Raw genomic sequence first — 45,643 nt, 5'->3', positions numbered from 1 at the left:
ACCCTTCGGGCATGGCAACGACGCTACGGTTTACTCAAACCTCAACGAAGCGAAGGCGGACACCGACTCTTTGATGAAGAGGATATTCAACGTATTGAAGAAATCAAACGTTGGATTAGCAATGGTACGCCTGTCGGGAAAGTGAAAGCATTACTGGAAACCAGTACCCGCGAAACTGATGATGACTGGAATCAATTGCAGGAAGAGATGATGAGCATTCTGCGGATGGCCAATCCGCCGAAGCTGCGGGCCAAAATGCTCTCTCTTGGCCGCGCGTATCCGGTCGATGCGTTGATTGACCGAGTCTATCTTCCTGTACGCCAGCGACTCATACTTGATCATAATACCTCTCGCATAATGAACAGCATGCTTGACGGCGCGCTGATCGAATATGTTGCGGTACTTCTGTCAGAAACGCGTCGCAAGTCAGGGAAAGATGCCATTCTGATGGCCTGGGATGTTGAAGACAGAACCCGTTTATGGCTTGAGGCCTGGCGCTTATCGCAATCCGGGTGGCATATCGCCATTCTTGCAGAGCCTATTGAAACACCACGTCCTGAGCTATTCCCCGGGCAAACGCTTTTCGTCTGGACCGGTACGGCGCCAACCAGACGACAAAATGAACTGCTGCAACACTGGAATGAGCAGGGATACAAAGTTATTTTCCACGGGCCTTAAGCCGACAGATGCCCAGCTTAATGCAATAAAGCAAACACATTTTATTATCATATTGTTTACTTTTAGAGGTGCGTCATAAATCTGACAAAATGTGTTTTTTGCAAAATACGCATATTAAATCACTCCAGCCTCGCAAAAGATCACAAAGACAGCACAAAACAAGCATAGTTATTCATCTTTCAACTAAAGCCCATACTATCCATGCCGATAAGCTGCGTTGGCTGGGGGGGCCACTCCATGAAAAAAATGTTAAATTTAGGTGTATATGGTGAAATTCACTGTATGCCACGGCCAAATTAAGAACATATTACTTTTATAACTAAGGTTTATCATGGATAAGTTATCTTACGCTTCAGATAGCAGCACATCTGCCTGGAATACCTACCTGCAACAAATCGAGCGTGTGGCCCCTTACCTGGGCGAACTTTCCCATTGGGTGGATACCCTGCGTCACCCAAAACGCGCGTTGATTGTCGATATCCCGGTACAAATGGATGACGGGACTATCCGTCATTTTGAAGGGTATCGCGTGCAACATAACCTTTCCCGCGGTCCGGGCAAAGGCGGTGTGCGTTTTCATCCTGATGTTGATCTTAATGAAGTGATGGCCCTGTCCGCATGGATGACCATCAAATGCGCAGCGTTGAATCTGCCGTACGGCGGTGCCAAAGGTGGTGTGCGCGTCGATCCGTTCTCACTGTCTGAAGGCGAACTGGAGCGTTTGACCCGTCGCTATACCAGCGAAATCGGCATTATTATTGGACCACAGAAAGACATCCCTGCGCCGGATGTGGGTACAAACGGTAAAGTGATGGCCTGGATGATGGATACCTATTCCATGAACCACGGCACCACCGTGACCAGCGTGGTCACCGGTAAACCTATTCACCTCGGGGGCTCGTTAGGCCGTGATAAAGCCACCGGTCGCGGCGTTTTTGTCAGCGGTCTGGAAGTGGCTCGTCGTGCCAATATCGACGTTGAAGGCGCTCGCGTCGCGGTGCAAGGTTTTGGTAACGTCGGCAGTGAAGCCGCCCGTCTTTTCGCGGCAGCTGGCGCACGCGTAGTCGCTATTCAGGATCACACCGCGACGCTGTTTAACGCTACCGGCATCGACATGTCCGCGCTGTCAGCCTGGCAACTGGAGCACAAACAGATTGCTGGTTTCCCGGGGGCTGAAACCATCGCCAGCGAGGCTTTCTGGAGCCTGGAGATGGACATTCTGATCCCTGCCGCGCTCGAAGGTCAGATCACCCGTCACCGCGCTGAAACGCTGACCTGTAAACTGATACTCGAAGGCGCCAACGGTCCAACCTATCCGGATGCCGACGACGTTCTGGCAAGCCGCGGTATTGTGGTTGTTCCTGACGTAGTTTGTAACGCCGGCGGCGTTACCGTCAGCTACTTCGAATGGGTTCAGGACATGGCAAGCTTCTTCTGGAGCGAAGAAGAGATCAACCAACGCATGGATAAAATCATGACCGATGCGATGGTGCACGTGTGGGAAAAAGCCGCCGAGAAATCCTGCTCTCTGCGTACCGCCGCCTATATTGTCGCCTGTGAGCGTATTTTGCTGGCACGTAAAGATCGCGGAATTTATCCGGGCTAAGCCCCCTAAGTAACCTTGAGCATAAGCCACTTGCGAAGCAGGTGGCTTTCTATCTGCAGCTCACCGGGATCATGTACAATTCTGCACCAGGTGCAACTGGCCGAGCTATTGTTTCTTCACTCGCTGCGGGTTTCTCTGCGCTGAAAACCCTCTTTTCCTGTGCAGCGATGAGGAATTGTAATAATTCGCAATCGGACCTCAACCTAAATTTGTTCATTAAGGCTCGACGGTGTGCCAGCACCGTTTTCTGACAAATATGCATATGCAAACCAATTTGCTTTGACGTGAGCCCTGACAATAATAAACGAATTAACTGATGCTGCTGCGCTGTGAATGTTTTATGTGGGCAACCTAAGCAAGAGCGCCCCTTATTGGTTAAATTTGCATTTTTCGCTAAGGACCAGTGATGTTTAATCACCGTCCCCATTTGACTGGCCGGAGTATCGTGAGGAATAAAAACAATATGGTTGATACATGAAGGCACTTCGCCACGCGCAGGAATATGCTCCCTGTCAATTAAACCCACAATAAGCCCTGGAGATCGGGTAAAGAATTCTGAATGGCAAAGATAATGTTCACCGGGGCTGAGCATTAAAATCATCACATCATCAGTTGCCCTATTTTTAGATTCAAAATTCTGAATGCTCAGAGTTTGCTGGGCCATTTCCAGTGAAAATATTTCTCTTAGTAATGCGATCAATCCCAATTTATACATATTGTCATCACAGCGGATGCTGATGTTCATTAAGGCGCCTGCTTTAGTTTATTGGTAGGTCATAGAAATAGTAATCGCAGAATTGATGGTTCCAGGCGTTACCAGCCCTTGCTCACTATAGATTCTGGCGCGCAAACGCCATGTATAGCGCTGATTGGAAATATTTGCGGTTAATGATTTTCCGTTGCCAAGGGGCACACCATCGCTCGCCTGTACCTGGATTGCTACGGGTGAGGCGGTACCGATATTCCGGTACATATCATTGGGATGGTCGCTATCGGCATTACCGTTAAATAATACCGTTACACGGCTTGTCCCGGCAGGACACTGTTCAACACTTAATTCAAAAGCGACCCACGGCGTGGTCGAACCCGCGGTGTATAACGATGAAGCGGTGACAGATTGCCCGGGCGTTAAATCAACAGTTTTGGTCACACTGTCGCTGCTCACCTGACAGGGCGCGGTTTTGACATTGCCGTTGATGTTGAGCGTCACAGGATCACCCATCCCCCATACAGGTGATGCGAGCATCATCACTATGGCCGTCCTTTTTCCAGGTAACATTATTTATTCCCTGTTATTGGTAAGTAATATTCAACGTCGCGGTTGCATTGGCGCTTCCCGGTCTGACGACCGGCTTAGTCTGGTAGTAACGCGCTATCAGCGGCAACGTTTCCTGCCCGCCAGTTGAACGCTTCAATACAATGCGATTATTCAGTTGCAACGGAACGTTGTTATAAAGCATTTGTATTCCTACCCCGTCTGCAGTTCCCTGCGTTCCCTGACCGTTCAGCGCCAACACGCTCGTATCGCCTGTCACATCGGGGTTCTGCGTACCCATGAGTTCCACGTTAATGTTGGCGGACGCATCGCAGTTAAGTCCAAGGTTCTGGCTATCGCTACGCGGCGGGTTAAACCCCGATTGGTTAGAGAATTCACTGGCATTAATGTCGCCAAGGTTAAAATTCAGCGTCTGGCTGGAAACAGAGCATGCTAATACCGTTACCTGCGTATTTGCATCCAGGGAAATTTGTGTAAAATAATTATCTGGTGTGACGAACCATCCCTGCATTATTACTCCCGGCGTTAAATACCCAGGGGTTATTTTCCCGGTTTTAATTAACATTACATCGTAAAAACCGAGATTATAAACGTAAGCCGTACCGTTGGATGGCAGCACAAAACTACCAGGTAAAACTGATACACGAATTCCAACACCATCGAGGTTAGTGTTAAATACATTATTTATTGGCGAGTTCGTTGCCGATAAGTAATTGAACGTATAACCGCCACTGCATGACGTTGGCCTGTCAGGAGCATCTACTTCAAGCTTTGCATACCCGGAAAGTCTGGCACGCGCAATTTCGCTACCTACCGGCGCATCGCGTTGCACAATAATATTCCCCATGGTAACTGTACCAAATAGCGTCGCATTGACGGAACAATCATCGGCATAGCTCAAACCGGGGAGAAATAATAAAATACAGAGAACGTAAATTCGGTTCATCTTAATAGACTCAATAAATAAAGTGAGTTACCGACACAGACTGTCAGTCACGGTAATACCACGATAATTTTCTTCGCTGTTCAGAGTATATTTAGCCGTACAGTGTTGTTGGTTGTCATTGCCCCAGACAACGTCCAGTACGTTTTGTGACTGCATGCCGCTTAAATAAACCTGGCCATCATCCCCTACAATGAAGCTTTGCCCCTGAACACCTCTGACCGTCACCATCGCACCAAATGGGACAGGCTTTCCGTTATCACGGCGTAACGTGAGCAATGCGCGCAATCCTACGTTGGCCACAAAATCTGTGCGAACCACCGCGCCACGGGTCGGCACCACGATTTTATTGGTCAGTTCCAGCTCAACGTCATCCGCTATAGTTGCCGTCTCCAGTCCGATATCATTTTTGCGATAGGGAGAGACGTTACTGGCAACGGTGTATCCACGAAAATCTGTGCGTACGCCACTTTGGTTTTTTATACCGACATTCGCAGCGCCCGGCGCTTTAATCAAGACGTTGGTTTCACCCAATGGCTGTGAAAATGTGACACCATCGGCGTGGGCGAGCACGCCCCCCGCTAGCGAATAATTCACCCGTTGCAGGTTGCGATCATAACTGTAACCCCCACTGACTTCCGCGTACCCGCCTTTATAATCAGCGTTCAGGCTGCCGGTATAACCCGCATCCTCGGAACCATAACCCTGCCGAATACTCCAGTTCAGAGCATTTCCCTCCAGCGCCATCCCGCTCAAGCCGACGCTGTGCGTTGTCCCACTGTTACGGCTGGTATTCATGCTATAGCTGGCCCATGAATTGGTCGAAAAGCGTTCCAGTGGAAGGCTGATATTCAGAGCGGCCAGACGATCGCTGTCGTAGCGAGCATTGCTGCCCGAATAACCGTTTTTACTCTGCGTCCAGCTAATCCCATAGCTTATTCCGTGCCAGGTGTTGTTATAACTCAGGCTCCATGACTGCAGTGGTTTTGTGTAACGCCAGTAATCTTCCCGCACCGCGCTGAGCGAAAGGGAGCCACCTGACGCTCCCAGAGACTGGTTGATGTTTGCCTCCATGCGATTACGGCGTTTCTCTATCGATGAACTGCTGACTCCATAAGAATCAAACGTGTCTTGCATCCCGGAATAGCCAGCCGTTGAATAACGGTATCCGGCAATCGAAAAGTTTGTCCCGGTTACCACGCTGTTTTTGCTGTAACGAATGCGCCAGGATTGTCCCTGCTGTTGCCCCGTATTCTGTGGCTGGGACCAGGACTGGCTAACATCAGCCGACACCGCCCCCACCACGCCAAGATTTTTCCCGATACCTGTTGCAACAGAACGATAATTATCTGCCCCCTGGACGCCGCCATAAGCCGTGAATCCTGCCGGCAAACCATAAATCAGCGTTCCCTGAACAAAGGATGTCTGCTCAACCCGACTGTCATATGAGCGATAACGTCCGGCGGTCAAGGCATATTTGAGACGCCCTTCTCGTTGCAGCACGGGCAATGAAGCAAACGGAACGGTAAAATGTTGTTCACTACCGTCGGCTTCTTTGATACTCACGTCAAGATCGCCCGCGCCTCCGGTCGGGTACATGTCGGTTATTTCAAACGCCCCCGGAGAGACGTAGTTTTGGTAAATTTGATAACCATTTTGTCGAATGATCACCTGCGCGTTTGTTCGGGCGATTCCTCGCACCACCGGCGCATAGCCTTTCAGCGAATCCGGGATCATCTCATCATCAGAGGCAAGCTGGCCGCCGCGAAAAGGAATGCTGTCAAAAACATCGGCTGGCGAAGAGCTGTCGCCCAGTACCAGTTGCGCTTTCAGCGGAATAATATTGCGCTGCACGTAGCTATAGACGGTGTCCCAGTGCGCATTTCCCTGGCTGTCTTTATTCCAGGTGCTGTAGTTACGTAACCGCCATGGGCCATAGTTAATTCCCGGACGCAGGTTAACGTACTGACTGTTGCTGTTGTTTCCTGTGTCCTTTGTCCGGCTGTTATCCCCACTGAGACTGTAATTGAGCATCATGGCTGTAATACCTTCATCCCACTGTTCTGGCGCAACATAACCGCGCGCCGGTGAAGAAAGCGCGGCCTGCGGAATACTCAATAACAACTTCTGGGAAGAAAATAACAGTTCGCTGGAAGCCTGAGGAATAGCGGACAGATCAGCGCAATTCTCGTTCCCGACAAGCCCTGGATATAGCGCTGTCTTCACACCGTAGCCCACCAACAACTCTGTTGAAAGGCACGGTTCCAGCATTCCCCCTTCCCGTCTGGTAAACACTACATCGCGGGTATCAACATTCTCTCCATTGAGAAGAATATCAACATGATATGTTCCTTCCGCCTGTTGTCCTGTCTCAAAGCCGGAAAGATCAACATCGCCATTTGTGGATCCTGTACGCTCCAGTAACGCAGGGTTAAAGTAATCACGACCTTTTACTTCATTCAGTACATTGGCGACGGTTAATAAAATAAACAGCAGCAATCGGACCGGAGGCGGATTAGTTATCATTTTGGCTATCATCATTGACATAATCTTCCCGTCCGGACTGCGTTTTAGAGTGAGGCGTGATACGCCTCACTTATCCCGCCGTAATCATTAATAATTCTGTAGGTTATTGCTCCACCGGTAATACCTGTCGGTAGTGCGAAACTCGCGCTGCGTCCGGGCGCGACAAACGTGACGTCTTCGATTCTTTTACCTGCCACGGTAATTTCATTAAAATTAATAAAGTATGAGGATGAGTTCGTCACCTGAATAAATTTACCGTCCGATTTCCAGCGTAGTTTTTCTACCTGCGCATCTGGTGTTGACTGGCTTAATCCGACCGGCCTGTAGATCAGTTTTATTCGCGTTTTGATAGCTATTTGTAATGTATTATCTTTACGCTCTGCCGACGGTATCGATTTAATATTGAGCCAGAACAGAGATTCTTTATCTTCTGGCAAATTGCCTGCGCGAATAATGCGCATTACGTTTCGCTGCCCTTTATCCAAACGATAAAGCGGTGGAGTAATGATAAACGGTGCTTTCGCCCCGTCATTGCTTTGCGTTTCAATCCAAGATTGAATTAAGTAAGGAACCGCATCAGGATTATTAACGCTCAGCGAAGCCTCTTTCTTTCCGCCATCGTAAATGACTCGGGTACCACCAATTGAGACACCCGCATGCGCAGTAGTAATACCGATCGCCACAGCAACCAGGGGCAACATGCAAAAACGTAATACTCTCATCATAAACCTCTGAAAGGGCCGTTTGCCGGCCCTTAAAACTGCACAGGTAAATCAGTTGTAGTTAACAGTGAAATTAGCCACCGCGTTAGCCGCGCCTGGAAGAACAGGCACAGCGGTTGCCACATAGGCGGCATAGAAATCCAGATTATTATCCGCGGTACTGGATAACATGTAGGTATAACCGTTGTCCTGATTAAGTCCTAAGTTCACACTGTCTGCCGTCTTAAGACGTATTGCCACACCGCCTGCCGACCCGGAACCTTGTGTGATGGCCAACAAGCTACTGTCATTACCGTCATGCGCACCGTCAAATTTCACCTTTGCTGCGGCCACGCTGGCCGGGCAATCTTTCAGCCGTAGCGTAAATTTTGTGGTGGATGCTTCATCGCCAGTACTGACGAATGCTGTTTTAGCGACACGTCCCAGATCGACCATCAACGTATTACTACCACCAATATCAACGGTACAGGCCGAATCGAGGATTTCACCATTAAAAATAACCGTACCATCATAGGCCATTGCGTTTGAGGCCATGAGAATGGCCGCAGCAGACAACGTCTTCGCTATCACATTCTTTTTCATAATTGCTTTCCTTAACTTTTATTTATAGTGCTGCATCGTTATTTACCCTGATGCAAATAACGCCTCATAACTTTATTATTGCCATCACTTTGAAAGTACTGCGAGAAATAACAATCAGCGCAAATTAGCAAGGATGGAATTAGGCTCCATGTAAGTAAAACCGATCCTTATTAGATGCTATTGCTCTTCTGCTTATGGACAATTTTGATATAGATACACGTATTTGCTCAAGTTATTTTTCGGTGTAATTTTACACCGTGCCATGGATTCCATTATCTTCCTCTCATTACCATAATTATTAAAACCAACACCATCTTATGTTGTTTTTAGCAGCATATTTATTGAGGAGGGCGACTCATGCCTGAAACAAAAATAATCATTGAATCAAGTATGTATCAAGCCTTACCGATAAAGCCGGTGGAACACATAATAAATATTATTGAAAAGCTAAAGCCAAGCACCAACATTTATGAAACAAAATACAGACAAATAATTAACTACAAGAGCAATAATTCTCATCAATGTTATTTGCTATTGAATGGCACGATTGCCATCTTCAGGCAACGCGACGGCTTTATGCTCAATTCTGAAGTCGCGCCATTTATCTTCGGACTAAGCAATCAGCTTGCAGAATCGGAATATCTCTTTATGCGGTGTGAAGAGTGCTCAACCGTTGCAGCCATTCCTCTGGAAACAGCTAATGAGATTATTGCCGATGAGGATCTGTGGGAGAGCCTGTCCATGTTACTCATTTATACGGCCGGGCGTGTTTATGACCATTGCACTCGCATTTCCGCCCCAACATCTTACGATGTTATTCGCTCACAACTTTATGAGTTGATGCGCGAATCTGACGAGTTTCGGCAGCACATTACCGCCGCAAACTATATTCAGAGCCGCACGTTTCTGTCACGGAGCAGTATCATGAAAATTCTGGCCGAATTAAAAAAAGGCGGCTATATCGTTACCGAGCGCGGCGTATTGAAACAAATACAGCAAAATATTCCCCTGAAGTATTAACCGTACGCTATGCTGCACAACGTAAACGAATGAAAATCTATGCGGGATAACCCCATTATGCCTCATGAATCGCCGATAAACCTGCTAAAACAACCCTCGCCTTATGCTCCGGAGTTGCTGCGACAATTGACAGAAGAATGCGAGTTCAGGCGCTACCCCAAAGGTAGCCGCTTTGTATTTATCCATTCTGGAGAACATCTGTGTCAGTTTATCCGCCAGGGTACGGTAAGTATTGAAAACCTGGAGAATAATCTGGCTTTAGGCATCGCCTCTGCGCCGGTGTCTCTCGGCTTCACCAGCGCATTATCAGAGAAACTATTGCTCCGCGCCCTTGAGGAATGCGAAGTTGCGACTGTCCCACTGGAAACCGTTATGGCACGCATTGAAGCAAAACAGCTTTGGGAGATCATGGCCCGGCATATGATCATCGTGACAAATAAACTGTTTATTCAAAATGAGATGGTCGCGGCCCCCACCACTTATGATGTGCTGTGCTATCAACTACAGGCTCTGGCCAAAGAATCAGACAACATTCGCCAGCAGATTGCCGCCTACCAGTACATTCTGGACAGGACGCACCTTTCACGCAGTAGCGTGATGAAAATGCTCGCGGCCTTAAAAAAAGGGGGTTATATCGAACTTGAGCAAGGAAAACTGGTGGCGATCAACCACCTGCCTGCACGATTTTAGCCTTCTTAATCTGCCTCCTGTTCGTTCACGCCCTTCACCTTGATGAACTGCCTGCCCCCTTGCCAACCGTAAAACAAAAGGATGCCCAACGTCGCAGTTTAGGCGAATTTGACGCCATCTTGTTTCAATATGGAACATATTGAGATAGCAATGTTCCTTATTGAAACACCACCAACAGCAATTTTCTTTTGCATACCCGTGTGCAAAATTACTTTATCGGCAGCGAGCGGTCGCCGTAGCGTTGTACAAACCGATACCCTACATCAGAGGCTGCTGAATTTTGGCAGCATCCAGGACTGTCTGCGGAGCATAAATAATGAAAAAATTGATCAACCGTGTTGAAGACGTACTGAATGAGCAACTCGCCGGACTGGCGAAGGCTTACCCCTCCCTGGCGCTGCATCAGGACCCGGTGTACGTCACTCGCGCAGATGCGCCGGTGATGGGCAAAGTGGCGCTCCTTTCCGGCGGCGGCAGCGGACATGAGCCAATGCACTGCGGTTATATTGGGCAGGGCATGCTCGCCGGGGCCTGCCCGGGTGAGATTTTTACCTCACCTACGCCGGATAAAATGTTCGAATGCGCCATGCAAATTGACGGCGGTGAAGGCGTCCTGCTGATCATCAAGAATTACACCGGCGACATTCTTAACTTCGAAACCGCCGCCGAGTTGCTGCACGAAAGCGGTATTAAAGTCACGACCATGGTTGTGGATGACGACGTCGCGGTGAAAGATAGTCTGTATACCGCCGGTCGTCGTGGCGTGGCGAATACCGTATTGATAGAAAAACTGGTCGGTGCGGCAGCCGAACGCGGTGACTCGCTGGAAGCCTGCGCGGCACTCGGGCGTCAACTGAATAACCAAGGACACTCCATTGGGATCGCCATTGGCGCCTGTACCGTTCCGGCCGCCGGGCAACCGTCGTTCACGCTGCAGGATAACGAAATGGAGTTTGGCGTGGGTATCCACGGGGAGCCGGGCATTGACCGCAGAGCCTTCACGTCTCTCGACCAAACCGTAGATGAAATGTTCGACACGCTGCTGGAAAACGGCAACTACAGCCGCACGCTGCGTCATTGGGACAACGTCCAGGGCGCGTGGCAGGAAGGCAAAGAAAGCAAGCGGGCGTTGCAAAGCGGCGATCGCGTCATTGCGCTGGTCAATAATCTCGGTGCGACGCCGTTGTCAGAACTCTTCGGCGTGTATAACCGCCTCGAAAGCCGTTGCCAGGATGCGGGGATCGTCATTGAGCGCAACCTGATCGGCTCTTACTGTACCTCTCTGGATATGACCGGTTTTTCAATCACCCTGTTACAGGTGGATGACGAAACGCTGAATTTATGGGATGCACCGGTTCACACCCCTGCTCTCAACTGGGGTAAATAAGGAGATTCATGATGTCCCTCACCAGAACGCAAATTGTTAACTGGCTCTATCGCTGCGGCGAAATATTCACTACCGAAAGTGATTTTCTCACCGGGCTGGACCGGGAAATCGGCGATGCAGACCACGGTCTGAACATGCATCGTGGCTTTAGTAAAGTGGTCGAAAAACTGCCGTCTATCGCCGATAAAGACATCGGCTTTATTTTAAAAAATACCGGCATGGTATTGCTCTCCAGCGTTGGCGGAGCCAGCGGCCCGCTGTTCGGTACCTTTTTCATCCGCGCCGCCCAGGTCACACAAGCCCACCAGAGCCTGACGCTGGACGAGTTGTATCAAATGATTCGCGATGGCGCAGAAGGCGTCATTAGCCGTGGTAAAGCTGAGCCTGGCGACAAAACCATGTGCGACGTTTGGTTGCCGGTGGTGGAATCTTTACGTCAGTCCTGCGAGCAAAAGCTAAGCGTACAGGCGGCGCTGGAAGCCGCAAGCCAACAAGCGGAAGCCGCGGCACAAAGCACCATCACCATGCAGGCACGCAAAGGCCGCGCCAGCTACCTTGGTGAACGCAGCATTGGCCATCAGGATCCTGGCGCAACGTCCGTCATGTTTATGATGCAAATGCTGGCTCAGGCGTCCAGAGAGTAAGGATAAAGCGATGGTAAACCTGGTTATTGTGTCTCACAGCGCCCAACTGGGCGAAGGCGTCGGCGCGTTAGCCCGACAAATGTTAATGGGCGATGGCTGTAAACTCGCTATTGCCGCAGGCATTGACGATCCTGAGAATCCCATTGGCACCGATCCGATTAAGGTGATGGAAGCCATCGAGTCCGTGGCCGATACGGATCACGTGTTAGTGATGATGGATATCGGCAGTGCGTTGCTGAGTGCGGAAACCGCCCTTGAACTGCTCGACCCTGACATCGCCGCGAAAGTCCGTCTGTGCGCCGCCCCGCTGGTTGAAGGCACGCTGGCCGCGACGGTTAGCGCTGCTGCGGGTGCTGATATCGAGCAGGTCATCCGTGATGCCATGCACGCCCTCGACGCCAAATGTGAGCAACTGGGTTTACCTTCGCCCTCGGCAGCAAAGTCCGCTTCTGCCGAACTATCACCCGACACAGATGCCCGTTCGATTGCCGTTGTGGTGAAAAACCCCAACGGTATCCACGTTCGCCCGGCCTCACGGCTGGTATCTACGCTGTCTGGCTTTAACGCCGACATGTGGCTGGAAAAAAACGGCAAGTGCGTCGTTCCTGATAGTCTCAATCAGATAGCCTTGCTGCAGGTGCGTTGTAACGACACGCTGCGCCTGATTGCCAAAGGCGAACAGGCAGAAGATGCCCTGGCCGCGTTCAAACAGTTGGCGGCAGAGAATTTTGGCGAATCGCTCGCACCAACGCAGGCGAAAAACGTGGCGACTCAGGTCCCGTCACGGGTAACGGGGACGGTATTTTGTTACACGCCATTCTCACCCGAGATAAGCCCGCAGCCCGCAGCGTCATTGCAGGCTGAGCAGCAGCGATTACAGGCCGCCATCCAGAGCACGCTGAACGATTTAAGCGAGCTAACCGCGCTCGCTGAAGAGAAGTATTCCGCCGATATCGCCGCGATCTTCTCCGGTCACCACACGCTGTTGGACGATCCCGAGCTGTTCGATATGGCGTGCGACGTAATGCGTGAAAAGCAGTGTAGCGCCGCCTGCGCCTGGCAGCAGGTGCTGAGCGAACTCAGCCAGCAGTATTTACAGCTCGACGATCCCTACTTACAGGCGCGATATATCGACATTGAAGATTTACTGTCTCGTTCGCTGCAGCATTTAACAGGAGCGACGGCGCAAATCCCGACGTTCAGCCGCCCGACAATCCTGGTCGCGGACGTCATTTATCCGTCTACGGTGTTGCAACTCGACCCGCTGACCATCAAAGGGATCTGTCTGCGTGCCGGGAGTGAGGCTTCTCACCCCGCGATTATCGCCCGTGAAATGGGACTTTGTTGGATGTGTCAGCTTGGGGAGACCCTCGATAGTATAAAGACGGGAGATACGGTCACTATTGACTGCGTGGCGCATCGGATAACCCATACAGGTTAATGGCATCAGCACACCCTTTCTCAACAGGGTGTGCATCTTCCTGGCGCGTCGGGAAATGTCTGTTTATTCGCAAAATGGGGAGTCGATCACGCGCAACGGTCGATCCTGAACTAAGGTTTTCTCATGGTAAATGCCGCTGCTTCGGCACACCGCTAAGGAGATTAACCGATGATAACACCAGCAATTCGCCATTCCGGGCTGCTTTCTGTTGCGATAAAACTGACGTTTGCCAGTACCCTTTTTGCCTTTACCTCTTTTACCGTCAATGCGGAGGACGCGCCAGCAACGACACCGCAACCACCTGATATTCTGCTCGGCCCTCTGTTTAACGATGTACAAACGGCCAAATTGTTCCCTGACCAGAAAACCTTTGCTGACGCGGTTCCCAATAGCGATCCGTTAATGATCCTCGCCGATTACCGAATGCAAAAGAATCAATCTGGATTCGATTTACGTCATTTTGTCGGAGTGAACTTTACCTTACCAAAAGAGGGTGAGAAATACGTCCCCCCTGCCGGGCAATCGCTGCGCGAGCATATTGATGGTCTGTGGCCGGTGCTAACCCGCTCAACAACAGACGTTGAAAAATGGGACTCGCTGCTGCCGCTCCCGGAGCCATATGTGGTGCCAGGCGGGCGTTTTCGCGAAATATATTATTGGGACAGCTATTTCACCATGCTGGGGCTTGCCGAAAGTAATCACTGGGACAAGGTCTCCGACATGGTGGCAAATTTCGCTTACGAGATTGATGCCTGGGGACACATTCCTAACGGCAACCGCACCTATTATCTGAGCCGTTCTCAACCGCCGTTCTTTGCCTTTATGGTTGAACTGCTGGCGCAGCACGAAGGGGATGATGCGCTAAAAAAATACCTCCCGCAGATGCTCAAAGAGTACACCTACTGGATGGAGGGCGTCGAAACGCTCCAGCCCGGTCAGCAAAATAAGCGCGTGGTCAAGCTGGATGACGGCACCATTTTGAACCGCTACTGGGATGACCGCGATACACCGCGGCCAGAGTCATGGGTGGAGGATATCGCCACCGCTAAAAGTAACCCGAACCGCCCGGCCACCGAAATCTACCGCGACCTGCGCTCCGCCGCCGCGTCCGGCTGGGACTTTAGTTCCCGCTGGATGGATAACCCCAACCAGCTAGGTACCCTGCGTACCACCAGCATTGTGCCGGTCGATCTCAATGCGCTGATGTACAAAATGGAAAAAATGATCGCCCTCGCCAGTAAAGCCGCTGGTGATGATGCCAAAGCTGCTCAATATGACGGTTTTGCCAATGCCCGACAAAAAGGGATCGAAAAGCACCTGTGGAACGACAAAGAAGGCTGGTATGCCGACTACGATCTAAAGAGCCACAAAGTACGTAACCAACTCACTGCCGCCGCCCTGTTCCCGCTGTATGTTAATGCAGCGGCAAAAGATCGCGCCAGTAAGGTCGCCGCGGCAACCCAGGCGCATCTGCTGCAGCCCGGCGGTCTTGCTACCACCTCGGTGAAAAGCGGCCAGCAATGGGATGCGCCAAACGGCTGGGCCCCTCTCCAGTGGGTCGCGGCAGCCGGGTTACAGAATTACGGTCAGGATAACGTCGCCATGGACGTAACCTGGCGATTCCTCACCAACGTGCAGCACACTTACGATCGCGAGAAAAAGCTGGTTGAAAAGTATGACGTGAGTACCACTGGCACCGGCGGCGGTGGCGGTGAATATCCGTTGCAGGATGGGTTCGGCTGGACTAACGGCGTAACGCTAAAAATGCTCGACCTGATTTGCGCCAAAGAAAAACCGTGTGACAGCGTCCCCGCATCGCGTCCAGCCCCGGCAGGGACGGCATCAACTGAGCCTCAAAAGCAGACGCAACCGACGCCATAACGAACTTTCTATTCCAAAGAAACGGCCCCCAGAGGGGGCCGCTCACTCAATCTCGTCGCACAAGCCGGAAAACACCCAGCACAACAATCGCGCCGACTACGGCCACCAGGAAGCTGTGGAGATTAAATCCGCTGACATCACCGCCGATACCAAACATTGTTGCCAGCCATCCGCCGACCACAGCGCCGACAATACCGAGAATACAGGTCAGGATAAATCCACCGCCATCGCGCCCCGGCATAATCAGTTTGGCGATAACACCTGCAATCAGACCAAAAACAATCCAGGCAATAATTCCCATTTTCAGGCCCTCTTTCCAGTGAATGTGCGCTCGTTATTCCCGCGCCAGTGCATTAAGTATAGGCAAGCTGTTGGATGACGTTTTTCCACACAGACTTAATTCATTGGCTTTGGCAAAAAATTTCATTCATTTGTCTTAAGTTCCGTCGTTTGATGCCGATAATCCAACGATAAACCAGGCATCCAGGAGTCATTAGGTGTGAGCAACTACAATGAGCAGTTCCTGAAGCAAAATCCGTTAGCGGTGTTAGGCGTTCTCAGGGACTTAAATTCGCAGCAGGTTCCACTGCGTATCTCCTGGTCAGGTGGCCAGTTCATTAGCAAAATACTGGCGGTCACCCCGGACGAACTGATCATGGACTTTGGCAGTCAGGAATATGAAAACCAGGCCGTGCAGCGGGCCAGCCAGATCTCAATTATCGCCGAAACGCAGGGCGCCAAAGTGGAATTCACGCTGCCGCAGCTTAAAAAAGGCGAGTATCAGCGACTACCGGCATTTATCTCAACGCTGCCGCCTTCCCTGTGGTTCATACAGCGTCGGGAGTATTTCCGTATCGGCGCGCCGCTGCATCCTCCCTATCGCTGCGCGGCAAAGATGCCGGACAACAGCATTCTGCATTTTCGCCTGTTCGATTTGTCTCTCGGCGGCATGGGTGGACTGTTAGAAACGGCAAAGCCAGAGGGACTGGTAGAAGGCATGCGCTTCTCACAAGTTGAACTGAACATGGCGCAATGGGGTGTGTATCACGTTGACGCCCAGCTGATTTCCATCAGCGAGCGCGTGGTTATCGACAGCAAAAACGAAACCATTACCACTCCCCGCCTGAGCTTTCGTTTTCTCAACGTCGGCCCGGCGGTGGAGCGGAACTTACAGCGGATTATTTTTTCCCTTGAGCGCGAAGCCCGGGAAAAAGCAAATAAGGTGCGCGGGTAGCATTACATGAACTACATGACATCCAGCGCTTGCTGGAGCTTCCAGATATAGCGCGGAGCCTGCGGCGCCGGATGATTATCAGCCACATGTTCAATAAATTCATCCGGGCTGAGATCGTTGATCTTATTAATGGCTTTTTTTCTGTCGGAGGAGAATGTTCGCAGCAGGGCGCCCGCCCCGTTAGCGTACGACACCACCAGCGCATATTGCATCACCTGAGGATCTTCAATTCCGGCCAGCGGCCCGGTCTCAAGAATACTCAGGTAGGCGGCTCCCATCGAAATATTACGCTCAGGATTTTTCAGCTCGCTGGTCGACGGCTCTCCGCTCCATCCCATACGACGGTAAACATCGCGTCCTGACGTGGACGCTTTTAACTGCATCAGACCAATCGCATTCGATTTACTGACCGCATTCGGGTTTCCGCCAGATTCAATGGCGATGATAGCGGTAATCAATTGTGGGCTGACACCCCAGGCCGCACCGGCTTTTTCACTGATCGGCATCCATTGCATTGCGCGTTTGACCGGAACTTCAGCATTCCATGGCGGATTTTTGTAATCCTGTTTTGAACTACAGCCCGCAAGTAATACAACCAAAAAAGCAAACCATCTCAATTTCACGTCATCTATCCTTATAGCCGGAACCTGTCGCTGAGGTGACAACGACATACCTACGCGGCATGATATACATTTGGTTTTAGTTGTAGCAAGGAAATGCCATGTCCCGGTTTCACTTAATTGCCCCTTCGGGCTACTGTATCAACCAGCAGGCTGCATTACGTGGGCTTGCGCGGCTTACTAAGGCCGGTCACCAGGTCGATAATTCAGCGGTCATTGCGCGCCGATGCCAGCGTTTTGCGGGCACAGAAGCAGAACGTCTGGCAGATGTGAACTCGCTCGTTAATCTGCACACGCCTGATACTATTGTGATGGCGGTACGCGGCGGCTATGGCGCGAGCCGTTTACTGGAAGGGATCGACTGGCAGAGACTGGCTGCTCGTCAGCAACAAAACCCGCTACTGCTGTGCGGGCACAGCGATTTTACGGCGATTCAGTGCGGTTTGCTGGCGCAGGGCAATGTGATTACCTTCAGCGGCCCAATGCTGGCGGCTAACTTCGGGGCCGAGGAGATGAACGCATTTACCGAGCACCATTTCTGGCAGGCTTTGCGTCATCCCCAATTTACCCTTGAATGGCAGAGTAACGGCCCGGCGTGTGCGACCGAAGGTACGCTATGGGGCGGAAATCTGGCGATGATCATTTCGCTGATGGGCACGCCGTGGATGCCCGCTATCGAAAACGGTGTGTTGGTGCTGGAAGACATTAATGAGCACCCATTCCGTATTGAACGCATGCTGCTGCAGCTATACCATGCGGGAATACTGGCCCGGCAGAACGCCATTATTCTTGGCAGTTTTAGCGGCAGTGCGCCCAATGACTATGACGCCGGTTACAGCCTTGATTCGGTTTGCGCTTTTCTACGCGACAGATTGTCAGTTCCGTTAATCAGCGGTCTTGATTTTGGTCATGAACAACGTACCGTCACCCTGCCTTTGGGTGCCAATGCGGTGCTGAAAAACGATAAAAATGGCGCTCAGCTCACCATAAATGGTCATCCGGTACTTAAATCGTAAAAAAAGCTGCCAACAGGGCTAAGTAAAACGCTGTTTCTGTCGTTATTATGTTAGGGTTTGTTAATACGAAACAGCGTAATTCAGGAGTAAACGAACGTTGGATGCCGCAGCAGTTATTAGCCTTTTTATTTTGGGTTCCGTTCTCGTCACCTGCAGTATCTTACTCAGTTCATTCTCATCACGTCTTGGCATCCCTATTCTGGTGATATTTCTCGCTATCGGGATGTTAGCGGGGGTGGATGGTGTAGGCGGTATTCCTTTTGACAACTACCCATTTGCCTACATGGTGAGCAACCTCGCGCTGGCGGTTATCCTGCTCGACGGCGGCATGCGCACCCAGGCCAGCTCTTTTCGCGTCGCGCTGGGTCCGGCGCTATCGCTGGCGACCGTCGGGGTACTGATTACTTCCGGACTTACCGGCATGATGGCCGCATGGTTGTTTAATCTGGATCTCATTGAGGGGCTATTGATTGGCGCGATAGTCGGTTCCACCGATGCGGCGGCGGTCTTTTCCTTGCTTGGTGGTAAGGGGCTTAACGAACGTGTTGGCTCTACGCTGGAAATTGAATCCGGAAGTAATGACCCGATGGCGGTATTTTTGACTATCACGCTTATCGCCATGATCCAAAACCACGAGACCGGTTTAAGCTGGATGTTCGCGGTGCATATACTCCAGCAGTTTGGTTTAGGGATTGTGCTGGGTCTGGGCGGCGGCTATCTGCTGCAGCAAATGATTAACCGCATTTCGTTGCCTGCCGGGCTGTATCCGTTACTGGCTTTAAGCGGCGGGATCCTCATTTTTGCCCTGACTACCGCACTGGAAGGCAGCGGTATTCTGGCGGTTTATCTGTGCGGTTTCCTGCTGGGTAATCGCCCGATTCGCAACCGATTTGGTATTCTGCAAAACTTCGATGGTCTGGCCTGGCTGGCGCAAATCGCCATGTTCCTGGTGCTGGGGCTACTGGTCACGCCTTCCGACCTGCTGCCTATCGCGATTCCAGCGCTGATTTTGTCCGCATGGATGATTTTCGTGGCTCGTCCGCTGTCGGTCTTCGCCGGACTGCTGCCGTTCCGTGGCTTCAATCTGCGCGAGCGTATTTTTATCAGTTGGGTGGGCTTGCGCGGCGCGGTGCCGATCATCCTTGCCGTCTTCCCGATGATGGCCGGCCTGGAAAATGCGCGTCTGTTCTTTAATGTGGCGTTCTTCGTGGTTCTGATCTCCCTGCTGTTTCAGGGAACGTCACTTTCCTGGGCGGCTAAAAAGGCCAAAGTGGTGGTTCCCCCGGTCGGCTGGCCCGTTTCGCGTATTGGTCTGGATATTCACCCGGATAACCCCTGGGAGCAGTTTGTTTATCAGCTCAGCGCGGATAAGTGGTGTGTGGGAGCCGCATTGCGCGACCTGCATATGCCGGAAGAAACGCGAATTGCCGCCCTGTTTCGTGACAATGTATTGTTTCATCCGTCGGGCAGCACGCGCCTGCGTGAAGGTGACGTGTTGTGCGTCATTGGTCGCGAGCGCGATCTCCCCGCTCTCGGCAAGCTATTCAGCCAGTCGCCGCCGGTATCGTTAGACCAGCGCTTCTTTGGGGATTTTATTCTCGAAGCCAGCGCAAAATATGCCGACGTGGCGCTGATATATGGCCTCGACGATGGCACAGAGTATCGCGATAAACAGCAAACGCTGGGTGAAATCGTTCAGCACCTGTTAGGCGCCGCGCCGGTCGTCGGTGACCAGGTTGAATTTGCTGGCATGATCTGGACGGTGGCCGAGAAAGAAGATAATGCGGTGCTGAAGGTTGGTGTTCGCGTTGCTGAAGATGAGGATGAGTGACGTAGCTGTTTTTGCCGGGTGGGAGCTGCGCCTACCCGGCATACAAAAGTTACACCGTCACAACCGGTACGCGCAGCGCCAGCGAACACATCAGTTCGTAGCCCACCGTACCCGCAGCAGCGGCCACATCGTCAATTTTAATCTCTTTGCCCCACAGCTCTACCGGCGTGCCGATCCCCGCCTGAGGACATGGCGTCAGGTCAACCGCCAACATATCCATTGAGACCGTTCCGACCGTTTTGGTGCGTACACCATCTACCAGCACTGGCGTGCCGCTCGGCGCATGGCGCGGATAACCATCTGCATACCCGGTCGCCACAATGCCGATGCGTTGCTCCCCGCTGGCGGTGTAACGCCCGCCGTAACCGACCCGATCGCCGGCTTTCAGCGTTTGTATGCCGATAATTTCGCTGCTTAACGTCATCACAGGTTTCAGGCCCGTATTGGCGATGTCTCGCCACTGTCCAGACGGCGATGCTCCGTACAAAATGATGCCCGGACGAACCCAGTCATAATGCGCTTCTGGATGCCACAGCGTCGCAGCCGAATTGGACAGTGACCGTCGGCACTCCAGCCCTTCTGTCGCCTGCGCAATACGTGTCATCGCTTCCTGAATGCCATCCGGGTGTTCTGCATCAGCGAAGTGCGACATCAGCGTCATTTCACCGACATTGGGCATAGCCCGCAGCTGTTGCCAGACCGTGGAAACTCTGTCTGGTAAGAAACCCAGCCGGTTCATGCCGCTGTTCACCTTCAGATAAACATCGAGCGGTGCGTTCAGGCGCGCATTCTGCAATGCTTTTAGCTGCCAGTTACTGTGCACACACGTTGTCAGACGATATTTGTCATATATCGTCAGGTCGTCGGCGTGGAAAAAACCCTCCAGCATTAATATCGGGCCTTTCCATCCCCGCTCGCGCAGGGTTATCGCCTCTTCAAGATTGAGCATGGCAAAACCGTCGGTTGTGCCCAGCGCATTCCATACTCGTTCAATGCCATGTCCGTAAGCATTGGCTTTCACTACCGACCAGACGCGGGCGTCCGGTGCGGCCTGGCGAGTAATGGCCAGATTTTGTTTTAACGCCTGCAGGTCAATGCTGGCCAGTATCGGGCGGGTCATCTCTCATCCTTATCAGTTATGGGCGCCGTGTAAATGCCGTGGCCGAGAGGGGGTAAACCCCGGGCTGTAACGCGCCACGCTCAAATCGTCGTAAGGAATGGCTGGGGTACGACCAGATAAAATATCGCTCAGCAGCTGGCCGGATCCACAGGCCATGGTCCAGCCCAGTGTGCCATGACCCGTATTAAGCAGCAGATTTTTAAAGCGGGTTCGTCCCACGACCGGCGTACCGTCCGGGGTCATCGGACGCAGTCCGGTCCAGAATGTAGCCTGCTCCACATGACCGCCGCGCGGGAAAAGATCGCGTACAACCATCTCCAGCGTTTCGCGGCGAGGCTGCAGCAATTCGGTATTGAAGCCAACAATCTCCGCCATGCCGCCAACGCGAATACGGTTATCAAAGCGGGTTATGGCGATCTTGTAGGTTTCATCAAGGATAGTAGAAACCGGGGCCCCATCATCCTGCGCCACCGGAATGGTCAAGGAATAACCTTTAAGCGGATAGACCGGAATATCAACAATACCTTTGAGCATCGCCGTGGAGTAAGAGCCAAACGCCATCACATAAGCATCGGCTTTAATAATTTCATCCCCACACTGGACGCCATATATTTGCTCACCCTCGCTGAGTAGCTTATCGACCGGGGTGTTAAAGCGGAACGTGACGCCCGCTTGCTCGGCCATCTGCGCCAGGCGCTGGGTAAACAGCTGGCAATCACCGGTTTCGTCATTTGGTAAACGCAAGCCGCCGGTCAGCTTATGCGCCACTTCCGCCAGCGCGGGTTCGACTTCCGCCAGGCGGTTTGCTTCAAGCAACTGATATGGCACGCCCGCATCTTCGAGCACGGCGATATCGCGGGTGGCGTTCTCATACTGTTGAGCAGTACGGAACAGCTGTAACGTTCCACCCTGACGTCCTTCATACTCAATGCCGGTAGAGGCGCGCAGCGCTTTCAGGCAATCACGGCTGTATTCCGCCAGCCGTACCATGCGTCCTTTGTTTTCCATGTAGTGGCTGGTGTCGCAGTTACGCAGCATTTGCCACATCCATTTCAACTGGAACTGAGTCCCGTCGAGACGGACGGCCAGCGGGGCATGGCGCTGAAACATCCATTTAATTGCTTTAAGCGGTACGCCGGGCGCCGCCCATGGTGCTGCATACCCTGGAGAGATTTGTCCGGCGTTTGCCGCACTGGTTTCCAGTGCCGGACCGGGCTCACGATCAATGACGGTGACATCATGTCCAGCCTGACTTAAGTACCAGGCGCTGGTCACGCCAACGACACCACTTCCCAGTATGACAACTCGCATAGCCACTCCGTTAACAGTAAAAGAACAATCATCTAATTACATCTTGATAACTCAGTTGAAAATATTATTCAACATATGGCTTTTTTATGGTGACTTATCTCACATATGGCGGTGATTGCTGGGAACTCCCGGCTTTGGAATCTCATGCTGTGCGTTATTTTTATCCAGCATAAAATTTTGCGGATATGCCTTTTTTCTGCGCTTCGCTAACGTGAAATCGCAAAGAAAAAATTTCTGCCGCAGCACGTTTTTTAACACCATGATCTATGCTTGAAATGAGGTACTCCACACAGAGAGTGCCGCCAACAATGAGGGTGCGCGAATGGCTACGATTGATTCCATGAACAAGGACAGCACACGGTTAAGCGATGGACCCGACTGGACGTTTGATCTGCTGGATGTCTATCTGGCGGAAATAGACCGCGTGGCGAAACTCTACAGACTGGATACCTACCCGCACCAAATCGAGGTGATCACCTCCGAACAGATGATGGATGCCTACTCCAGCGTCGGGATGCCAATCAACTATCCGCACTGGTCGTTTGGTAAGAAGTTTATTGAAACCGAGCGCTTGTATAAGCATGGTCAGCAGGGGCTGGCCTATGAAATCGTCATTAACTCCAATCCGTGTATCGCATATCTGATGGAAGAGAACACCATCACCATGCAGGCGCTGGTGATGGCGCATGCCTGCTACGGACATAACTCTTTCTTCAAAAATAACTACCTGTTTCGTAGCTGGACGGATGCCAGCTCCATTGTCGACTATCTGATCTTCGCGCGAAACTACATTACCCAGTGTGAAGAGCGTTACGGTGTGGATGAAGTCGAAAAGCTCCTCGACTCCTGCCATGCGCTGATGAACTACGGCGTGGACCGTTACAAACGACCGCAAAAAATCTCGCTACAGGAAGAGAAAGCCCGGCAGAAAAGCCGTGAAGAGTATCTACAAAGCCAGGTGAATATGCTGTGGCGCACGCTGCCGAAGAAAGAGGAAGAGAAAACCATTTCCGAAGCACGGCGATATCCTTCCGAGCCGCAAGAAAACCTGCTCTATTTTATGGAAAAAAACGCGCCGCTACTGGAGTCCTGGCAGCGTGAGGTCTTACGCATCGTGCGCAAGGTCAGCCAGTATTTTTATCCGCAGAAACAGACGCAGGTGATGAATGAAGGCTGGGCCACCTTCTGGCATTACACCATCCTTAACCACCTTTATGATGAAGGTAAAGTTACCGAGCGTTTTATGCTGGAGTTTCTGCATAGCCATACTAACGTGGTTTTCCAGCCGCCGTACAATAGTCCGTGGTATAGCGGGATAAACCCTTACGCGCTGGGCTTTGCGATGTTCCAGGATATCAAGCGTATCTGTCAGTCCCCCACCGAGGAAGACAGGTACTGGTTCCCGGATATTGCCGGTTCCGACTGGTTGGAAACGCTGCATTTTGCGATGCGCGATTTTAAAGATGAGAGTTTTATCAGTCAGTTCCTGTCACCAAAAGTGATGCGCGATTTCCGCCTGTTCACCGTGCTGGATGACGATCGCCACAATTACCTGGAGATTTCCGCTATCCATAATGAGGAAGGATATCGTGAAATTCGTAGCCGACTGTCGTCGCAATATAATCTCAGCAACCTGGAGCCGAATATTCAAGTCTGGAATGTCGATCTGCGCGGCGACCGTTCGCTCACCTTACGTTATATTCCGCATAACCGTGCCCCGCTGGATAAGGGACGCAAAGAGGTACTGAAACATGTGCACCGGTTATGGGGTTTTGACGTGATGCTGGAGCAGCAGAATGAAGATGGCAGCGTGGAGCTGCTGGAGCGTTGCCCGCCGAGGATGAACGGTCTGTAAATCTTATTGCCGGATGGCGACGCTAAAGCGTGTTATCCGGCATTGCGTAATTAGCGTCCCTGAATAGCTAAATCGCCCGGCAGGTTTTTTTGCATACGATGCCAAATCTCGCCGCTGTCGTGACCATAGCGGCGCACCGTTTCATAAACCTGCTCATGAGCGCCCTGCTCACACAGTTCTGACAGCTTACGATAGAAGCTCAGCGCCAGACCACGCGCTTCTGGATTAGCAAAATAATGACGACCAATACGGGTATATAACCCTTTCATTCCGTTGAGGATCAGACCGTATATGGGGTTACCGGACGCAAATGCCAGACCGCGAAAAATGTTGTAGTCCAGATCGGCGAACGCATCAGCGTGGTCAGCTACCTGATTTGCCGTCGCCAACACCTCCTGCGCTTTGTCAGGATGCTGGCGAAACGCGGTACGGATAAAGATGGTTGAAATGTTGGTGCGCACAGACAGCAGATTATCGATCAACTGCGGTACGCTCTCGTGATCGAGGCGCGCCAGCGTTTCAAGAATATTCAACCCGGAGGTTTCCCAGAAGTTATTCACCTTCGTCGGTTTGCCGTGTTGAATGGTCAACCAGCCGTCCCGCGCCAGACGCTGTAATACTTCGCGCAACGTAGTACGTGTCACTCCGATCAGTTCAGAGAGTTCACGTTCAGCGGGCAAAATAGTGCCAGGTGGGAAGCGGTTATTCCAGATACTCTCAATGATGTACTCTTCCGCGAACCCCGCCGGGCTTTGCGCCTTAATGACCATAGTAATAATTCCATTACACAGCAAAACATAGTTACAGTTATCATACCAGACGGGTTTCATAGCTGATAGCTGACGAAATGAAGAAAAAGTGGATCAAGGCTTCATTTTCCAGATAACACTGATACTCACTCCCCCCTTGCCATTCACGTGAAGAGCTTGCCTGCGCCCCCTCCTCCCGCTAAGCTTTGCGGTCAAACATAAAAACATCATTTCATTTTTAAAGGTAGGGAAATCACCATGGAGCTATCATGGAGCCGCGCGATGTGGCGCAATTTTTTAGGTCAGTCGCCAGACTGGTATAAACTTGCACTGCTCATCTTCTTAGTCGCTAACCCGATTATTTTTTTCATCAATCCCTTTATTGCAGGCTGGTTGTTGGTGGCCGAGTTCATTTTTACGCTGGCAATGGCGCTAAAATGTTATCCGCTGCTGCCGGGCGGGCTGTTGGCAATTGAAGCTGTCATCATTGGCATGACCAGCGCCGCGCATGTACGTGAAGAAGTTGCCGCCAACCTTGAGGTGTTACTGCTGCTGATGTTTATGGTGGCAGGCATCTACTTTATGAAGCAACTGCTGTTGTTTATTTTCACCCGTCTTCTGCTCAGCATTCGTTCCAAGTCACTGCTGTCACTCTCCTTTTGCATTGCTGCCGCCTTCCTGTCCGCGTTTCTTGACGCGTTGACCGTCGTTGCCGTGGTGATAAGCGTAGCGGTCGGTTTTTATGGCATCTACCATCGCGTGGCCTCTTCCCGTGGGGAAGATAACAATATGCTCGATGACAGCCATATCGATCAGCACAACAAGGTCGTTCTGGAGCAGTTCCGTGGTTTTCTGCGTAGCCTGATGATGCACGCAGGCGTCGGTACGGCGTTAGGCGGCGTAATGACCATGGTTGGTGAACCGCAAAACCTGATTATCGCCAAAGCTGCTGGCTGGCACTTTGGCGACTTCTTCCTGCGCATGTCACCGGTCACCGTTCCGGTGCTAATTTGCGGTCTGCTAACCTGCGTGCTGGTCGAGAAATTACGTTGGTTCGGCTATGGCGAAACGCTGCCGGAGACCGTCCGCGATGTCCTGCAAAAATTTGACGATCAGAGCCGTCAGCAGCGAACCCGCCAGGACAAGATCAAACTGATTATCCAGGCGATTATCGGCGTCTGGCTGGTGGTCGCCCTGGCACTGCATCTGGCGGAAGTGGGATTAATTGGTCTGTCAGTGATTATTCTGGCAACGTCGTTAACCGGCGTTACCGACGAACATGCTATAGGCAAAGCCTTTACCGAGTCGCTGCCCTTCACCGCCCTGCTGACCGTGTTCTTCTCTGTTGTTGCGGTGATCATCGATCAGCAGCTCTTTTCGCCGATTATTCAGTTCGTTTTACAAGCCTCTGAACACGCGCAATTAACGCTGTTCTATCTGTTTAATGGTCTGCTGTCGTCTATCTCTGATAACGTCTTTGTCGGCACTATCTACATCAACGAAGCCAAAGCGGCCCTGGAACAGGGGACTATCAGCCTTAATCAGTATGAACTGTTAGCGGTGGCGATTAACACCGGGACCAACTTGCCTTCCGTGGCCACACCAAACGGGCAGGCGGCGTTCCTGTTTCTGCTGACTTCCGCCCTGGCACCATTGATTCGCCTCTCTTATGGTCGCATGGTATGGATGGCTCTGCCTTATACCCTTGTCCTGACGCTCGTCGGGTTGCTTTGCGTGGAGTTCACACTTGTTCCAATGACCGAATGGATGACCCAGTCGGGCTGGTTAGCTACACTTTCATAACAATTAGCCGGGCAAATCACTGCCCGGTTTGACTTTTTGCATGATAATTATCCGATTACGCAAATTTTCAATTCCCGCTAGTGGCGCATAAAGTGAATTGGTTTAAACTGCGGTCTCTACGCATGTTGCAGGGAAATTATTATGTTGCGATTTTTAAACCAGTGTTCCCGTGGTCGTGGAGCGTGGTTATTGTTGGCGTTTACCGCCTTTGCGCTGGAACTCGTTGCGTTGTGGTTCCAGCACGTCATGCTGCTAAAACCTTGCGTGTTGTGTATTTATGAACGTAGCGCATTATTTGGCGTGATGGGTGCGGGACTGGTGGGGGCTATCGCGCCAAAAACACCGCTGCGCTATGTGGCAATGGTTATCTGGATTTACAGTGCCTGGCGCGGTCTTCAGTTAGCGTATGAACACACCATGATTCAGCTTCATCCGTCACCATTTATGACCTGTGATTTTGCCGCGCGCTTTCCGAGCTGGTTACCGCTGGATAAATGGCTGCCGCAGGTGTTTGTGGCATCGGGCGACTGCGCTGAGCGTCAGTGGTCGTTTTTAACCCTCGAAATGCCGCAGTGGCTGCTCGGGATCTTCGCCGCATATCTTGTTGTGGCGATACTGGTCGTCATAGCACAACCGTTTAAACCGAAAAAACGTGACCTTTTCGGTCGCTAACAGAGACGCTCCTTCGGGAGCGTTTTTTTTTGGCTTAAATTCATTGCCTGCTGGCATCTATAAGATGTATATTAAATACATCTTATAGATGCCACACGAAGGAGATGTCTTATGTCCCATTTACGCATCCCGGCAAACTGGAAAGTTAAACGCTCTACTCCCTTCTTTACGAAAGACAATGTTCCTGCGGCACTGCTCTCCCACCACAACACCGCTGCGGGGGTGTTTGGACAGCTCTGCGTGATGGAAGGCACAGTAACGTATTATGGCTTTGCCAATGAAGACGCAAAAGAACCCGAAGTGAAAGTAGTGATTAATGCCGGCCAGTTCGCGACCAGCCCACCACAATACTGGCATCGCGTTGAATTAAGTGACGATGCGCAATTCAACATCAATTTCTGGGTTGAAGACGACAACCATGGAGATGAGATGTATCAGGCGAAAAAATCTTAACCCTTAACGCCTGCTAATCGATGGGCGGCTCAGTCCGCCCATGAAGGTTTGTTCAGGATATGATCCTGCCAGTCGCGCACTTCTGATTCTTTTACCGCAATATGACGTACCGAAATACGTTCGCCATGCATTGCCACTTTCGACCCGGTCAGCAACGGATGCCATTCTGGCAACCCTTTTCCTTCCGCCAGCAGACGATAGGCGCAGGTCATCGGCAACCATTCAAAGGTAGGCAGATTATCACGCGTGAGTTTGATGCAGTCCGGCTCGTATTCGAATCGACGTTCGTAGTTACGGCACTGGCAGGTTTTAATATTGAGCTGCTTACAGGCGACGTTGGTAAAATAGATTTCGTCGGTGTCTTCATCCATCAGCTTATGCAGGCAGCATTGGCCACACCCATCACATAATGACTCCCACTCGGCATCGGTCATTTCATCAAGGGTTTTACTTTGCCAGAAAGGTATGTCGCTCATCAGGGTATCCGCTATCGTAATAAAGCTGCACCTTATAACCAGTCTGGCACGCTGATGCAAGTTTTGCCGCCCGAAAAGGCGGCAAGCAGAGATTACAGCACTCGGGTGGTCAGAGTTTGTCCGTGGAAACTGATAGCCAGTTCATCACCACTACTTAACGGTCCAACCCCTGCTGGCGTACCCGTCAGCACCACATCGCCCGCTTTGAGCGTAAAGAAACGGCTCATGTAGGCAATCAAAGGAACAATGGGATGGATCATATCTGCCGTCGAGCCGTGCTGACGCGTTTCGCCGTTTACCGTCAAGCCGAGCATTGTATCCTGCGGATCACCATCAAATTCCGCCACCGGGATAAATCCTGACAGCGGGCATGAATTATCAAAGCCCTTGGCTTTTTCCCACGGCTGACCGGCTTTCTTCATTTTGCCCTGAATATCGCGCAGGGTTAGATCCAGCGCTACGCCATAGCCAGCGATGGCTTTACGCACATGTTCTTCTGTCGCCTGGCGTAAGGTTGCGCCAATCAGTACCGCCAGCTCAACCTCATGGTGAACCGACCCCATATCGGATGGTATCGCCAGCGGCTGGCGCAAATCACACAGCGCAGTTTCCGGTTTGATAAACAGTACCGGCTCTTCCGGGGTGGTTCCCCCCATCTCTTTTATATGGTTGGCATAGTTACTGCCTACGCAAACCACCTTACTCACCGGATAATCCAGCAGAGCACCATGCCAGTTGTGATGTTGATACATTACTTTCCCCTAACGTAGTCATAGATTTCAGGTACTGCATCGATGGAACGTGCTGCTGCCGGATGCAGTTTAACGTTTAGCGTCTGATGTATTTTGTTTGGCCGCTGCCAGATGCTGTTTGAGCAAATCTTCTGGCAGTGGCGGTATTTGTAAATAATAGCCCTGCTCGATTAGCGCCTGTTTTACTTTTTCAAGATCGGCATTAACCAGTTTTTTTCGACCATCAAGCGGCAACATCATTGCCAGCGTTGGCTGACCAAATCCTTTCATCAGTTCTTCAGGAACTCGCGAGAAATCGTCTTTTTTTTCGACATATAAATAAGTCTGGTCACGTTTGCTGCTTCGGTAGATCACACAAAACATATCTTTTACTCTGAATTCACGGAATGGTGGCTTGCCTCAATATAATACTGACTATAACATGCCTTATAGTCTTCGGAATATCACCCCGCGCTGGGGATGATAAATAGCAAATTGAGTAAGGCCAGGATGTCAAACACGCCAATCGAGCTTAAAGGCAGTAGCTTCACCTTATCAGTGGTTCATTTACATGAAGCAGAACCCGAGGTTATTCGTCAGGCGTTGGAAGACAAAATCGCGCAGGCCCCTGCATTTTTAAAACATGCGCCCGTAGTGGTTAACGTGAGTGGTCTTGAAAGCCCGGTAAACTGGTCGGCGCTGCAGGAAGTTGTCGCGTCTACCGGCTTGCGAATTATCGGCGTTAGCGGATGCAAAGACGCTCGATTAAAGGCTGAAATTGACGAAATGGGACTTCCTTTACTGACTGAAGGTAAAGAAAAAGCGCTTCGTCCCGCGCCTGTTGAGGCTCCAGTTCCCGTCCCGCCGCCGCAAAACGTTACTCCCATCACAAAAACACGATTAATAAATGTACCGGTTCGTTCCGGTCAGCGCATTTATGCTCCACAATGTGATCTGATTGTTACAAGCCACGTCAGTGCGGGCGCAGAGCTTATCGCTGATGGCAATATTCATGTTTATGGGATGATGAGAGGTCGAGCGCTGGCAGGCGCAAGCGGTGACCGGGAAGCGCAAATTTTTTGTACCCACCTGACGGCAGAACTGGTGTCTATCGCAGGTGTTTATTGGCTGAGTGATAAAATCCCAGCAGAATTTTATGGCAAAGCGGCACGCCTGCAATTAGCAGAGAACGCTTTGACAGTTCAACCGTTGAATTGATCCCTTTTTAACAAGGAATTTCTATGGCACGCATTATTGTTGTTACTTCGGGTAAAGGGGGCGTTGGCAAAACCACCTCCAGCGCGGCCATCGCTACAGGTTTGGCCCAGAAGGGAAAGAAAACTGTCGTTATTGATTTTGATATCGGCCTGCGTAACCTTGATCTGATTATGGGTTGTGAACGCCGCGTCGTTTACGACTTCGTCAACGTTATTCAGGGCGATGCGTCGTTAAATCAGGCGTTAATCAAAGATAAGCGTACCGAGAATCTCTTTATTCTTCCGGCTTCACAGACCCGCGATAAAGACGCGCTGACGCGTGAAGGCGTCGCAAAAGTTCTGGACGATCTGAAAGCGATGGACTTTGACTTCATCGTCTGCGATTCCCCGGCGGGTATCGAAACCGGCGCGCTGATGGCCCTGTATTTTGCTGATGAAGCCATCATCACCACAAACCCGGAAGTCTCTTCTGTACGCGACTCAGACCGTATTCTGGGTATTCTGGCGTCGAAATCCCGCCGTGCAGAAAACGGTGAAGAGCCGATTAAAGAGCATCTGTTGCTTACGCGCTACAACCCTGGCCGCGTAAATAAAGGTGACATGCTGAGCATGGAAGACGTACTGGAAATTCTGCGAATCAAGCTGGTTGGCGTGATTCCTGAAGATCAGTCAGTCCTGCGCGCGTCTAACCAGGGTGAGCCGGTTATTCTCGACATCAATGCTGATGCCGGTAAAGCCTATGCTGATACCGTAGACCGTCTGTTGGGAGAAGAACGTCCTTTCCGCTTCATTGAAGAAGAGAAGAAAGGTTTCCTCAAACGCCTGTTCGGAGGATAAGTTATGGCATTACTGGATTTTTTTCTCTCGCGGAAAAAGAGCACAGCGAACATCGCTAAAGAGCGACTGCAGATTATTGTTGCGGAACGTCGTCGTAGTGACGCCGAGCCACATTATTTACCGCAGCTAAGGAAGGATATTCTCGACGTTATCTGCAAGTATGTACAAATTGATCCAGAAATGGTCACCGTACAGCTTGAACAAAAAGACGGCGATATTTCGATCCTCGAGCTGAACGTAACATTACCTGAAGCAGAAGAGTCTAAATAACCTTTTGTGTAAATGCGTCATGGTTGCAAAAAAGGCAGATTATTCTGCCTTTTTTAATTTTCGTCCTTTGCCAATCTACAACACATTTATTCCAACGTAAACTTCGGGTAGTTTTCGGCAAAATAGCGGCGCAAATACTCAACGGTAATACGGATTTTTGCCGACGTCGCCAGGCGTGAAACATAAACCGCCCAAATATTTGCTGGTTGATAATACTCAGGCAATATGTGTATCAGATGTCCGCTGGCAATGTTGCCACAGACATCCCACCACGAACGCAGAGCAATTCCCTGGCCGTCAAGACACCATTGATGCACCACTTCGCCATGATTAGATGACAGAGGTCCGGTCACTTTAATTGAGTGAGTCCCCTCTTTATTGCGCATTTGCCAGATACCAAACGGATGGTCACGCTCTTTAATGACCAGACAGGGAAAAGTAGAGAGATCGTTCAGTTGCTTCGGCATTCCATGCTGCGCCACAAACTCCGGCGAGGCGCAAAGAATACGATAGTTAGTCGCCAGTTTACGGGCAATCAGATTAGGTGCGATATCATCCCCGATACGAATATCGAGATCGACGCCCTCATTCACCAGGTCCACCAGACGGTCTTCAACATCGAATCTCAGCTCCAGCTGTGGGTACTCTTTCGCCAGCGCAGACAATGCAGGAGCCACCACCCGGCGGCCAAAACCAAAACTGCTGATAATACGTAACATCCCTTGCGGGATCTGCCTGACATCGGACAGCTCGTCCATCATCTGATCGACATCATGCAGGATCCGCTGCGCCCATTCGTATATCCGCTCCCCCTCTTCCGTGATGGTCACCCGCCGTGTTGTCCGGTGTAATAGCACCACGTTCAGCGTCTGCTCCAGGAGGGCTACACGCTTACTGATATAAGCCGGTGATACACCCAACTCTTCGGCAACGGCGGCAAAACCCGCGCGGCGCGCAACCAGCATAAAGACGCGCAAATCATTTAACAGCGGCAGATTATTCATGATCTGTGTTTTATGTTTCACCAGTTAGGGGGATTAACTATCGTCCAGTCAATTATAGGATGAGGGGAAAGTCAATTTTGATGGCGTACAAGTGAGAGCTGCTATGAAGAAAACCTATCGTATTGCCGCTATCCCCGGAGATGGCATTGGTAAAGAAGTCCTGCCTGAAGGCATTCATGTGTTACAGGCAGCCGCCGAACGCTGGGGCCTGTCGCTTAGCTTTGAACAAATAGAGTGGGCCAGTTGCGAATACTACGCCCATCACGGCAAGATGATGCCGGATAACTGGCGTGAACAGCTGCAATCCTTCGATGCTATCTATTTTGGTGCCGTGGGCTGGCCGGACACCGTCCCGGACCACATTTCACTATGGGGTTCGCTGCTTAAGTTTCGCCGCGAATTCGATCAGTATGTTAACCTGCGCCCGGTGCGGCTGTTTCCCGGCGTCCCTTGTCCGCTGGCGGGCAAACAGCCGGGAGACATTGATTTCTACGTCGTGCGTGAGAACACCGAGGGGGAGTACTCTTCCCTCGGCGGACGTGTGAGCGAAGGTACCGAACACGAGATGGTGATCCAGGAGTCGGTTTTCACCCGTCGTGGTGTCGACCGTATATTGCGTTACGCCTTTGAACTGGCGCAAAGCCGCCCGCGCAAAACGCTAACCTCAGCGACTAAATCAAACGGTCTTGCCATCAGTATGCCCTACTGGGACGAGCGCGTCGAAGCGATGGCGGCCAACTATCCAGAGATCCGCTGGGATAAACAGCATATTGATATTCTCTGCGCCCGCTTTGTGATGCAGCCGGAACGTTTTGACGTCGTGGTCGCTTCCAATCTGTTTGGCGATATTCTCTCCGATCTCGGTCCGGCCTGTACCGGTACAATTGGCATTGCGCCATCAGCCAACCTAAACCCGGAACGCATCTTCCCGTCCCTGTTCGAGCCGGTACACGGTTCAGCCCCTGATATCTACGGTAAAAATATCGCCAACCCAATCGCGACAATCTGGGCTGGCGCGATGATGCTCGACTTCCTTGGTCACGGTGATGCCAACTATAAGGCCGCCCACGACGGCATTTTGGCGGCAATTGAGCAAGTTATTGCCAGCGGCCCGAAAACGCCAGATATGAAAGGTAACGCCACCACACAGCAGGTTGGTGAGGCCATTAGTCGGGCATGGCGCCTTTAAGCTTCGTGCCATTAAAAACGGGAGCACCCGGCTCTAATACCGATCAGTTAAGCATGTATGGAGAACATGTGATTCTTACTCAGGATTCCGTTCACCTCAGCGCTGTCATTTCTTGAAACGCAGTTACCCGTGAACGGGCAAGGGAGGCTCACCGCCTCCTCCCTTGCAACCCAGGCTCCCGGCGGGATTGTAAAGGGCGTGGCGGAGAACGCCCTTTACACGCTCACAGGAATCAGTATCTCAGAGAAACGATGAACATGAGGTGAACGGAACCCTTTCTCTGATATTGCATGTTCATTACTTCCGCTAATACTGGTTGATGCTTTCTGATACTGAGACGCTAACTGACTAGCATTAAAGCATCCGGTTCCCGTTTTAGCTTGCTTACTGCGGATACTCCAACAGCAGCGCGTTAAGACGCTCAGCCATCAGTTCGCCACGCCAGCCGGAAATCAGCTCAGGCAGGGATTGCTGCGGCTTTAATTTCCAGTGCCAGTTAAGCAACTGGTTGATCTGGCGGCGTGAAGCCAGCAGCTCGACGCTGAGATTTTGCTCCGCACTGACTTCGGCAACCAGCGCCTTAATGGCTTTGAACGCCTTGCGGTAGCCTGGCATATCCATCAAATTCAGTAGCGGTTGCGGCAGCGACGCCTCCGGTAAAGCCTGCGCTTTCTCGACAAGGGAAATCAGCGTCTTGCCGTGGAAGCGAATTTCGCTGCCGGACAGCCCCAGGCTGTCCAGTTCGCCCAGACTACCCGGCATATAACGCGCCACCGCCCATAAGTGTTCTTCACGCACCACGAAGTTTACCGCCAGATCGCGCTCGCGCGCTTTACGCAGTCGCCAGTCGGCAAGCAGTTGCAGACAGGCCAACTGACGGGTACGCAGTTGCCAGGCGTTGGTGATCTCGCGCCAGGCATCCTCGGGCGCCAGAATCTCCTGGCGACGCTGCTGCATTAAGCGACATTCGTCCAGCGCGGCGGGCAGCCAGCCGCTGGCTTCGGTTTCAGCCATCAGCGTTGTGGTGATCGGTAACAGATACCAGACGTCAGCCGCCGCGTATTCACACTGACGCTCGGTCAGCGGCCTGGCCAGCCAGTCGGTACGGGATTCGCTTTTGTCCAGGGCTATGCCGGTAAACTCTTCCACCATCGCGGCAAACCCCCACGACAGCGGACGACCGCAAAAAGCGGCGAGGATTTGCGTGTCAATCAACGGCTGCGGGAGTTCCCCAAAGGCATTGAGAAACACCTCCAGATCTTCACTACCGGCATGCAGAAACTTAGTTATCGCCGTATCACGTAAAATATCACGTAGTGGCGACCAGTCAGTGATCCCCTGTGGGTCAATCAGAGCAACGTGTTTGCCATCAAACAGCTGGATCAACCCCAACTGCGGATAATAGGTACGCGTGCGAACAAATTCGGTATCCAGGGCTATCGCCGGAAATTCACGGACGGCTTCGCACAGCGTGGCCAACGCGTCGTCCGTAGTGATCATTTGATAATTCAAATCGTGCTCTCTTAGGTTTACGCCAAAAAAAACGCCGGATTACCCGGCGTTTTCTGCTGGCTGACTTAACGCTCAGCCTTTATTGTCCACTTTGGCACGTGCTTCGTCACGTAATTCTCGTCGCAAAATCTTTCCAACGTTAGATTTTGGCAACTCATCACGAAACTCCACCAGCTTCGGTACTTTATAGCCCGTCAGATGGCGACGACAAAAAGTGACCAGCGCCTCTTCGGTTAGCGAGGCATCTTTCTTCACCACGAAGATTTTCACCGCCTCACCGCTGCTGCCCGATGGAACGCCAACCGCAGCGACTTCCTGTACGCCAGAATGTTGCATCACCACGTCTTCAATTTCATTCGGATAAACGTTAAAGCCGGACACCAGGATCATATCTTTCTTACGATCGACAATCCGCAGGAAGCCTTCATCATCCATCACCGCAATATCGCCAGTGTGCAACCAGCCGTCTTTGACGATTTCATCAGTCGCATCCGGTCGCTGCCAGTAACCCAGCATCACCTGCGGACCTTTCACGCACAGTTCGCCCGGCTCTCCCGGCGGCACTTCGTTATCGTCGTCATCCACCAGCTTGACCTCGGTGGAAGGAACCGGTAAACCGATACTGCCGCTGTGGTAGTCGATATCGTGAGGGTTAACACTCACCAGCGGAGCGCACTCCGTCAGGCCATAGCCTTCCAGCAGATACTGACCCGTCAGCTTCACCCAACGCTCGGCCACCGCCTGTTGAACCGGCATGCCGCCGCCTGCAGAAAGATGCAGTGAGGAGAAATCCAGTTGCTGGAACTCTTTGTTATTCAGCAGCGCGTTAAACAGCGTGTTGACGCCAGTCATTGCGGTGAAGGGGTATTTCGCCAGCTCTTTGACCAGTCCCGGAATATCGCGCGGATTCGTAATCAGCAGGTTTTGACCGCCCAGCTCAATAAACAGCAGGCAGTTCATTGTCAGCGCGAAAATGTGATACAGCGGTAAGGCCGTTACCACCAGCTCTTTACCCGGATGCAGCAACGGTCCGTAGGTGGCGTTAACCTGCTCAAGGTTAGCCAGCATGTTGCGGTGCGTGAGCATCGCGCCTTTCGCCACACCGGTTGTCCCGCCGGTATATTGCAGGAACGCCAGATCCTCCGACACCACTTCAGGCTTCACATACTGCATGCGATAACCGTTTTGCAGCGCACTGCGAAACGAGATGGCATCCGGCAGGTGATATTTTGGCACCAGGCGCTTAATGTACTTCACGACAAAGTTAACCAGCGTCCCTTTGGCGGTAGAAAGTTGATCGCCCATACGCGTCAGGATCACGTGTTGCACCGACGTTTTATCGACCACCTTCTCCAGCGTGTGAGCAAAGTTAGACACGATGACAATCGCCGACGCGCCGCTGTCATTGAGCTGGTGTTCCAGCTCGCGAGGCGTGTACAGGGGGTTCACGTTCACGACGATCATGCCAGCACGTAAAATCCCAAACAGGGCGACCGGATATTGCAGCAGGTTCGGCATCATCAGCGCGACGCGATCGCCCTTTTTCAGCCCGAGCCCTTGTTGCAAATAGGCCGCAAACGCCCGGCTGCGCTCTTCAAGCTTGCGGAAGGTCATCACCTCCCCCATGTTTACAAACGCGGGCTGATCGGCATAGCGCCTTACTGAGTGTTCAAAGAGTTCCACCAGGGATTGATAACGGTCAGGATTGATCTCCGCAGGGACACCAGCGGGATAACGGTTAAGCCAAACCTTTTTCAATACATCACCTCTAAAATGCATATTCGTCGTCATCACAACCCCAGGCAATAAACAAACTGTTAACATAATATTAACTCAGCGTACCAGTTTGTTTATTACACAACGACAAGGTTGCGAAGCACGTCACTATTTATTTTTCTTATATCCACATTAATGCAGAAACAGCGGACGAGCCGCTGTTTCTTTTACTAATAAAACAAAGAGTTACTCAGTTACTATGGTCTGAACCTGTGCCGGACCGGGATTGTACCATCCCCATCCGCCGTAGCCACCGTAAGGCCAGCCACGCGCGCCGTAGAACCAGGGGTCGATCGGCTGAGGCGGCATAACAATCTGCTGAGTAATATGCCAGCGTTTATAACCGGTTACCTGCATCAGCATGAATTTATACGGCGTACTGCCAATTTTTCCGTCCACTGTTCCGCTAATCGGACCGACGACGGTAACCAGTTGACCACGAAAATCCACCGGGTCGAGAAAGCCGTTTACATCGGCAAAAATTCGTCCGCGAGAGGCTTCGCCCAGCACGGGGCGCGCCCCGCTATCGAGAGGAACCGTGGCAATTTCCAGACGGGATTTCCCCTGCTGGTTCTGAATATCCACCACTTTGCCGCCGAAACGCGCTTCCTGTCCGACATAAAGCTGCGGCGCATTCATCACCCGCACCAGATCCTGCTGTGGCGTAGGGCTTGAGCCTTTAATCGCATCCGGGATGGTAACGCAGCCGCTTAGCATTAACGCCAATACGCCCGCCAACACACCTTTCACTACCTGCTTTTGCACCGCCATATTGCGACTCCCTCTTCTTAGCGCCTGCCCCGGAAAATTCACCGATGCGGGTCACTGACGACTGCGCGAATTAACCGGGGATGTACTACTAAGATTCATTCTTTACCGGGAAGTTTCTTCCACGCCACGGTGTTACGTAAATAAACCGGTTCAGCATGTTCAACGGCCACAGTCTTACCGGCAGCCAGCAATTGCGTGGCGACAGGCAGCATGTCTTCAGCCGCCGGCAGCAGAACAGCGCCATCGCTCAGCGTCAGGCCGCTGTCTTTACCCAGTTCAGGCCAGGCAGGCCACCCAGTTCCGACAGTGACCCATTCGCCAGACAGTTGCAGCAAGCGTTCATGTACTTGTTCAGGCGTTAACACGGCTTCGGTTTCTTCACCGCGCCAGATGCCATTTTCATCACGCTGGTATTCGGCCCAGTAAACCTCGCCCATTCGCGCATCAATCGCCGCCAGCACGCGGGTGGCGCCAGACTTACGCCAGGCCCCCTGTGCCATGGTCGCCAGGGTAGAGACGCCGATCATCGGCAAATTCGCGCCTAACGCCAACCCCTGAGCAATGCCAATCCCGATACGTACGCCGGTGAAACTGCCTGGGCCGCGACCAAACGCCAGGGCGTCGATATCGGATAAGGCTAATTCGCCAGCGGCCAGGATCTCCTGGACCATCGGTAAAATTCGTTGGGTATGTTCTCGTGGGCAAAGCTCGAAATGAGCTTTGATAGTACCGTCATTCCACAGGGCAACAGAGCACGCCTCTGTGGCGGTATCGATAGCCAGAATTCGCATGGGTGTTTGTGATCAGATCAATAAATTTGGCGCGCATCTTACCACACTCCGTAACAAATTACTCAGTCGATGGTATGGCAAGAAAACGGACAGCACGCGCAATGTCACGCGTGCGCGGCGCAGGCGGAAGACTCGCCAGGAAGGTAGCGCCGTAGGGTCGCATCACCAGGCGGTTGTCGCAAATGACCAGCACGCCGCGATCGTCTGCGTCACGAATCAGTCGTCCTACCCCCTGTTTCAGGGTGATTACCGCATCCGGGAGTTGAACCTCGTCGAAGGGATCGCCGCCGCGCAGGCGACAGTCTTCCATCCGGGCTTTTAACAGCGGGTCATCCGGCGAAGTGAACGGAAGTTTATCGATAATGACCAGCGACAGCGTATCGCCACGCACGTCTACCCCTTCCCAGAAGCTGCTGGTAGCAACCAGTAACGCATTACCTGCGCTGACAAACTGCTGTAACAGTTGCCCTTTACTGGTTTCGCCCTGCAACAGGACCGGCAGCGTCATGGTGGCGCGGAATTGTTCTGCCAGATCGCGCATCATCGCGTGTGAGGTACACAGCATAAAGCAGCGACCGTTGTTTGCTTCAATAATGGGACGCAGCATTGACGCTAACTGGCGCGCGGCTCCCGGCTGGTTGGTTTGCGGGAGATTACGCGGCACGCAGAGCAGCGCCTGACGCGTGTAATCAAAAGGACTCGGCAACAGCATCGACTCGGCGTCATCTATGCCCAGCCGCGCAGTGAAATGATGAAGGTCATCGTTTACCGACAGCGTCGCGGAGGTAAAAATCCAACAGCCCGGCTTTTGTTCCATCACTTCTTTGAATTTATCCGCCACGGTGAGCGGCGTTAGCGCAAGAGTGAAATGGCGGGAGGTGCATTCATACCAATAGCTGAAGCCTGGCTGGTTAATCTCTTTCAGGCGCTTCAAACGGGCGCGATAAAGCGTGGCACGCTCAAACGCAGCATCCAACAACGCCGAACGTCCAAGAGACAGTTTCGCCACATCGTAACACAGCTCCAGCGTGTCATCGAGCAACAAAAACGCGCGCTGCACACGCTGGTCAGCCAGCAGTTCGCGCAGATTGCCGCGATAGCCCGGCTCGCCAAGTTGCAGGCGGAAATCCTGCGCGCTTTGCGCCAGGCGATCGGCGCACTTCTGCAACTGCTGAGTGTCTTTCAGCTCGGTGCGATAGGCAATGGTGATGTCTTTCGCCAGGTCTAACAACTGACGACTGGAGAGCGATTGGCCAAAGTACTGGCTGGCGATATCCGGTAACTGATGCGCTTCATCGAAGATCATCACTTCAGCTTCGGGGATCAGTTCGCCAAACCCGCTCTCTTTCACCACCATATCAGCGAGAAACAGATGGTGGTTGACCACAACCACATCTGCCTCCATCGCATTTTTACGCGCTTTAACGACAAAACACTCTTTGTACAGCGGGCAGTCGCTGCCCAGACAATTGTCGTTGGTGCTGGTGACCAGCGGCCAGGCCTGAGAATCTTCCGCCACGCTGACGCAGGTACTGATGTCGCCATCAAGGGTTTGATTTGACCAGGAGCGCAGCAGAATGACGTCGCTTAAGGTTTGTACCGGCAGGTCGCCGCCCGCCAGCGCCTGCTGTTCAAGGCGTTCCAGACACAGATAGTTGGAGCGCCCTTTCAGCAGCGCCAGTTTGCCGGTGAATTCCAGCGCCTTTGCGACAGTCGGGAGATCGCGGCTATAAAGCTGATCCTGCAATGCTTTCGAACCGGTAGAGACGATGACTTTTTTACCCGCACGCAACGCAGGTGCCAGATAAGCGTAGGTTTTACCCGTTCCGGTTCCGGCTTCTACAACAAGCGGCTGTGATTTTTCAATGGCATGGCTAACGGCGAAGGCCATCTGCCGCTGTGGTTCACGCGGTTTAAAACCCGGTATCGCTTTAGCCAACTGACCGTCTGCTGCAAAATCGTCCGTCACACTGCCCCCTGTTCATTTGAACAGGGATTATGTCAGGCCAGCGGGTCTTTCGCCAGTTGAAGAGGTGACGTAGGCACAACATTATGGCAGTCTTGGCGCAACCTGAAGCCATTATGAAAAACGTAAATGAGGAATGATTTATGACAATTGTGCGCATTGATGCCGAAGCGCGTTGGTCCGACGTGGTTATCCATAACAACACGTTGTATTACACCGGTGTACCGGAAAACCTGGATGCAGACGCCTTTGAACAAACGGCGAATACGCTGGCGCAAATTGACGCAGTTCTGGAAAAACAGGGCAGCAACAAGTCACGTATTCTTGATGCCACCCTTTTTCTGGCAGATAAAAGTGACTTTGCCGCAATGAACAAAGCCTGGGACGCGTGGGTCGTTGCCGGTCACGCGCCGGTACGTTGTACGGTCCAGGCCGGGTTGATGAACCCGAAATACAAAGTAGAGATCAAGATTATCGCTGCGGTGTAAGCGACGTTACTCGTCTTCATCTTCGAAACGCGCCACGATCCGCTCGCCGGTATGGGTGGCGCGTAACTCTTCAGCAACCAGAGCAATCGCTTGTCCGCTGCTCATCCCTTGCGACATCAGTTCCTGAATACGCTCGACTGCTTTTTGCTGCTGCTCATGACTGAGTGAAGGTAAACCTGCAAACATTGTTAACTCCTGCTAAATTGTCTGCGCTAATTATTTCATGCTACCGGGCGGTTAGCCAGTAGAGTAGCAACGAGTCAGGACAGATGAAGACGTTATCTCCCGCAGTAATCACATTACCCTGGCGTCAGGACGCCGCTGAACGCTATTTTTCGACCTTAAGCCATCTCCCCTGGGCGATGCTGTTGCATTCGGGTCATGCTGACCATCCACATAACCGTTTTGATATTCTGGTGGCGGATCCCGTCGCCACGCTGGTTACGCGCGCAGAAGAAACCGTTGTCTATGACGGACACGCAACTGTACGCACGCTTGATGACCCAATGACGGTATTACATTCAGCGCTCAGCGCACGGGGGATTCACCCTAGCTATCACCCCAATCTGCCGTTTCAGGGCGGCGCGTTAGGTCTGTTTGGCTACGATCTTGGCAGAAGATTTGAATCGCTGCCCACGATTGCCACGCGCGATATTGCCCTGCCGGATATGGCCGTCGGCATTTACGACTGGGCGCTGATTGTCGATCATCAGTTGCAGACCGTATCCCTGCTCAGCCATACCGATGTCGAAGCGCGGCTGCAATGGCTCAACGTGCAACAATCATCAAAACGTGAGCCATTTACATTAACCTCGGCGTGGCAGTCCAATATGAGCCGTGCCCAGTACGGCGAAAAATTTCGCCAGGTCCAGAGTTATCTGCACAGCGGCGACTGTTATCAGGTCAACCTTGCTCAACGTTTTCAGGCGCATTATCAGGGCGATGAGTGGCAGGCATTTGTACGACTCAATCACGCTAATCGTGCGCCGTTTAGCGCGTTCATTCGTCTTGAGGAAGGCGCAATCCTCAGCCTTTCACCCGAACGGTTTATTCTGTTGGAAAGCCCGCACATCCAGACGCGTCCTATTAAAGGGACGTTGCCAAGACGTGAAGAGGCTGATGCCGATCGTGAGCAGGCCCAACTGCTGGCGAACTCACCGAAGGATCGTGCGGAAAACCTGATGATCGTCGATTTAATGCGCAATGACATCGGTCGCGTTGCCGTGCCGGGTTCGGTACAGGTTCCGGAGCTGTTTGTAGTCGAGCCGTTCCCTGCCGTTCATCATTTAGTCAGCACCATTACCGCACGTTTGCCGGAATCTTTGCACGCTACCGACCTGCTGCGCGCCGCCTTCCCCGGCGGCTCCATTACCGGCGCGCCGAAAGTGCGGGCGATGGAAATTATAGATGAGCTGGAGCCGCACCGACGTAATGCCTGGTGTGGCAGCATTGGTTACCTGAGCTTTTGCGGCAATATGGACACCAGCATCACCATTCGCACACTGACGACGACGGGCGGACAGATTTACTGTTCAGCCGGTGGTGGCATTGTGGCGGACAGTCAGGAAGACGCGGAGTATCAGGAAACATTTGATAAAGTGAATCGTATTTTGCACCAACTGGAGAACTGACACGTGGAATACAGCAGCCTGACGCTTGATGATTTTTTATCGCGCTTCCAACTCCTGCGCCCGCAGGTTAACCATGCCGCGTTAAACCAGCGCCAGGCAGCCGTACTGATCCCCGTCGTCCGCCGACCACAGCCGGGGCTGCTGCTAACCCAGCGATCCGTTCATCTACGCAAACATGCCGGCCAGGTCGCCTTTCCCGGCGGCGCGGTGGACAGCACCGATGCCTCGTTGATCGCCGCAGCCCTTCGCGAGGCGCATGAAGAAGTGGCCATTCCGCCGTCATGCGTTGAGGTGATCGGCGTACTGCCGCCGGTCGACAGCGTCACCGGTTTCCAGGTTACCCCGGTCGTCGGCATTATCCCGCCTAATCTGCCGTATCGCGCCAGTGAAGATGAGGTTTCCGCGGTGTTTGAAATGCCGCTGGCGCAGGCGTTACATTTGGGGCGTTACCATCCGCTCGATATTTATCGTCGCGGTGATTCTCATCGCGTGTGGCTTTCGTGGTATGAGCAATATTTCGTCTGGGGAATGACCGCCGGGATAATTCGTGAGCTGGCTCTGCAAATTGGCGTCAAGCCCTGACTATACTTATCTTTACGCACGCCATAGACAACTTGAAACTCAGGTCACAACATTAGTAAAACCGCGGTTATCTATTAGTTTAATTCATGTGAATAGTTAAGCCGATCGCCGCGTTCCCTCTTACACTATGCGCAGTTATAACATCGTTACTGGAAAGCCCAGTCGCCCTGTAGGAGTATTATCGTGATTAGTCTATTCGACATGTTTAAGGTGGGGATTGGTCCCTCATCTTCCCATACCGTAGGGCCTATGAAGGCGGGTAAACAGTTCGTCGATGACCTGGTCGAAAAAGGATTACTGGACAGCGTTACTCGTGTCGCCGTCGACGTGTATGGTTCACTGTCGCTCACGGGTAAAGGTCACCACACCGATATCGCCATTATTATGGGTCTGGCGGGCAACGAGCCTGCTACCGTAAACATTGACAGCATTCCCGGATTTATCCGCGATGTAGAAGCGCGTGGACGCCTGCTGCTTGCACAGGGTCAGCACGAAGTGGATTTCCCGCAGAATGATGGCATGCGTTTTCATAACGGCAACCTGCCGCTGCATGAAAACGGCATGCAGATCCATGCGTATAATGGCGAAACCGTCATTTACAGCAAAACGTACTACTCAATCGGCGGTGGATTCATCGTTGATGAAGAACATTTTGGTCAGGATACCGCCAATGAGGTCAGCGTACCTTATCCGTTCAAATCCGCCACTGAAATGCTGGAATACTGCAACAGCACCGGCCTGTCCCTCTCTGGCATGGTGATGCAGAACGAACTTGCTCTGCACAGCAAAAAAGAGATTGAAGAGTATTTTGGCAACGTCTGGCAAACCATGCAGGCCTGTATCGATCGTGGGATGAACACCGAAGGCGTTCTGCCTGGGCCGCTGCGCGTTCCGCGTCGCGCCTCTGCCCTGCGTCGTATGTTGGTCTCCAGCGACAAGCTCTCCAACGATCCGATGAACGTGATCGACTGGGTGAACATGTTTGCGCTGGCCGTTAACGAAGAAAACGCCGCGGGTGGTCGCGTTGTCACAGCGCCAACTAACGGTGCCTGCGGTATCGTGCCTGCGGTCCTGGCCTATTACGATCATTTCATTGAGTCCGTCAGCCCGGATATCTACACCCGCTATTTCCTGGCGGCCGGCGCGATTGGCGCGCTGTACAAAATGAACGCATCTATCTCCGGTGCTGAAGTCGGCTGTCAGGGTGAAGTTGGCGTGGCTTGTTCTATGGCGGCTGCCGGTCTGGCTGAGCTACTGGGTGCAAGTCCTGAACAGGTGTGTGTTGCGGCAGAAATCGGTATGGAGCATAACCTCGGTTTAACCTGTGACCCGGTTGCCGGTCAGGTACAGGTTCCGTGCATCGAACGTAACGCCATTGCTTCCGTAAAAGCTATCAATGCCGCACGCATGGCAATGCGCCGAACCAGTGCGCCACGCGTTTCACTGGATAAAGTCATTGAGACCATGTACGAAACGGGTAAAGACATGAACGCCAAATACCGCGAAACGTCCCGTGGTGGTCTGGCAATCAAAGTTCAGTGTGACTAATACTTAATTTTCGCCCATCTGCGACGGATGGGCGAATTTATCTCCCCTTCCTCGTCTACTGTAATTTTCCCCACTACACTTGCTCTGTTGCTTTTGGCTTTTGTGACCAACGGCTTATCGGGCGGCCCGCATGCATACAGCACAACGGATCATTAAAAACTATCGCCGGAATCGCTTATTTGTTTGCACCCTATGTGCCCTGGTAACGCTTATCCTCACGTTAACGGTCCGATTTATTTCGGAGCGTAATTTAAATCATAGAAATACCGTAACCTTTGCCAACCACGCGGTTGAAGAGTTGGATCACGTGCTTTTGCCCCTTCAGGCCGGACGAGATGTGCTGTTGCCGTTGATTGGTCTCCCCTGTTCAGTCGCGCGTTTACCGTTGAGCAAGCATGCTGCCAGGCTGCAAACGGTACGCTCTGTCAACCTGGTTAAAGATGGGATTCTGTATTGCTCCAGCATTTTTGGTTATCGCAATGAGCCTGTTCGTCGACTGGAGCCTGAATTACCAAGCCAGGAGTCGCTACTGCTGTTATCAACCGACCATTCGATAATTAAAGGCAGTCCGATTCTGACACAATGGTATCCATCCTCTGCCGATGGTGAAGATGGCGTGCTGGAAATCGTCAACATTGAGTTATTATCATCCATGTTGCTTGAGCCACAACTGCCGCAGATCACCCATGCCAGCTTAAGCGTCGGCAATCGCCATCTGCTCTACGGACAAGGTGTTGTCGATACGCTACCTGAACTAAAGAATGAAAAACGCTACCAGCTCTCATCACAGCATT

The 45,643-nt window shown here is 52.0% G+C and carries 45 protein-coding genes; 24 read left to right on the top strand and 21 right to left on the bottom strand.

All coding sequences use genetic code 11. From position 1 onward, the window contains the following. Both KQJ18_RS04625 and KQJ18_RS04620 read left to right on the top strand, forming a co-directional pair. Positions 1-678 (top strand): MerR family transcriptional regulator (locus KQJ18_RS04625; protein ID WP_216421543.1); only part of this gene is annotated, 678 nt, incomplete at its 5' end. A 331-nt stretch (positions 679-1,009) separates the two neighbouring features. Further along, the gene (locus KQJ18_RS04620) at positions 1,010-2,284 is read left to right on the top strand and encodes a Glu/Leu/Phe/Val dehydrogenase (RefSeq protein WP_038641196.1); all 1,275 of its coding nucleotides are present in this window, start codon (positions 1,010-1,012) and stop codon (positions 2,282-2,284) included. A gap of 49 nt (positions 2,285-2,333) precedes the next feature. On the opposite strand, the gene KQJ18_RS04615 is transcribed toward KQJ18_RS04620, so the two are convergent. From KQJ18_RS04615 to KQJ18_RS04590, 6 genes are read right to left on the bottom strand one after another with little or no spacing between them, the layout of a single operon-like run. After that, a complete protein-coding gene (locus KQJ18_RS04615) occupies positions 2,334-3,029 on the bottom strand; it encodes a helix-turn-helix transcriptional regulator (protein ID WP_087856086.1) in 696 nt (231 codons plus the stop codon). A gap of 18 nt (positions 3,030-3,047) precedes the next feature. Continuing rightward, positions 3,048-3,563 carry a fimbrial protein gene (locus KQJ18_RS04610; RefSeq protein ID WP_199978545.1) on the bottom strand — a complete coding sequence of 172 codons (516 nt, stop codon included), beginning with the start codon at positions 3,561-3,563 and terminating at the stop codon, positions 3,048-3,050. 13 nt (positions 3,564-3,576) lie between these two features. Further along, complete coding sequence (locus tag KQJ18_RS04605) at positions 3,577-4,506, bottom strand: fimbrial protein (RefSeq protein WP_216421542.1); 930 nt, start codon at positions 4,504-4,506, stop codon at positions 3,577-3,579. A gap of 27 nt (positions 4,507-4,533) precedes the next feature. Continuing rightward, positions 4,534-7,029, bottom strand: a complete 2,496-nt coding sequence (locus tag KQJ18_RS04600; RefSeq protein WP_253297448.1) for a fimbria/pilus outer membrane usher protein — start codon at positions 7,027-7,029, stop codon at positions 4,534-4,536. Positions 7,030-7,073: 44 nt separating this feature from the next. Further along, a complete protein-coding gene (locus KQJ18_RS04595) occupies positions 7,074-7,751 on the bottom strand; it encodes a fimbria/pilus periplasmic chaperone (RefSeq protein WP_087856083.1) in 678 nt (225 codons plus the stop codon). A 51-nt stretch (positions 7,752-7,802) separates the two neighbouring features. Continuing rightward, positions 7,803-8,333, bottom strand: a complete 531-nt coding sequence (locus tag KQJ18_RS04590; protein ID WP_087856082.1) for a fimbrial protein — start codon at positions 8,331-8,333, stop codon at positions 7,803-7,805. A 357-nt stretch (positions 8,334-8,690) separates the two neighbouring features. On the opposite strand from KQJ18_RS04590, the gene KQJ18_RS04585 reads away from it, so the two are divergent. From KQJ18_RS04585 to KQJ18_RS04560, 6 genes are all read left to right on the top strand, one after another. Further along, the gene (locus KQJ18_RS04585; RefSeq protein WP_170973261.1) at positions 8,691-9,353 is read left to right on the top strand and encodes a winged helix-turn-helix transcriptional regulator; all 663 of its coding nucleotides are present in this window, start codon (positions 8,691-8,693) and stop codon (positions 9,351-9,353) included. Positions 9,354-9,392: 39 nt separating this feature from the next. Then, the gene (locus KQJ18_RS04580; protein WP_253297447.1) at positions 9,393-10,043 is read left to right on the top strand and encodes a winged helix-turn-helix transcriptional regulator; all 651 of its coding nucleotides are present in this window, start codon (positions 9,393-9,395) and stop codon (positions 10,041-10,043) included. Between the two features lie 316 nt (positions 10,044-10,359). Continuing rightward, positions 10,360-11,430 carry a dihydroxyacetone kinase subunit DhaK gene (dhaK, locus tag KQJ18_RS04575; RefSeq protein WP_038641209.1) on the top strand — a complete coding sequence of 357 codons (1,071 nt, stop codon included), beginning with the start codon at positions 10,360-10,362 and terminating at the stop codon, positions 11,428-11,430. A gap of 11 nt (positions 11,431-11,441) precedes the next feature. Next, entirely contained in the window at positions 11,442-12,074 is a 633-nt protein-coding gene (dhaL, locus tag KQJ18_RS04570; protein ID WP_038641211.1) for a dihydroxyacetone kinase subunit DhaL, read from the top strand. Positions 12,075-12,084: 10 nt separating this feature from the next. After that, positions 12,085-13,515, top strand: a complete 1,431-nt coding sequence (gene dhaM / locus KQJ18_RS04565) for a dihydroxyacetone kinase phosphoryl donor subunit DhaM (protein ID WP_216421540.1) — start codon at positions 12,085-12,087, stop codon at positions 13,513-13,515. Positions 13,516-13,683: 168 nt separating this feature from the next. Continuing rightward, positions 13,684-15,396: an alpha,alpha-trehalase gene (locus tag KQJ18_RS04560; protein ID WP_087856080.1), complete on the top strand. Its 1,713-nt coding sequence runs from the start codon at positions 13,684-13,686 to the stop codon at positions 15,394-15,396. Positions 15,397-15,442: 46 nt separating this feature from the next. Here KQJ18_RS04560 and KQJ18_RS04555 read toward each other — a convergent pair whose 3' ends face one another. Continuing rightward, entirely contained in the window at positions 15,443-15,697 is a 255-nt protein-coding gene (locus KQJ18_RS04555) for a GlsB/YeaQ/YmgE family stress response membrane protein (protein WP_006684222.1), read from the bottom strand. 198 nt (positions 15,698-15,895) lie between these two features. Between KQJ18_RS04555 and ycgR the strand changes: the two genes are divergently transcribed. Beyond that, complete coding sequence (gene ycgR, locus KQJ18_RS04550; protein WP_038641216.1) at positions 15,896-16,630, top strand: flagellar brake protein YcgR; 735 nt, start codon at positions 15,896-15,898, stop codon at positions 16,628-16,630. Between the two features lie 11 nt (positions 16,631-16,641). Here ycgR and emtA read toward each other — a convergent pair whose 3' ends face one another. Then, positions 16,642-17,253 (bottom strand): membrane-bound lytic murein transglycosylase EmtA, encoded by a 612-nt coding sequence (gene emtA, locus KQJ18_RS04545; protein WP_016153365.1) that lies wholly within the window; start codon positions 17,251-17,253, stop codon positions 16,642-16,644. A gap of 98 nt (positions 17,254-17,351) precedes the next feature. Between emtA and ldcA the strand changes: the two genes are divergently transcribed. Continuing rightward, the gene (ldcA, locus tag KQJ18_RS04540; protein ID WP_216421539.1) at positions 17,352-18,266 is read left to right on the top strand and encodes a muramoyltetrapeptide carboxypeptidase; all 915 of its coding nucleotides are present in this window, start codon (positions 17,352-17,354) and stop codon (positions 18,264-18,266) included. Positions 18,267-18,363: 97 nt separating this feature from the next. After that, the gene (locus tag KQJ18_RS04535) at positions 18,364-20,097 is read left to right on the top strand and encodes a potassium/proton antiporter (RefSeq protein WP_038641221.1); all 1,734 of its coding nucleotides are present in this window, start codon (positions 18,364-18,366) and stop codon (positions 20,095-20,097) included. Positions 20,098-20,146: 49 nt separating this feature from the next. Here the strand turns inward: KQJ18_RS04535 and dadX are convergent, their stop codons facing one another. Together dadX and KQJ18_RS04525 are read right to left on the bottom strand one after the other, a co-directional pair. Beyond that, positions 20,147-21,217, bottom strand: a complete 1,071-nt coding sequence (gene dadX / locus KQJ18_RS04530) for a catabolic alanine racemase DadX (RefSeq protein ID WP_038641223.1) — start codon at positions 21,215-21,217, stop codon at positions 20,147-20,149. 12 nt (positions 21,218-21,229) lie between these two features. Continuing rightward, a complete protein-coding gene (locus tag KQJ18_RS04525; protein ID WP_085048063.1) occupies positions 21,230-22,528 on the bottom strand; it encodes a D-amino acid dehydrogenase in 1,299 nt (432 codons plus the stop codon). 322 nt (positions 22,529-22,850) lie between these two features. On the opposite strand from KQJ18_RS04525, the gene KQJ18_RS04520 reads away from it, so the two are divergent. After that, positions 22,851-24,383 carry a SpoVR family protein gene (locus tag KQJ18_RS04520; protein ID WP_069324685.1) on the top strand — a complete coding sequence of 511 codons (1,533 nt, stop codon included), beginning with the start codon at positions 22,851-22,853 and terminating at the stop codon, positions 24,381-24,383. Positions 24,384-24,433: 50 nt separating this feature from the next. On the opposite strand, the gene fadR is transcribed toward KQJ18_RS04520, so the two are convergent. Beyond that, entirely contained in the window at positions 24,434-25,153 is a 720-nt protein-coding gene (gene fadR, locus KQJ18_RS04515) for a fatty acid metabolism transcriptional regulator FadR (RefSeq protein WP_038641229.1), read from the bottom strand. Between the two features lie 237 nt (positions 25,154-25,390). On the opposite strand from fadR, the gene nhaB reads away from it, so the two are divergent. The 3 genes from nhaB (at position 25,391) to KQJ18_RS04500 (ending at position 28,060) form a co-directional block, all read left to right on the top strand. Then, a complete protein-coding gene (gene nhaB, locus KQJ18_RS04510; RefSeq protein WP_038641231.1) occupies positions 25,391-26,935 on the top strand; it encodes a Na(+)/H(+) antiporter NhaB in 1,545 nt (514 codons plus the stop codon). A 141-nt stretch (positions 26,936-27,076) separates the two neighbouring features. After that, positions 27,077-27,607 carry a disulfide bond formation protein DsbB gene (gene dsbB, locus KQJ18_RS04505; RefSeq protein WP_042307884.1) on the top strand — a complete coding sequence of 177 codons (531 nt, stop codon included), beginning with the start codon at positions 27,077-27,079 and terminating at the stop codon, positions 27,605-27,607. 111 nt (positions 27,608-27,718) lie between these two features. Further along, positions 27,719-28,060, top strand: coding sequence for a DUF1971 domain-containing protein (locus KQJ18_RS04500; protein WP_003020940.1), 342 nt, complete (start codon positions 27,719-27,721; stop codon positions 28,058-28,060). Between the two features lie 29 nt (positions 28,061-28,089). Here KQJ18_RS04500 and KQJ18_RS04495 read toward each other — a convergent pair whose 3' ends face one another. The 3 genes from KQJ18_RS04495 to KQJ18_RS04485 all read right to left on the bottom strand — a co-directional run bounded on the left by KQJ18_RS04495 (position 28,090) and on the right by KQJ18_RS04485 (position 29,651). Further along, on the bottom strand, positions 28,090-28,536 hold the full coding sequence (locus KQJ18_RS04495; RefSeq protein ID WP_216421538.1) for a YcgN family cysteine cluster protein: 447 nt from the start codon (positions 28,534-28,536) through the stop codon (positions 28,090-28,092). Between the two features lie 92 nt (positions 28,537-28,628). Then, complete coding sequence (locus tag KQJ18_RS04490; protein ID WP_038641240.1) at positions 28,629-29,288, bottom strand: fumarylacetoacetate hydrolase family protein; 660 nt, start codon at positions 29,286-29,288, stop codon at positions 28,629-28,631. A gap of 69 nt (positions 29,289-29,357) precedes the next feature. Continuing rightward, a complete protein-coding gene (locus KQJ18_RS04485) occupies positions 29,358-29,651 on the bottom strand; it encodes a YcgL domain-containing protein (RefSeq protein ID WP_216421537.1) in 294 nt (97 codons plus the stop codon). Between the two features lie 126 nt (positions 29,652-29,777). Between KQJ18_RS04485 and minC the strand changes: the two genes are divergently transcribed. The 3 genes from minC to minE are packed head-to-tail and all read left to right on the top strand — an operon-like array spanning position 29,778 to position 31,591. Next, a complete protein-coding gene (minC, locus tag KQJ18_RS04480) occupies positions 29,778-30,485 on the top strand; it encodes a septum site-determining protein MinC (RefSeq protein WP_038641244.1) in 708 nt (235 codons plus the stop codon). Between the two features lie 23 nt (positions 30,486-30,508). Continuing rightward, the gene (minD, locus tag KQJ18_RS04475) at positions 30,509-31,321 is read left to right on the top strand and encodes a septum site-determining protein MinD (protein ID WP_038641246.1); all 813 of its coding nucleotides are present in this window, start codon (positions 30,509-30,511) and stop codon (positions 31,319-31,321) included. A gap of 3 nt (positions 31,322-31,324) precedes the next feature. Then, positions 31,325-31,591: a cell division topological specificity factor MinE gene (gene minE / locus KQJ18_RS04470; RefSeq protein ID WP_003833739.1), complete on the top strand. Its 267-nt coding sequence runs from the start codon at positions 31,325-31,327 to the stop codon at positions 31,589-31,591. Between the two features lie 86 nt (positions 31,592-31,677). Here minE and KQJ18_RS04465 read toward each other — a convergent pair whose 3' ends face one another. Beyond that, positions 31,678-32,595, bottom strand: coding sequence for a LysR family transcriptional regulator (locus KQJ18_RS04465; RefSeq protein ID WP_038641248.1), 918 nt, complete (start codon positions 32,593-32,595; stop codon positions 31,678-31,680). Positions 32,596-32,698: 103 nt separating this feature from the next. Here KQJ18_RS04465 and KQJ18_RS04460 point away from each other — a divergent pair, with 103 nt between their 5' ends. After that, the gene (locus KQJ18_RS04460) at positions 32,699-33,784 is read left to right on the top strand and encodes a tartrate dehydrogenase (protein ID WP_216421536.1); all 1,086 of its coding nucleotides are present in this window, start codon (positions 32,699-32,701) and stop codon (positions 33,782-33,784) included. 384 nt (positions 33,785-34,168) lie between these two features. Here the strand turns inward: KQJ18_RS04460 and rnd are convergent, their stop codons facing one another. The 5 genes from rnd to KQJ18_RS04435 all read right to left on the bottom strand — a co-directional run bounded on the left by rnd (position 34,169) and on the right by KQJ18_RS04435 (position 40,603). Beyond that, on the bottom strand, positions 34,169-35,284 hold the full coding sequence (rnd, locus tag KQJ18_RS04455; protein WP_038641255.1) for a ribonuclease D: 1,116 nt from the start codon (positions 35,282-35,284) through the stop codon (positions 34,169-34,171). 84 nt (positions 35,285-35,368) lie between these two features. Next, entirely contained in the window at positions 35,369-37,054 is a 1,686-nt protein-coding gene (fadD, locus tag KQJ18_RS04450) for a long-chain-fatty-acid--CoA ligase FadD (RefSeq protein ID WP_123261005.1), read from the bottom strand. Positions 37,055-37,258: 204 nt separating this feature from the next. Further along, positions 37,259-37,843 (bottom strand): Slp family lipoprotein, encoded by a 585-nt coding sequence (locus KQJ18_RS04445; RefSeq protein WP_038641259.1) that lies wholly within the window; start codon positions 37,841-37,843, stop codon positions 37,259-37,261. A gap of 95 nt (positions 37,844-37,938) precedes the next feature. Further along, positions 37,939-38,634 carry a tRNA (adenosine(37)-N6)-threonylcarbamoyltransferase complex dimerization subunit type 1 TsaB gene (gene tsaB, locus KQJ18_RS04440; RefSeq protein WP_038641261.1) on the bottom strand — a complete coding sequence of 232 codons (696 nt, stop codon included), beginning with the start codon at positions 38,632-38,634 and terminating at the stop codon, positions 37,939-37,941. 58 nt (positions 38,635-38,692) lie between these two features. Beyond that, positions 38,693-40,603, bottom strand: a complete 1,911-nt coding sequence (locus tag KQJ18_RS04435) for an ATP-dependent DNA helicase (protein ID WP_110497867.1) — start codon at positions 40,601-40,603, stop codon at positions 38,693-38,695. Between the two features lie 140 nt (positions 40,604-40,743). Between KQJ18_RS04435 and KQJ18_RS04430 the strand changes: the two genes are divergently transcribed. Beyond that, positions 40,744-41,088, top strand: coding sequence for a RidA family protein (locus KQJ18_RS04430; protein ID WP_042307863.1), 345 nt, complete (start codon positions 40,744-40,746; stop codon positions 41,086-41,088). A gap of 6 nt (positions 41,089-41,094) precedes the next feature. On the opposite strand, the gene KQJ18_RS04425 is transcribed toward KQJ18_RS04430, so the two are convergent. Beyond that, positions 41,095-41,274 carry a YoaH family protein gene (locus KQJ18_RS04425; RefSeq protein ID WP_043000413.1) on the bottom strand — a complete coding sequence of 60 codons (180 nt, stop codon included), beginning with the start codon at positions 41,272-41,274 and terminating at the stop codon, positions 41,095-41,097. Positions 41,275-41,357: 83 nt separating this feature from the next. Between KQJ18_RS04425 and pabB the strand changes: the two genes are divergently transcribed. The 4 genes from pabB to KQJ18_RS04405 form a co-directional block, all read left to right on the top strand. Next, positions 41,358-42,719, top strand: coding sequence for an aminodeoxychorismate synthase component 1 (pabB, locus tag KQJ18_RS04420; protein ID WP_216421535.1), 1,362 nt, complete (start codon positions 41,358-41,360; stop codon positions 42,717-42,719). A 3-nt stretch (positions 42,720-42,722) separates the two neighbouring features. Beyond that, on the top strand, positions 42,723-43,301 hold the full coding sequence (locus KQJ18_RS04415) for a CoA pyrophosphatase (RefSeq protein WP_038641269.1): 579 nt from the start codon (positions 42,723-42,725) through the stop codon (positions 43,299-43,301). A gap of 183 nt (positions 43,302-43,484) precedes the next feature. Further along, positions 43,485-44,849 carry an L-serine ammonia-lyase gene (gene sdaA, locus KQJ18_RS04410; RefSeq protein WP_038641271.1) on the top strand — a complete coding sequence of 455 codons (1,365 nt, stop codon included), beginning with the start codon at positions 43,485-43,487 and terminating at the stop codon, positions 44,847-44,849. Positions 44,850-44,979: 130 nt separating this feature from the next. Beyond that, positions 44,980-45,643, top strand: a 664-nt coding sequence (locus KQJ18_RS04405; protein WP_216421533.1) for a CSS-motif domain-containing protein, incomplete at its 3' end; no start/stop codon positions are given.

The sequence above is a fragment of the Citrobacter sp. S55_ASV_140 genome, from assembly GCF_018919505.1.
In the GTDB taxonomy this organism is placed as follows: domain Bacteria; phylum Pseudomonadota; class Gammaproteobacteria; order Enterobacterales; family Enterobacteriaceae; genus Citrobacter; species Citrobacter werkmanii.
The sequence above is the reverse complement of the archived record's forward strand: the minus strand, read 5'-3'. Positions and strand labels throughout refer to the sequence as shown.

Excerpts from the sequence above, each read along its gene's own strand:
- KQJ18_RS04560 (WP_087856080.1), top strand. The coding sequence starts at position 13,684 with ATGATAACACCAGCAATTCGCCATTCCGGGCTGCTTTCTGTTGCGATA.
- KQJ18_RS04605 (WP_216421542.1), bottom strand. The coding sequence starts at position 4,506 with ATGAACCGAATTTACGTTCTCTGTATTTTATTATTTCTCCCCGGTTTG.
- rnd (WP_038641255.1), bottom strand. The coding sequence starts at position 35,284 with ATGATCACTACGGACGACGCGTTGGCCACGCTGTGCGAAGCCGTCCGT.
- KQJ18_RS04620 (WP_038641196.1), top strand. The coding sequence starts at position 1,010 with ATGGATAAGTTATCTTACGCTTCAGATAGCAGCACATCTGCCTGGAAT.
- nhaB (WP_038641231.1), top strand. The coding sequence starts at position 25,391 with ATGGAGCTATCATGGAGCCGCGCGATGTGGCGCAATTTTTTAGGTCAG.
- dsbB (WP_042307884.1), top strand. The coding sequence starts at position 27,077 with ATGTTGCGATTTTTAAACCAGTGTTCCCGTGGTCGTGGAGCGTGGTTA.
- minE (WP_003833739.1), top strand. The coding sequence starts at position 31,325 with ATGGCATTACTGGATTTTTTTCTCTCGCGGAAAAAGAGCACAGCGAAC.
- KQJ18_RS04500 (WP_003020940.1), top strand. The coding sequence starts at position 27,719 with ATGTCCCATTTACGCATCCCGGCAAACTGGAAAGTTAAACGCTCTACT.
- tsaB (WP_038641261.1), bottom strand. The coding sequence starts at position 38,634 with ATGCGAATTCTGGCTATCGATACCGCCACAGAGGCGTGCTCTGTTGCC.
- dhaM (WP_216421540.1), top strand. The coding sequence starts at position 12,085 with ATGGTAAACCTGGTTATTGTGTCTCACAGCGCCCAACTGGGCGAAGGC.
- pabB (WP_216421535.1), top strand. The coding sequence starts at position 41,358 with ATGAAGACGTTATCTCCCGCAGTAATCACATTACCCTGGCGTCAGGAC.
- KQJ18_RS04425 (WP_043000413.1), bottom strand. The coding sequence starts at position 41,274 with ATGTTTGCAGGTTTACCTTCACTCAGTCATGAGCAGCAGCAAAAAGCA.
- dadX (WP_038641223.1), bottom strand. The coding sequence starts at position 21,217 with ATGACCCGCCCGATACTGGCCAGCATTGACCTGCAGGCGTTAAAACAA.
- KQJ18_RS04615 (WP_087856086.1), bottom strand. The coding sequence starts at position 3,029 with ATGAACATCAGCATCCGCTGTGATGACAATATGTATAAATTGGGATTG.
- KQJ18_RS04525 (WP_085048063.1), bottom strand. The coding sequence starts at position 22,528 with ATGCGAGTTGTCATACTGGGAAGTGGTGTCGTTGGCGTGACCAGCGCC.
- minD (WP_038641246.1), top strand. The coding sequence starts at position 30,509 with ATGGCACGCATTATTGTTGTTACTTCGGGTAAAGGGGGCGTTGGCAAA.
- dhaL (WP_038641211.1), top strand. The coding sequence starts at position 11,442 with ATGTCCCTCACCAGAACGCAAATTGTTAACTGGCTCTATCGCTGCGGC.
- ldcA (WP_216421539.1), top strand. The coding sequence starts at position 17,352 with ATGTCCCGGTTTCACTTAATTGCCCCTTCGGGCTACTGTATCAACCAG.
- dhaK (WP_038641209.1), top strand. The coding sequence starts at position 10,360 with ATGAAAAAATTGATCAACCGTGTTGAAGACGTACTGAATGAGCAACTC.
- KQJ18_RS04445 (WP_038641259.1), bottom strand. The coding sequence starts at position 37,843 with ATGGCGGTGCAAAAGCAGGTAGTGAAAGGTGTGTTGGCGGGCGTATTG.
- KQJ18_RS04465 (WP_038641248.1), bottom strand. The coding sequence starts at position 32,595 with ATGAATAATCTGCCGCTGTTAAATGATTTGCGCGTCTTTATGCTGGTT.
- KQJ18_RS04595 (WP_087856083.1), bottom strand. The coding sequence starts at position 7,751 with ATGAGAGTATTACGTTTTTGCATGTTGCCCCTGGTTGCTGTGGCGATC.
- fadR (WP_038641229.1), bottom strand. The coding sequence starts at position 25,153 with ATGGTCATTAAGGCGCAAAGCCCGGCGGGGTTCGCGGAAGAGTACATC.
- KQJ18_RS04430 (WP_042307863.1), top strand. The coding sequence starts at position 40,744 with ATGACAATTGTGCGCATTGATGCCGAAGCGCGTTGGTCCGACGTGGTT.
- KQJ18_RS04610 (WP_199978545.1), bottom strand. The coding sequence starts at position 3,563 with ATGTTACCTGGAAAAAGGACGGCCATAGTGATGATGCTCGCATCACCT.
- KQJ18_RS04600 (WP_253297448.1), bottom strand. The coding sequence starts at position 7,029 with ATGATAACTAATCCGCCTCCGGTCCGATTGCTGCTGTTTATTTTATTA.
- KQJ18_RS04555 (WP_006684222.1), bottom strand. The coding sequence starts at position 15,697 with ATGGGAATTATTGCCTGGATTGTTTTTGGTCTGATTGCAGGTGTTATC.
- KQJ18_RS04460 (WP_216421536.1), top strand. The coding sequence starts at position 32,699 with ATGAAGAAAACCTATCGTATTGCCGCTATCCCCGGAGATGGCATTGGT.
- KQJ18_RS04485 (WP_216421537.1), bottom strand. The coding sequence starts at position 29,651 with ATGTTTTGTGTGATCTACCGAAGCAGCAAACGTGACCAGACTTATTTA.
- minC (WP_038641244.1), top strand. The coding sequence starts at position 29,778 with ATGTCAAACACGCCAATCGAGCTTAAAGGCAGTAGCTTCACCTTATCA.
- KQJ18_RS04520 (WP_069324685.1), top strand. The coding sequence starts at position 22,851 with ATGGCTACGATTGATTCCATGAACAAGGACAGCACACGGTTAAGCGAT.
- KQJ18_RS04590 (WP_087856082.1), bottom strand. The coding sequence starts at position 8,333 with ATGAAAAAGAATGTGATAGCGAAGACGTTGTCTGCTGCGGCCATTCTC.
- KQJ18_RS04585 (WP_170973261.1), top strand. The coding sequence starts at position 8,691 with ATGCCTGAAACAAAAATAATCATTGAATCAAGTATGTATCAAGCCTTA.
- KQJ18_RS04490 (WP_038641240.1), bottom strand. The coding sequence starts at position 29,288 with ATGTATCAACATCACAACTGGCATGGTGCTCTGCTGGATTATCCGGTG.
- KQJ18_RS04580 (WP_253297447.1), top strand. The coding sequence starts at position 9,393 with ATGCGGGATAACCCCATTATGCCTCATGAATCGCCGATAAACCTGCTA.
- KQJ18_RS04495 (WP_216421538.1), bottom strand. The coding sequence starts at position 28,536 with ATGAGCGACATACCTTTCTGGCAAAGTAAAACCCTTGATGAAATGACC.